Genomic DNA, 52,196 nt, shown 5'->3' on the forward strand with positions numbered 1-52,196 from the left:
TGAATTCGAATGGTGCGACGGCCTGACCGACTATGTCGACATCTACTTCTAGGGTTTACTGGCCCAGCACCATCCGTTCGCCCTCGATACGTACCGGCTCGATAGTCTGGAGAAAGCTCTGGCCCAGGAGCGAAACGTCGAGGCCTTCAGGGACGATTACGCCTTCGACATTGGTTGCCTCATGGCCGCCGAGCGAGACCCGGTCGATCCGCACGGGAACGCCATAGACCGGCCCGCTCGCACCCCGCGCAACGGGGCGCACGTCTGCGTCGCTCCAGTAGAGACCCGCAGCCTGCGCATCGGCGCCGGTCAGCGCGACCATGCTCGCGCCGGTATCGATCATGAAGTCGACCGAGGCGCCGTTGACGGAGACGTCGGCGTAGAAATGCCCATCGGCTGCGCGCGCGAGCACGGTTTCGCCCGCGCTCCACGAGGCAAAGGCGTTCTTACTGTCGCGGGCGGCGACTTCGGCCCGTGCCTGCTCGACGGCGGCGGCGTCCGAGGTCTCGGCTTCGGGGGAGACACCGCGAAAGGCGATGCCCGCGAAGCAGGCGATGGCGATTCCGAAGAGGGCAGCTTCACGCATGCGAGCGAATGTCGCAGCGACAGCTTAAACTCTGGTAAAACGAAGTTATTCCGCTGCCTCGGCATGCGGATCGAAGGCGGTCGCGTCGCCCGCCTCGATCTGCGCCGCCTTGGCTTCGACCAGCCGGACGATGTGGTCGAGCATGTCCTCGCTCTCGATATGGTGGTCCTTCACGCCCGAGAGATAGACCATGTGCTTGCCGCTGCCGCCGCCGGTCAGGCCGATATCGGTCTCGCGCGCTTCGCCCGGGCCATTGACGACACAGCCCAGGACCGAGAGGCTCATCGGCGTCTTGATGTGTTCGAGCCGCTTTTCGAGCGCCTCGACCGTGCGGATAACATCGAAGCCCTGGCGCGAACACGAGGGGCAGGAGACCACGCGCACGCCGCGGGTGCGCAGGCCGAGGCTTTTCAGGATTTCATAGCCGACCTTCACCTCCTGCTCCGGCTCGGCGGAGAGCGAGACGCGGATCGTGTCCCCGATGCCTGCCCACAGCAGGCTGCCGATACCGATCGAACTCTTCACCGTCCCGCCGACGAGGCCGCCCGCCTCGGTGATGCCGAGGTGCAGCGGGCAATCCACCGCGTCAGCCAGCCCGTGGTAGGCGGCGACCGCAAGGAACACGTCGCTGGCCTTCACCGCCACCTTGTATTCGTGGAAGTCGTGATCCTGCAGCAGCTTGATATGGTCGAGGGCGCTCTCGATCAGCGCCTCGGGGCAGGGCTCGCCGTATTTTTCGAGGAGGTCCTTTTCCAGCGACCCTGCGTTCACGCCGATGCGGATCGCGCAGCCGTTCGCCTTGGCGGCGCGCACGACTTCGGCGACACGCTCCGACGAGCCGATGTTGCCGGGATTGATCCGCAGACAGGCCGCGCCCTTGTCGGCCGCCTCGAGCGCGCGCTTGTAGTGGAAATGTATGTCCGCGACGATCGGCACGTTGGCCGCGCGGGTAATCTGGTCGAAATTCGCCGTCGCCTCTTCGGTCGGGCAGGACACGCGGATGATGTCCGCGCCGGCATCCTCACAGCGGCGGATCTGGTTGATCGTCGCCCCGACATCCTCGGTCGGCGTATTGGTCATGGTCTGGACGGTGATCGGGGCATCGCCACCAACGGGGACGTTGCCGACCATGATCTGGCGGGACTGGCGGCGCATGATGTCGCGCCATGGGCGTACGGAAGACATGGAGGGCGATATAGAGCCTGCGTGATGAAGGGGCAATGACAGGCCGCGCGTCTTGCGGCATGAGGCGCACATGAAGGATCCCAACGATCATATCGTCTCCGATACGCCGCTCCTGTTCGGGCGCGTGCTCGACGGCGAAGGTGGTGCCCGCGCGATCGGCTGGGCGGAGGCGCAGGGGTGGGTGCCGCAGAAACAGGGTGAGGTGATGTGGCTCCACCTTTGTCGCCACTTCGATGGCGTGGAACCCTGGCTCGAAACCGAACTCGGAATTCCCGAGCCGATTGCCGAATTGCTGACAAGCGATGCCAATCGCCCGCGCGCCTTTCGTGACGGCGAGACGCTGGTGGCCACGCTGCGGGGGATCAACTTCAACCCCGGAGCCGAGCCTGAAGACATGATCTCGATGCAGCTTTGGAGCGACGGGCAGCGCTTGATAACCCTACGCCGACACCCGATGCAGACTCCGCGCGAAGTCATGGGCATGCTCGACCGGGGGAACGGACCGGTCGACGCCGGCGCCACGATCACGCTGCTTGCCGAGCTGCTGATCACGCGGATGAGCCAGTCGATCATCGACATGAACCAGGTGCTCGACGAGCTGGAGGACGAGGATCCCGAAAAGGATCCCGAAGGGATGCTGAAGCGCATCTCCACCATTCGCCGCAACTGCCTCGGACTCAAGCGGCACATGGCCCCGCAGCACGAGGCGCTTGAGCAGATCAGCCGCGATTCCCCCTACTGGTTCGAGGAAGAGGACCGGCGGGAGATCGCAGAGAGCATCGCGCGCTTGCGGCGCTACATCGACGATATCGACATCAGCAAGGAAAGCGCGCTGGTGCTGCAGGACGAAATCCGCGCCCGCAGCCTCGCGAGCAGCGAACACGCCACCTACATGCTGACCATCGTGGCGGGCATCTTCCTGCCGCTCAGCTTCCTCACCGGCCTGCTCGGCATCAATGTCGGCGGCATGCCGGGCATGGACGATCCGGACGCGTTCTGGTTCGTCGTCGCGCTCTGCTCGTTGCTGTTCGTGGCGCTGATCGTGGTCTTCCGCCGCCTGCGGTGGCTCTAGCGGATCACCACCGCACCAGCGGCGGAACGGCGAGCCGGCCGACGAGCGCTGCCAGCGCCACGGGCAGGACATGCCACACGCCCAAATGGCCAAGGGTGTCGATCGGGCAGGCGAGGCCATAGGCGAAGCTGCCGATTGCCCCTGCGGCGACACCGGTAAAGGTGCCCGCAGCGGCCAGCGAAACCGGCGCTCCGCGGCGGAGCCACAGGACCAGTGCGGCGGCGGTCACGAGGCCAAAGCCGGTCCCCGCAGCGAAGCATTCGAAGCCGTAGGGATCGCCGAGGATTTCGGCGATGGAGCCGCCGATGCCGAGTGTCACGACCGCTGTCGCGGGCAGCAGGCCAAGCATGGCGAAAGACCAGCGTGCGCCCTCGTGGCTGTTGCCGACCCGCGGAGTCGCCATCCGCAGCACGGCCAGCGCGGAGGCCGCTCCGAGCAAGCCGAGCATGCCGTTGGCGATGAAGAACAGTGCCGAGGCGCGTCCGGCCAGGATGCCGCGCCACAAGCCGTCGATGAGTTCGACCAGCACCACCGTGGCGATGGCGGCCAGCGCGACCAGCGCGATGCCGTGGACCAAGCGCACCGGACGGACTGGTGCGAGGTCCGCCGCAAGGTCGTCGATCAGGGAATTGGAAATTCTGCCGGTCTCGGGGTTCATTGTCATTCTGCTTTCTCGATCAGCGCGGACAGCTTCTTCAGCCCGCGATGGATATTCACTTTGACCAGGCTTTCGCTCTGGCCGGTCCGTTCCGAGGCTTCGGCGATCGTCAGCCCCTCGATCTTGACGAGTTCGATGACCTCGCTCTGCTTGTCGGGCAGGTGGACGAACAGCCGCTCGAGGCTCATGCGCGCCATCACCGCCTCCTCGTCGCTGTCTTCCGCCGCGTCCCAGTCGCCCAGTTCGTCCTCGGCATGGCGATAGACTTTGCGGAGGTGATCGACCCAGCGATAGCGCGCGATGGCGGCGAGCCAGGGAAGGAAGGGCCGGTCCGGATCCCAAGTGGCACGCTTGGTATGGACGGCCATCAGGACTTCCTGGACCAGATCGTCGAGCTGGGCGGGCGCGACGCGGCGGCGGAAATACCGCTCGAGCCACAGCTGCACTTCGGACAGCAGCACCCGGTAGGCCGCCTTGTCGCCGCCCTGCGAGGCTCGCATCAGATGCGCGAGGCTGGCTTCGTCGGCGATCATCGCGTCCTCCCTGCGCTCTCGAGTATCACTGCGCGCGCCGCGAGGCGAGCAGGGCATCGAGCGACAGCACGCCGCCGCCCCGCACGATCAGCACAGCTGCCATCGCGGCCCATATGATATGCGTCTGCCACCAGGCCTCGGGATAGACGAACAGCTGGATGACCATGGTCATTACCAGCAGCGCCACAGCGGAGAGCCGGGTAAGAAGGCCGAGCACCAGGAGAATCGGGAACAGGTGCTCGGCCCAGGTCGCCATCGGGGTCATGATGGCGGGAGGAAAGGGGAGGCCAGCGTATTCGTATTCGAACAGGAAATAGGCCTGGTCGCTGATGGAAAGCAGCGAGCCTTCTTCGACCTTGGTCCTGCCCGAGCGCCAGAAGATCCCGGCGAGGGCGACGCGGGTAAGCAGCAGCGCCAGACCTTCCGGCAGCCGCGAACTCAGGAATGCGGTGAGTTTGTCGTATCCGGACAGCAGGCTCTGCATGGCTTACCTCGCGTCTTGGCGGTCAGCGCCGGTCAGCGCTTGAGTTCGGTCAGCGAGCCCTTGCCCTTGGGCGTCTCGATCTTCACGCAGCTGCCCTTGGGGACGAGCTTCCAGGCATTGCCCTGGTAGTCGCGGGTGGAAGTGCCGGCGCAGCTGGTGCCCGGGCCCGCGGTGCAGTCGTTCTCGCCCGCCTTGGCGACGCCGTAGCACTTCTCCATCGCCGGCTTCTTCTGCGCGGCGGCGGGACTGGCGGCGAGGCCTGTGGTGACGCTGGCGGCAAACGCGAGGCCGGCGATCCGGGCAATCGAACTGGTGTTCATGGCATGTCTCTCTCGAATAACTTTGGGGGGGCGTGCCGACGGTGTCGCCGGAACTGGCTGGTCATTCGGGAGCGGGAGAAAACCCGTTACAGGGCCGCCGAAAAAATTCGCGCTGTAACCGCCGATTGCGGGGCGGCGAACCGGGTCATGTGCACCCCCGCACACCCAGTTACCCAAAGGGATTTGATGCCATGACCACCAGGACCAAGCCCGCCGTTGCAGCCGCCGCGGCCCTCTTCGCCCTTACCTCCATGAACGCGTTCGCCGCCGAGCCGCCCGTCGGCAGCAACGGCCGCGCGATCGGCGCGGGCGACACCGTGCATTGCTACGGTATCCACTCGTGCAAGGGCCAGGCTGACTGCGCCACCGCCGAGAACGAGTGCAAGGGCCAGAACGAATGCAAGGGCCACGGCTTCAAGGCGATGAAGGCGGGCGACTGCCTCGCCAAGGGCGGCACCATCGGCGACCTCGGCTGACCGGTTTGGCGGTCCGGCCAATGCCCCCCGTCCCGCCGGGCCGCCACCCACTCCCTGTGACACGGAGCCCTCGATGACCGACATCGCTCCCTTCGCCGGCTTCGGCCTCGGCCTCAGGCGGAGGCACTATGCGGACTTCCTCGAAGGCACTGTGCCGGTCGATTTCGTCGAGGTGATCTCCGAGAACTACATGGTCGACGGCGGCAAGCCGCTGCGCTTGCTCGAGGAGGCGCGCGCCAGACACCCCGTCATCCTCCATGGCGTATCCATGTCGATCGGCTCGGCGCATGGTCTGGACGCCGACTATCTCGCGCGGCTCAAGGCGCTGGCCGACCGGATCGAGCCGCTCTGGATGTCCGACCATTTGTGCTGGACGCGCAGCAGCGCGCACAACACGCATGACCTGCTGCCTTTGCCGCTGACCGCCGAAGCGCTCGACGTGGTATGCGACAATATCGAACGCGCGCAGGACGCGCTCGGGCGGCCGATGCTGTTCGAAAACCCTTCGAGTTATCTCACCTTCCCCGAAGACGAGATGGCCGAGTGGGAGTTCATCGCCGCGATGGCGCAGCGCACCGGCTGCTACCTGCTGCTGGACGTGAACAACGTCTATGTCAGCGCGCATAATCACGGTTTCTCGGCGCACGACTATCTCGATGGCCTCCCGCTCGATCGTGTGCGCCAGATCCATCTCGCGGGTCACCAGCCGGGTGACATCATCGTCGACACGCACGACCGCGCGGTGAGCGACGGCGTGTGGGCACTCTATGCCGAGGCGATGCGGCGGCTCGGCCCGGTTGCCACCATGATCGAGCGCGACGACAAGATTCCGCCGTTGCCGAACCTGCTCGACGAATTGGCCCGCGCGCGAGATTTCGCGACCCAAACGTGGGAGGCCGTGGCCGCATGACTGCGCTTGCCGAATTGCAGGAGGGTATGCTCGCGCGAATCCTCGCCGACGAATTGCCGCTCCCGCACGGATGGACCGCGCGACACGAAGCGGGCCTCGAGATCTACCGCAACAACTACCGGACCGCGCTGGTCGAAGCCTTGCGTTCGACTTTCGAGCGGACCGAGCGGCTGGTCGGCGAGGAGAGCTTCCGCCGCGCCGCCGCGCATCATTGCATTGCGCATCCGCCGACGAGCTGGACGCTCGATCTCGCCGGCGCGGGTTTCCCGGATACCTGTGCCGAGCTGTTTGCCAACGATCCCGATGTCGAAGAGCTGGCAGCGCTCGAATGGGCGATGCATCGTGCCTTTCCCGCGCGCGACGCGGAGCCGCTCGACACGGCTGGCTTCGCGGCAACCACTGCTGAGTTCGGCGAAGCGGACTGGATCGGCCTGCTTCTCGATTTCCTGCCCGGGCTGTCGCTGGTCAGGACGCGGCATGATCTCGTTGGCTTGTGGTCGTCGCTGGCAACCCTTGAGGGGGCGGCCGATGTCCGCAAGCTCGACGAGCCGCAATGCGCAGTCGTCTGGCGTGAAGGCGAGCGCCCCGTCTTCGTCCTGCGGCCGCTCTGGGAAGGCGGTGCGCTTGCCGCTCTCGCCGAAGGCGGCACCTTCGGCGAAGCCTGCGCACTGCTGGTCGACGAACTTGGCGAGGAACGGGCCGTGACCAATGCCGGCGCGATGCTTGCGCGCTGGCTCGCCGACGGCATCATCGCCGGGATCGCTCAGTAGGCGAAACTTTCCCCGACCAGCGTCTCGGAGAGAGCCCACAGCGCCTCCGCATTATCCGGATCGATCGCGTAGCTCTTCACCCCGCCGGTCGGGTTGTCGTCGTCCTGGTGTGCGACGTGGCAATCCTCGCAATAGACCCCGCCCGCGCCCTCGAGTTCATCGGCGGTGGCGACCCAGCACGTGGTCGCGGCCCCTTGCGGGATGGTCTTGAAACCGCTCGGCTCCTCGCCGCTCTGCTCGGCGTTCTTCCTGATCCGGTCCATCATCCAGGCCCGGTCCTCCTCGGTCATGTGGCGGCCGAGATTGGTCATGATCCCACCGGGATGCAGTGCGTAGGAATGGATACCCTTGTCCCCGAGGCGCTTCTCAAGCCCGACAGCGAACAGGATATTGGCGGTCTTCGACTGTCCGTAGGCGGTCCACTTATCGTAGTCGCGTGTCTCGTAACTCGGATCGTCGAGATGGACGTGGTCGAAATGATGCCCGCGGCTGGACAGGTTGACGATCCGCGGATGATCACCCTTCTCGACCAGCGGCATCACCAGGTTGGTGAGGAGGAAGTGCCCGAGGTGGTTGGTGCCGAATTGCAGCTCGAAACCGTCGGCGGTGCGCTCCAGCGGCGGCGCCATGACGCCGGCGTTGTTGATCAGCAGGTCGATCTTGCCGAACCGCCCGTTCGCCTCTTTGGCGGCGGCACGCACACTGTCGAGCGAGGCGAGATCGCACACCAGCGTCTCGACCGTCGCACCGGTCGCATCCGCGATTTCCGTCGCCGCCTCGTCCAGCTTGTCGGCATCGCGCCCGGAGAGGATGATGTGCGCTCCCTTGGCGGCCATCGCGCGGGCAGTCTCCTTCCCGAGGCCGGAATAGCCGCCGGTGATCAGCGCAGTGCGCCCCGACAGGTCCTTGCCCTCCAGGACCTCGTCCGCAGTGCTGGAAAATCCGAATTCGCTCATGGTGCCGTCTCCTCTCGGGCACGGACGTAACACGGAAAAGGGGCGCGAGTCCTGCAAACTCGCGCCCCGTTCCTTGCGAACCGAATTATGGCTTCGGAGTTTTGTTAACGAGCGACCGCATTCTGCATTCCCGGCGCGGATTGGCTGCGCCGGTCACGATAAAACCCTTTCCCCCAGGTTCCGTAACGACACGGCTATCACGATGTCGTATTTTTCCAAAACCTTCCGTGGGGATTGCGTGGATAACTTCGCGCGCTATCCCTTTGCGCATGAGAAAACTCGCCATCCGGATAGTCGGTGCCTTAGCTGCATCAGTCGCCATCGGTGCCGTTCCCGCGGCCGCTCAGGACGAGGAGCCGCGCTGGTCCATTGCGATCCACGGCGGTGCGGGCACGCTCAAGCGTGAGGACATGACACAGGAGCGCGGTGCCGCCTATCGCACGTCGCTGCAGGCGGCGCTCGATGCGGGGGCGCACGTGCTGAAAGAGGGCGGCAGCGCTATGGACGCGATCGAAGCGGCCATCCTGCTGATGGAGGACGACGAGAAGTTCAACGCCGGTCGCGGCGCGGTCTATACGTGGGAAGGCGGACACGAACTCGACGCCTCGATAATGGACGGGCGCAACCGCGATGCGGGCGCGGTTGCAGGGGTTACCGGCATCCGCCATCCGATCCTGCTCGCGCGCAAGGTGATGACCGACAGCCCGCATGTCATGCTCGCCGGGAAGGGTGCGGAGGAATTCGCGGCCGAACAGGGCATCGAGACCAAGCCCCCCGAGTGGTTCGATACCGATGCGCGGCGCGAAGCACTCGAGCGACTGAAGGCAGAGAAGCTCTCGGCGATCGACGTCGACATCAAGTTCGGAACGGTCGGAGCGGTGGCGCTCGACAAGGAAGGCAATCTGGCCGCAGGGACGTCGACTGGCGGGATGACCGGCAAGCGCTGGGGCCGCATCGGCGATGCCCCGATCATCGGCGCAGGTACTTATGCCGACAACCGCGCCTGCGCGGTCTCGGCGACTGGCTGGGGTGAGTTCTTCATCCGGGTGGGGGTGGCGAAGGAGATCTGTACACGCCTCACCTTCCGCTCGCTATTGCGGGGGGGAGAGCCTTTCGAGGAAGGCGTGGAACTGACCGATGCGGAAAGCCAGGCAGAGGTTGACGCGGTCATCGCCGACGTGGGCGAACTGGGCGGCGACGGGGGTGTTATCGTCGTGACGCCCGAAGGGCATGCCCTGTTTTCGATGAACACTTCAGGCATGTACCGCGGTCGCAAGACCAGCGAGGGTCTGAACGAAGTCGCCATCTACGCCGACGAATAGGCGCTCCCGAAGGCACCAAAAAAGGGGCCGGATGTCTCCGGCCCCTCCTCGGTGTTCTCGCTTTGGGGGGCGAAAACTCGGTTACATGCCCGAGCCCGGGCCGTAGGTGACTTCCACGCGGCGGTTCTGCAGTTCGCGGACACCGTCAGCAGTCGGCACGCGGAGCTGGTTTTCGCCGAAAGCTTCGCTGCTGATCCGGCCATCGGGGATGCCGCGCCCGGTCAGATAGCTGCGGACCGAAGCGTTGCGGCGTTCTGCGAGGCCCATGTTGTAGGTCGCCGAACCTGAGGTGTCGGTGTGGCCCGCGAGCATGACCGAAGCCGTGCCGCAATTGGTGTAAGCCGACACCGCATTGTCGAGGATCGTTGCCGCTTCGGGGGTGATCGTCGATTCGTCCCAGTTGAAGAAGACGATGTACGGGCCGGTCTCGCACACAGCGTCGACCGCAGGCGGCGGCGGGGGCGGCGGCGGGGGAGGCGGCGGCGGGGGCGGCGGCGGGGGCGGGGGCGTTGCGGCGCCGCCGAAGTTGAATGCCACCGTGCCGAGCAGCGAATGGGTGGTGAAATCGCCCTTCCACGCAAGCGAGCCGTTTTCACCGCCAAGGGTGAAATCGTCGATGTGGAAATAGCGATAGCGCAGCGACACGTCGATCGTGTCGGTCAGCGGGGCACGCAGACCGGCGATGCCCTGCCAGGCAAACTCCCAATCGTCGCCTTCCAGGATGTTGGTGGTGGTGCCACCGGCAATAAGCTTCAGCTTCGGGTCGAGCTTGGCAGCACCGCCGCCTACGCCGAAGAAGAACTGGACACCGTCATCGGGGCCGAAGTCGGCCAGGATGTTGCCCATGAAGCTGGTCGACGAAGCGCTGCCGTCGATATTTGCGCCGTCGAAAGTCGTGCCGCCGACGGTCAGGGCGTCGAAATCGGTGTTGCGATAAGCAGCTTCGACTTCCGTACGGAACTGGCCGAAATCGTGGCCGACGATGATCGCACCGTCGTATCCGAAATCGTCGGGCTTGATAGTAGCGCGGACATCCCGGTTGGGATTGAGCTCGCGAACATCGATGTCCTGCCCGATCAGCGGACCGAACCCGAGTTCGACATAGCTCTGGCCGTCGCGCGCGACGGCCGGGGCGGCGAGCGCTGTTGAACAGGCGGCCGCAATAATAGTAATCTTTCGCATAGGTAATCCCTCATTCTGCGTCTGAGCGAATAGACACGAGGGTAAGTGGTCGGTCCGAGAAAAGGTTCCCGAAATACTTTTTTGTCGGGCCCTTTTTATATCGCAATGTCGCCTGTGGTGAACGGCTCACCGCAAGCCATGTGCATCGTTCCGCGCCGCACCCAGCCGGTTAACCGCGCTTGCGCACCTGGGGGTAGCTGCCCAGGAGGCGGACGTCGTTCGTCTGGAATGCCAGCTCCTCAAGCGCAGTATCGACGTTCGGGTTCCCGGGCGCGCCTTCGATATCCGCAAAGAATTGCGTCGCGGCGAAGCTGGCGCCCTTCTGGTAGCTTTCGAGCTTGGTCATGTTGACGCCGTTGGTGGCGAAGCAGCCGAGCGCCTTGTAGAGCGCGGCGGGGATGTTCTTCACCTCGAAGACGAAGGTCGTCATTGCCGGCGCGCCGTCCAGCTCTGCAGGATCCAGCGCCTCCTTCGCGAGTACGACGAAGCGCGTGGTGTTGTCGTGTGCGTCCTCGACCTCGCTCTCGACGATCGTCAGGCCATAAAGATCGGCCGCGAGCGGAGGGGCGATGGCGGCGATGAAGGGATTGCCGCTTTCCGCCACGAAGGCCGCCGCGCCGGCCGTGTCGGCGTGGCTCAGCCCGACGATGCCGCGTTCGGCAAGGAAGTGGCGCGACTGTCCGAGGGCCTGCGGATGGCTGTAGGCCGCTTCGAACGGCCCTTCGCCCAGCGCCATCAGCGCGTGGGTGATGCGCATGAAATGCTCGGCGACGATATGGAGGCCGCTTTCGGGCAGCAGGAAATGGATGTCGGCCACACGCCCGTGCTGCGAATTCTCGATCGGAATCATCGCGCAACCGGCGCGGCCGGTTTCGACCGCCTCCAATGCATCCTCGAAGCTGAAGCAGGGCAGCGGTAACGCTTCGGGCGCGAACTGCATCGCGGCCTGGTGCGAATTCGAACCGGGCGCACCGCCGAAGGCGATCGCGCGCATCGGCTCCGCCGCTGCGGCTTCGCGCATGGAATCGACCATTTCGAGGGCGGGTTTGGCAAACTGGCGCATGCCGGGGCGTTACGGGCGCCCTCCGCGCGGTTCAAGAGCTATTGCGCTAACCGGACTTGCGCCCGCGCGCTTGCTTCACTAGAGCGGCGCCCAACCACCAGACCAACAGTTTTCTTGCAGGCAAACACGCAATGGACGACCGTTTCAACACCGCCGCCGGCTGGGTCCTTTTCGCCGGTATCGTGGCTCTCGGCAGCTCGATCGTGTCGGGCATGTATTTCCATGCCGACAACAGCGAGCTGGCCGAAGGCGCGGAACCCGGCTTCTTCATCGAAGGCGAAGCCGAGGAAGCCGGAGCGGCTGGCGAGATGTCGTTTGCCGAAGCGCTGAACTTGGCCAACGCGGCCGACGGTGAAAAGGTTTTCGCCAAGTGCAGCGCCTGCCACACCATCGACCAGGGCGGGGCCAACGGCATCGGTCCGAACCTGTATGGTGTGATGGGCACAGCGATCGGCGCCCATGCCCCCGGTTTCGCCTATTCCAGCGCGCTGTCCGGCAAGGGCGGGACATGGGACTGGGACGCCATGAATGCGTGGCTCGCCAACCCGCGCGCCTTTGCTGACGGAACCAAGATGAGCTTCGCCGGCCTGCCCAAGATCGAGGATCGTGCGGCGGTCGCGCTCTACATGAACGCGCAGGGTTCGAACCTGCCCGTGCCCGAGTTCGTGCCGGCAGCTGCGGAAGAGCCGGCTGCCGATGCTGCCGACACTGCCGGTGCCGGCCCCGGCCCGGCCGAAGGCGTGCCGGTCGATGCGGTAGAGGCTGCGGGTGCCATGAGCGCGGACCAGCCGCTTCCGGAATCCGCCAACTGACAGGCGCGGCACCGCACAAGGATCAAAGAAAGGCCCCGCTTCGGCGGGGCCTTTTCTTTTCCTGCGTCAGCCCTTGAAGCCTTGCGCGATGACATACCACTCGCTCGAGCCCTTGCGGCTCGCGGGCGGCTTGGCATGCTTGACGGTTTTGAAGTGCTGCTTGAGCAGGGCGAGCAGGTCGTTGTCGGTCCCGCCCGCCAGCACCTTGGCGAGGAAAGTTCCGCCCGGCGCAAGGTTCTCGATCGCAAACCATGCGCCCGCTTCCACGAGGCCCATCGTGCGCAGGTGATCGGTTTGCTTGTGGCCGACGGTGTTGGCGGCCATGTCGCTCATCACGAGTTCCGCCTTGCCGCCCAGCGCCTCTTCGAGCACGCGCGGCGCATCATCATCCATGAAATCCATCTGGAAGATGGTGACGCCCTCGATCGGTTCGACCTCGAGCAGGTCGATGCCGACGACATGCGCCTGCGGTTTGACCTTGCGCACCACCTGGCTCCAGCCGCCCGGCGCAATGCCGAGATCGACCACGCGGGTGACGCCCTTGAGCAAGCCGAACTTCTCGTCGAGCTCGATCAGCTTGTAAGCCGCGCGGCTGCGATAACCCTCGGCCTTGGCCTGTTTCACATAGGGGTCGTTGAGCTGCCGCTGGAGCCAGCGCGTCGACGATGCCGTGCGCTTCTTGGCGGTCTTGACCCGCGTCTCGCGGTCCTTGCCCGATCTAGACATCCTGTTCCCTCATTCGCTGGAGCGCGGCACGGCTGCGCTCGCCCTCGGCGTCGGCGGCGATCAGGCTGCGCAGGATACCCTCGCGGATCCCGCGGTCGGCCACGCCGAGCTGTTCGGCAGGCCAGATATCGAGGATCGATTCGAGAATGGCGCAGCCTGCGATCACGAGATTCGCGCGGTCGTCGCCGATGCAGGGAAGCTGGCGCCGCTCGCCTTCCGCCATCCTGGATAGCCGCGCGGAAATGTCGCGCATCGCTTGGGAGGGCAGGATCAGGCCGTCGACCATCCGGCGATCGTATTGTGGCAGTTCGAGATGCAGGCTCGCCAGCGTCGTGACGGTCCCGCTGGTGCCCAGCAGGCGGATCGGTTCGCTGCCGCCGGCATAGTCGGCGATGCGCTCGGCAAAGGGCTCGAAGCTGCGCGAGACCGTGCGGCGCATCTGGCGGTAGCGTTCGACCCGGCTCTCCTCGCTGTCGTCGGAGCCCGGCACGGTATCGGTGAGCGAGACCACGCCCCACGGCACCGACAGCCAGTCGAGGATGCGCGGCACCGGCCCGCCGGCCTCGACCAGCACGAGTTCCGTCGAACCGCCGCCGATGTCGAAGATGATTGCTGGGCCAGTTCCGTCCTCGAGCAGCACGTGGCAGCCGAGCACGGCCAGCCGCGCCTCTTCCTGAGCGGAAATGATGTCGAGCACGATGCCGGTTTCGCGCTTGACGCGTTCGATGAACTTGGGACCGTTGGCGGCGCGCCGACAGGCCTCCGTCGCAACCGAGCGCGCCAGGCGGACATTGCGGCGGCGCAGCTTTTCCGCACAGACCTGGAGCGCCGCAAGCGTGCGCTCCATCGCCTCGTCCGACAGCCGCCCGCTCGCGGCCAGGCCCTCGCCCAGGCGCACGACCCGGCTGAAGGCGTCGATCACGGTGAAGTTCTCGCCACTCGGCCGAGCAATCAGCAGGCGGCAGTTGTTGGTGCCCAGATCGAGCGCGGCATAGGCCTGGCGATATTGCGGTGCCCCCGCCTTGGCGGGGTCGGCGCTACGCTCCGGCGATGGCGACTTGCGCGCTCCGTTGGGAGCTGCGGCGCGCGTCTCGTTCTTGCGCTGGTCGGGCCGGACGGGGCGCTTGTAGCGGAAATCGGCTACCTTGCCGGACTTGCCGCCCCGTTTGTTTCCAGGCCCCCTTTGGATGTCCGGCGGAGGATTGTCCGCCATAATTCAGGAGCTTTCTTTTTCCTCCCGCACCAACCACCGGATGCGGGGACTTGCCCGCGATGCTAGCGATGAAGCGAAAGAGGGGCAAGAGCGGCGCGGCACACGGGGTTGACCTCGCGCGGCGCCGAAACTAGATGGCCGTCCTCTCCCGCGTGCGGAAATGATTCTGCGCGGCCCGGCGAGCGATGATGCCCCGTCCTCTAATGGTAAGAGAGCGGACTCTGACTCCGTCAATCAAGGTTCGAATCCTTGCGGGGCATCCATTTCCCGGCCAGCCACGGATAATCGCTCCCCGGCATCGCCGGAGAGCCCGAAGTCAGCCCATGAGCCCTGCTGACACGGCAAGGAAGCCGCAGGCGATCGGTACGGCGAAAGGCAGCGTCCAGCCTTCCTTCTTGCCTGCTTTCGCGACCTTGAAGCCGCGACGCCAGATGGCCATGCCGATCAGCAGGGCGAATCCGCTCGCGACCACCCAGCCCATCATCGGGAGGGCCGCGCCGAGCGGCACCGCCAGCGCGGCGGCGCTGTAGAACTTGGCATCCCCCGCGCCGATCGCGCGCAAGGCGAACAGCCCCATTCCGACCACCAGCGCTATCGCGGCGTGGATCGCGCTGGAACCGAGCGCGGACCAGCCGTCCATGCCCAACGTCGCTCCGGCGGCGGCCAGAGCGAGCAGCGCGACCAGCCAGTTGGGGATGCGGCGCGTACGCACGTCCCACACGGCCCCCACCACGGCAAACAGGGCCGCGGGGATCAAAGCAGGTTCGGTAATCACTGCGGGACGACGATGAGTTTCTGTTTGCTCTCTTCGACCGCCGGTGCCGCGGGCGCAGGTTCGGCTTCGGTCATCGCTGCCAGAACCTTGGGCTCGGGCTTCTGGCGAAAGGCGATTTCCATCTGCGGCCTCGCCGCTAACGCCTCGGGCGAGGTGATGTGGAGCACGCCATTGGCGACCCGCATGTTGCGCGGCGCGTCCTCGCCCTGTGCCACCGGGGTAGCGACCGGGACGACGCGTTCGGCGGCAGCCAGCCGCTCGGCCGTGGCACTGCGGGCCAGCATCACGTCGCGCTGCAGGCGCAGCAAGTTGGCAGTGAAGCGCATGTCCTCCGGCGCTTGGGCGACGGCGGAACGGAAATAGCGATCGGCGAGGTCGAACCGGCCGAGCTTGGCGTAAGCCACGCCGAGACCGTTTTCGGCCTCGGCAACAGTCGTCGGATCCATTCGGGCGAGGCGGAACGATGCCACCGCGGCGGAAATCCGGCCTTGCGCGAGGTAGGTGCGCCCTTCCTCGACGAGCTGGGCCCCGGCGACCTGCGCCGGGGCCTCACGCACGCGCTTGTCGGTCTTGCCGAACCCGAGGCTGGCGAAGAACGGGCTCTGGCATCCGGCAAGCGTCAGGGACGCGGCGGTCACCAATACGATCTGTGGGAGCTTTTTCATGATTCACCTCGTCAGGGCAGGAATGATTTCACGGACAATCTGCACGACCCCCGGCAGCATGATGACGCCGATCATCGTCGGCAGCATGAACACGACCAGCGGGATCGAGATGAGCACGGGCAGGCGATAGGCCTTTTCTTCGGCGCGCAGGCGGCGTTTCTCGCGCATTTCGGCGGCATAGACGCGCAGCGTGTCGGCGATGCTGGTGCCAAGCTTGTCGGACTGGATCAGCAGCGTCGCGAAGCTCTTCACTTCCTGCACGCCGGAACGTTCGCCCATCTGGCGCAGGGCGTCCTGCCGCTGGGCACCCGCGCGCAATTGCAGCGTCGCGGTCGAAAGCATGCGCGAAACCAGCGGATGGGTGTTGACCAGCTCGCGGCCGACCCGGTCCATCGCGGCTTCGAGGCCGAGGCCGGCCTCAACGCAGACCAGCATCAGGTCGAGGCAATCGGGGAAGCCGTTGGTGATTTCCTCGCACCGCCGGTCTGCCCGGGCGCGCACGAGCAGGGTCGGCACGTAAAGGCCGAGCGCGGCGAGGATCAATCCGAAAAGGTAGAACTTGGCGGTCGAAAGCTCGGTGCCGGTCGCCTTGACGTAAGCGAAATAGGCAAGCGGAAACGCGAAGACGAGGACAAGGCGGACAAGCGTATAGAGCTTGGGCGCCGCTGGCGAAGTGAAGCCGGCGGCCAGCAGGCGTTCGCGCAAGCCGTCCATGTCGTTGTCGGCCAGGCTGATGCCGGCCCGCTCGATCCTGTCGGCGAGCTCCGTCCACGCGGTGCTGCGGCGGTCCTGCAGCGTGACCCGCTGGCCGGTCGGCGTCTCGCCCGAAATCTGCCGGATGTCGGCGCGCACGTCGATCTTGCGGCCGGCTGCCCAGCCTACCCAGACGACGAGCAGGATGGTGGCTGCGAACAGCAGGACCAGGAAAGACAGCCTGGCGACCGAGTTGCTGATCAGAAGTTCGATCATGTCACACCCTGATGTTGACGAGCCGGCGGATCATCATCACGCCGATAAGATACCAGACGATCAGCGCGGGGAAGCCGATGTAGAACACCGGGTCTTCGGCGACCGAAAGATAGAATTCGGGGTTGCTGGTGAAGAGGATCACGAAGGACAGGATCGGCAGCGCCGTGAGCAGCCAGCCGGTCATCCGCCCTTCGGAACTGAGCGCGCGTACCTTGAGATAGAGGGCCGTGCGGCTGCGGATCACGACCGAGAGGTTGTCGAGCACCTCGGCGAGGTTGCCGCCGGTCTCGGTCTGGACCGAGAGCGAGGTGACGAACATGCGGATGTCTTCGAGGTCCCACCGTTCGGCGAGATCCTCGAGCGCTTCGTTGAGCGGCGCGCCATAGGCGACTTCGTCCGCGACGAGGCCGAATTCGGAGCCCAGCGGATCTTCCATCTCGGTCGTCAGCAGGTCGATCGCCGAGGACACCGGATGGCCCGAACGCAGCGCACGCACGAAGATGTCGAGCGCGACCGGGAACTGGGCCTGCATCTTCTTGCGCCGGCGCTGGGCGAAGAAGCTGATCGCCAGCAGCGGCAAGCCGAAGGCGAGCGCGGCGGAAAAGGCGAGGATCATCTGGATCGTGCCGAGGCTGAAAGTCAGGCCGGACGACACGGTGACCATCGATGCGAACAGCATGGCGACGGCGAAGACGACGCTCATGGCGAGCAGGACCTGCCACAGGCCGAACGGCACCGCCGCCATCATGAGGTTGCGCTTCAATTTCGCCATCGGCGCGGCGAAAATCCCGAAATCGCGCATGGCGAGCGGGTCATGCTTGCGCAGCTTGCCGATGATTTCTGCGCGGTCGGTACCGAAGGCGATCAGCTTGAGCCGCTTGTTGACCGCGCTACTGTGTGCGCGGCCCGCGACGCCGACCGAAATCATCGACTGCGCGAGCAGGAAGATCGCCACGAAGACCGCCAGCAGGGCGAGGAAGCGGACAATCTCCGAGCTCAGCATCATGCCGCTCCCAGGTTGAGCGAGGGACGGAACAGATCGGCCGGCAGGTCGAACCCGTGATCGCGTGCGACATCGAGGAACTTCGGTCGGATCCCGGTCGCCTCGTGCTGGCCGAGCACGTCACCGTTTTCGCTGCGGCCGGTCATCTTGAACCGGAAGATTTCCTGCATCGAGATGGTCTGGCCTTCCATGCCGACGATTTCGGACAGCGACAGCAGTCGACGGCGGCCGTCGGCCTGGCGCCCGATCTGGACGACGACATTGATCGCCGAGGCGATCTGCGCGCGGGCGGAGTCGGGCGAAATCTCGACGCCGCTCATGCCGACCATCTGTTCGACGCGCGATAGCGAGTCGCGCGCGGTGTTGGCGTGCACGGTGGTCATCGAGCCGTCGTGGCCGGTGTTCATCGCCTGCAGCATGTCGAAGGCTTCGCCGGCGCGGATTTCGCCCAGGATGATACGGTCGGGACGCATGCGCAGCGCATTCTTGACGAGATCGCGCTGGGTCACCTCGCCGCGGCCTTCGATATTGGCGGGGCGCGTTTCGAGCCGGGCGACATGCTCCTGCTGCAGCTGGAGTTCGGCCGAGTCCTCAATCGTCACGATGCGCTCGCGCCCGTCGATATAGGCCGAAAGGGCATTGAGCAGGGTCGTCTTGCCCGAGCCGGTGCCGCCCGAGATCAGCACGTTGCGGCGCGACTGGACGATGGCAGACAGGACTTCGGCAACGGCGGAGGGGATGCTGCCCAGTTCGATGAGCCGCTCCATACCGATCCGCTTCTTGGCGAACTTGCGGATCGAGAGCAGCGAGCCGTCGATCGCGAGCGGGGCCACGATCGCGTTGACGCGGGACCCGTCGGCGAGGCGCGCATCGACGAAGGGCGAGGATTCGTCGACCCGGCGGCCGACCGCGCTGACGATCTTCTGAATGATGCGGATCAGGTGCGCCTCGTCCTTGAAACGGGTCGGCGTGCGTTCGAGCAGGCCGGCGCGTTCGACGAACACGTCCTTGTAGCCGTTGACGAGGATGTCGGTGATGGTCTCGTCCGCCAGCAGCGGCTCGAGCGGGCCGAGGCCGAGCAGCTCGTCGAGGACTTCGCCCACCAGTCGCTCGCGCTCGCGCATGTTTAGCGCGGCGTCTTCGTCGATCAGCAAGGCAAGGACGATTTCGCCGACCTCTTCCTCGACCTGCGCGCGCGACATCTTCTCCAGGTTGGAGAGATTGATGGCGTCGAGCAGCTTGCGATGGATCGTGGTCTTGAGCGCGAGGAATTTCTCGATCTCGGGATCGCTGGCTACGGGCACTAGGGTAGGCGCCGGCACGTCGAAAGGCGTCTCGACCTCATTCGCGGCCTGGGTCCTGAACTGCCACTTCATTGTGTCCCTCCTGCGGGGTATCGTGCGAGGACCAGCTCCGCCAGGCGGCGGATGTCCGAAGAAAATGCGCTCTTGGATTTGGTCGAACCGATCAGCAGGCCCTGGTCCTGCGCGGCGGTCAGCGCCTGGGGCTCACTGGCGACCGTGGCGGTGACCGAGCGGCCGAGTGCATGCTCGACATCGCCGATACCGATAGACTTGAAGAGCCTCTTCTCGACGCGGTTGACCACCGGCATCACCAGCCGCGGATCAAGCCCGAGACCGGCCAGGAGATCGAGCACGCGCCGCGTCTGGCGCAGGCTGCCGAGCGATTGCTCGACCACCGGCAGGATCGCGTCCGCATGCGAGAGCACCGACAGCGACCAGTTGGCGAGGTTCGCCGGGAAATCGATCACGACATAGTCGTAGTCCTGCCGCACCAGCTGGAGCAGGCGGGCGAGCGCCGGTTCCTCGATCGCTTCGATCGGGACGATTTCGGCAGGTGCTGCGACGATGTCGACGCCGCTGTCGTGGTGCGCGACAACCGAGCGCAGCACGGCATCGTCGAGCCGCAGTCCGGCCTCGAGCAGGTCGGTGAGATTGCGGCGGGCGGAGAGCCCGAGAACTTCTGCGACCCGCCCCGACTGGATGTCGAGGTCGATCACGCAGACACGATGGCCTTCCGCCGCGATCGCCGCGGCGAGATGGGTGGCGATCGACGTCGCGCCTACGCCGCCGGTTGCCCGCATCAGGGCGAACACGGGCGCGAGGCGGGTGCGTTGCTCGGCGGTGGCAGGGGCCGTTTCCATCACCGCCACCAGCGTTTCGAAGATCTCCTCGGCCGAGAAGGGCAGGGCGACGACATCGGCCACGCCTTCGCGCACCAGCATGCGGACGGTGCGCACGTCGGCTTCGGCAATGGCGACCACCAGCGTCACGTCCGGGCGCTCGAGGTGGAACTGCTTGATCCGGTCCATGCTGCGCGAGACGCCAGGATTGACCTCCACCACGGCGACGCCGGTGTGCGGAATCCCTTCGAGCGGGAGCGCTTCATCGATCGCGCATTCGAGGAAGCTCGCTTCGGCCAGCCAGCCCGACGCCGCGGCAGCGCGCAGCGGCTCGATCTGGTGCCGCGCGGCGACGATCGTCAGGGGCACGGACGTAGGCAATGCCAGTTCCTTGTCGAGTTCGAAAATGGAGGTGTCCTTGCCCATCATGCTAACCCAGATCGCAATTCGCTGCGTTGGCGCCGGGATATTCCTCGAAGCAGGCGCCGATGCCGTCTTCCTGCGAGATCGAATATTCCGCCGTCGGCATGCCCCAGGTGCCGTAGATGCCGCTGAAGATCGGCGAGAACTGCACGCCGACGAGGCGCACGGTGATAATCGGGCTGACGTCGGGCCCACTCGGATCGCCGGCAAAGCCGAGGCCGGAATTGGTATAGACCACCTGCACCTCGGTCGGCCGCAGACCCGGCATGAACTGTTCCATGCGATCATAGACCTGGCCGAAAGCGGCGGCGCTGGGGGCGAGGGCATAGGCGCTGGTCTGCGTGCCTTCCCATGCACAGTTTACACCAGGCGAAGCGGCGGTACCGGTCCCCGTGCATCGGACACGCCGAAATACACTCTCACCGACGACCGAGCCCTGCGGCAAACCTCCAGCAACCGCATAAGTGTAGTTCGCAAGCCCCTGCGGGATCATGGCGGTGACCGCGGCGATGCGAGCCCCGGCTTGTGTGGCCTTTTCCGCGCGGCTCAATTGCCACATGTACCGCCCGCCATCGAGGATGCCGATGAACAGCAGGACCGCGAGCGGCAGCACGAGCGCGTATTCGGCGGCCGCACCGCTCTCGTCGCGCAGGAAACGGGTGAAGAAGCGCCGGACCATGATCAGAACCCCGTAACCGGGCTCTGCCCCTCGGCGCGCAGATTGTAGCTGCCGAGCGAGAAGGTGCCGAAGAGGGCGGGATAGGGGACGGTCACGTCGATCTTGACGCGCATTGCCGAGGGGATGGCAGGCGAGCCTGTGCCCGAAGCGTCGCGATAGATCCCGCCGGTCGAATAGGCCGACGCCGTGTCGCACTCGACCGAGATCGCAATCGTGGACGCACTCCCGTCGGTCCACTTGCGTACGACCGGATCGCCCTGACCATCGAGACTTCCCGTGCGGATCAAATTGCGGACCTGCGTGTCGGCCGCTCCTAGGTTGGACGCGCCGCAGGTGAAGTTGCTCGGGGCCTGCCGCGCCGCGAAGCGCGCGCCGTTGCGCACCGATTTCACCACCTGGTGTTCGGCCCACATGAGGTTGCTCAGCTCCATCCCGCCAAACAACAGCAGCGCGAGCAGCGGCAGCATCAGCGCCAGTTCGGCGGCGGCAACGCCCGATGTGTCACGCAGGAAAAGGCGGAGGAAGCGGGTCATCGGATCAGATACGGGATATCGCGCCGTACCACCTGACCGACATTGCCGTCGTCACCCACGTCGACGGCCCGGATGACCTCGACATAGACGTCGTTCGCGTCGGTGTATTTGGTCCCCGCCTCGTCGCTCCGATTATAGGGCGGTTCGACGAGGAAGACTTCGATCCAGTGCGCGACCTGGACGCCTTCCTTGTGCCCTGCCACCCCCTGCGCCTTGCAGTTGATCACAGCGGCGGTGATCACGCGGCGGTTGGCATCCCCGGTTGCGCGGCAGACCGGCGTCGGGTTGCTGCGGAACCCGCTGGGGCTGCTGATCGGCTTGGACGCGCCCACGGTCGTACCGGGGGCGGCGATGGCGAGCGTGGGATTTGCGATCTCCCACTTATAGACCTGGTAGCGGGTCGGGTTGCTCGGCATGCCCGCCTTGGCTTTCCAGGTCGCGCTGTCCCAGCCGAAGTTGACCTGGAAATAGGCGTCCCGGTTCCAGTTGCCGTCACCGATCGTGTTGTATTTGTCGAGGCCGCAATTGCCTGTCAGGCTGACACCGTGACAATCGTCGCGCGGCAGGCCCATGACCTCGACGCCCGTCAGCGGCTCGCCCGGGCGATAGCGCTTGGTCGCCTGCCGCCAGGTCTGGCCGGCTGCCTTGTCGTTGGGTGCGACGCCGCAGTTACCTGCGCCGTTGCCCTTGACCAGATCCTTGCGAACATTGGCTGCTGCAGAACAATTCGCGCCGCCGCCGGGGCAGGTGTTCGCCCCGTTCACGTCGAGATCGAAGCGGGTGTTCAGCGCGTTGAAGACCACGTCCTTCAGGCCCGGTTCGGTGGTCACGCCATTGCCCGGCACGCATTCGCCGGGCTGCCTGTCCCAGCCGAGCGACTTGGCCACTTCCGGGGTGCCGTTGCCGAGCCCGTTACGCAGGAAGCCGAAATTGCCCGGCGCGCCGGCGTCGTCGGTGATGAGGCGCAGGCCGCGCCCGACCCAGCTCGCCGGATTGAAATCGGGCGAGCCGGGTTCCTCTTCGAGCGGATTGCACATGAAAACGGGCGGCGTGTTGCAGATGGCCGAACCGAGCGAGGCGGTAGCCTCGGCCGGAACAGTCGTGCGGCGCAGAAGGCTGACGACCGGGGTCATCGTGTAAACCGCATCGCGCGTCTTTAGAACGATCTTCACAACGCGAGCAGAGCCATCGGCGCTTGTGGCACTCTTGTAGGAGTCGGCGGCTTGGTCGTAACCGGAATAGAAGGTCAGCGTGTCGACTTCGATAGCCGTCCCTTTGCCATCGTTCGAAAGGATCGTGGCATTATTCACGAGATTGCTCGCCGCAGCGGTTGCACGCGCGATGGCACCGCTCTGCCCGTCGAGCTGGGTGGCGGCGGCGAGCGCGGCCTGGTCGGCGGCGGCCTGCAATTCGCTGTCGAGCGTGGTGAGCCGGTTCCAGTCCCACGCAACCCCGGCCGCGCCGACGAGCGCGAACAGGGCCAGACCATAGGTCGCGGCCATGGCGCCGCTTTCGTCGTCGAGCAGCGCGCTGCGCACGGGCGCGCGGCGCAGCGTCCGCTTCGCTTCCGTAAATCGCTTCGCTATGCCCTTCATCGCTGGAGCCCCCTCCTGTCCCGCTTAGTTCGGACCTTCGTCCGCACCCGCGTCGGTCGTGCGGATCGAATCCGGCTGCTTGACCTGGTCGTTGCGATAGCGGTCGACCGCATCGGCGGCGTGATCGCCGCTGGTGACCATGTCGCCATCGTAGACCGGGTCCGGGTTCACCACCTGCGCCATCATGGTCATCCGGTTGGCTTCGCCGAAGGCGGCATCGCCCGGCTGTTCCAGCATCGAATTGGTGGTGCAGCCGCCCAGCAGGACGAGCGCACCGGCGAGCGGCAGGATACGATCAGTATTCATAGTCGTCGCCCTCCCCGGCGCCGGTCGGTGTCTGCGGGCCGGCAAGCTGGCTTGCGGGCACCGGATCGTAGGAATCGCCCAGCAGGACCGTGCCGGCGGCGGTTGGGTCTTCCACCCGGTCGGTCGGCAGGCGGACCTGGTCGGGCCGGATCGGCTTCACCAGCCGCGGCGTGACCACGATCAGCAGTTCGGTCTCGCCCTTCTGGTACTGGGTCGAACGGAACAGCGCGCCGAGGATGGGGATATTGCCGAGCAGCGGGACCTGGTTGACCGTGGTCTTGAAGTCCTGCTGCAGCAGCCCCGCGATCGCGAAGCTCTCGCCGTCGCGCAGCTCGAGCGTGGTCGAGGCGCGGCGGGTCTGGAGGCCGGGAATGCTGATGCCGTTGAAAGAAATCGAGGCGGCCGGGTCGATTGCGCTGACCTCGGGCTCGACGATCAGGTTGATCGTGTTGTCGCCCAGCACGGTCGGGGTGAAGCCGAGGCTCACGCCGAAGGGCTTGAATTCGATAGTGACGCGGCCCCCGCCATCGCCGCTCGTGAACCCGCCGCCCGACTGGACGACCGGGATCGGAAACTCGCCGCCGGCGAGGAACGAGGCCTTCTCGCCGGAAAGTGCGACGAGGGTCGGCTCTGCCAGCGTCTTGGCGAAGCCCTTGTCTTCCAGCGCGTTGATGTAGCCGTCGAAATTGAGGCCCAGCGCGCGGAACGAGGCGCCGATCACGCCGAAGCTGTTCTGGATCGTGTCGATGCGCAGGAGATCGGTTGCCTGGTTGATCGCGCCGGCTCCTGTGCCCGAGCCGGGGCCCTGGGCAAAGCCGAAGCTACCCGAATCGTTGATCCCGAAGCCGCGCAGGCCGATGTCCTCGCCCACCGAGCGGTTCACTTCTGCGAAGCGCACTTCGAGCATGACTTGCTGGCTGGCGCTCAGGCCGATCATGTTGACGACCTTGTCGCCGGCGTAGGTGCGGGCAAGCTGGACCGCGCGGTCCACCATGCCGACATCGCTGGCCAGGCCGGTGAGGACGAGCGAGTCGCCCGAAATCTGCGCATCGATCTGCGATCCGGGCATCAGCCGGGCGACCTGCGTGCGGAAGGCTTCCGCATCGGGGCCGACCGAAATGTCCATCACCGACAGCACGCGCCCGCCATTGTCGTAGAGCGTCAGGCTGGTGGTGCCCATCGCCTTGCCGAGCACGTAGATCGAACGATCGGTCAGCGCGACGACATCGGCGATGTCGGAATTGCCCACCAGCACCTTGCCGATCGGGCGATCGGCGGTGACCACCTGGCTCTTGTTCATGGGGATATCGAGCGCACCGGCATGGATGCCCATCGACTGGGCGGCCAGCGGGGCCGGGGCGGCGGCCAGCAGCAGCGCGGGCAGCGCTGCGCAGGCCGCGCGTTTCAGCAGCGACTTAGTTTCCACGGGCAACCTCCTGGCGTTCGCCTTCGGTACCGCGGTAGATCAGCATGGACGGGCCGCGGTAAGCCGGTGCCAGGCTGGGAACGGAAGCGGCAGCCGCCGCCGGACGATAGGCCACGCGCGACGGCGCGGGGGCGGGCGCGGAACGGGCCGAGCGGTCGGATATCCGCAAGCCGCGCCCGCCGAGATCGTTGCGGGTCACAGTCTGCGTGCCGCCAACCTGCTGGTCCTCGACATTGCGCAGCGCGAGGCTGAGCTTGCCGACCTGGGCGCTGAGCGCCAGCTTCTGCGCGCCATAGGGATCGACCAGCAGCGTCGCCATCTTGAGTTCCTGCGCCTCGGTGTCGGTTTCGCTGGCGCGGCGGTCGATCGCCAGCACCTGCGTGTTCTCGAGCACGACGGTGGTCATCTTGTCATCATTGCTCGCGCCATCCCCGGGGATGTTGCGCGTCAGCATGACGTCGACTGCATCGCCTGGCGTGACGAAACCGGCCACGCCGGTGAAGTCGTCCACGGGGACGGTCACGGCGCGCATGTTCTGCGGAATGTTCTCCGACAGGACGGCGCGCTCGGAAATTCTGGAAGTGAGGATCGGTTCGCCCGCGGCGATGGGCCGGATGGCGACCTCGGTGCCGGCAAAACGGTTGATGTCGGTGATCGCGCCGGTCGGGACCGATTGCGCCGGCCAGTTGACCAGCCGCGTATTGTCCTGCGTCAGCGGGGTACCGAAGCCGAGGTCCTGCGTGGCGACGGCGACCTGGACGAGCTTCTGCTCTTCCGCGATCCGTGCCTGTTCTTCTTCCACGCCGGAAAAATAGGAATTGGTCAGATAGACCGCGATGACGCCCAGCAAGACGGCGACGCCGGCGATAATGAGATTCCGCCTGTCCATGATATGTGCCCCCAACGATCCCCGTAAACGCAAGTTGAAATGGAAGGCCCGCCCGCTGGACCGGGCGGGCCTCGCCAAATCTTAGCAGGTCGCACCCTTGGTGCTGATGCAGGTGCCGGTCGTGGTCATCGCGCCGCCGATGGCGGTCGAGAGAGCCTGAGCACCGACAACGATCGCCAGGCCGACGACCATGAGGATCAGCGCGTATTCGGCAGCCGAGGCACCGGATTCGTCAGCGGCGAAGTTCTTGATGAAGTTGGTCATGATTCAAATACCCTAGTCCAAGATCGAGGATGACCCCCGAAGATGAGCGAAAGGGCTCCGGCCTCTATTTCCGGTTTGCCCCCGTTCCCGTGCGGGTAGTGTTCGGAACCGGCGCGACCGTTTTCTTGTTATCCGACGGTTACGCCGGATCTGAAACGCCTGTTCCCTCACGGAACGCCTTAAGCATCCCGCCAACGGCGAGCGGCGTCAATCTTTTGGCAACCAACTAAATTTATCTCGGAATTACAGCTATGTAAGGGCGAAAAGGGTTAACCCCAAAGGTAACCGGGTGTAAAATTGTATATTTACGCCACGCAACAAATTTCGAATCGGGGCCAATGATTCGCAAATTTTTAATGATTTTACATCTAGCTAGCCTTGGATTCTTACGGTTGCACGTCGGGCGGTTGCCCGATCGGAAACCGAACGGCGGCAAGGGCATTTTCCTTATGATGGTCCCGCAACGGTACAGAACTGCGCTGTTCCAAGCGTTTTTACGCTATGCAGCCTCGCTCGAGCGCAAGTCGCGGGCACTGGTCGGCGCGCTCCGTCCCTTCGTGGACCGCGCCATCCCCTACTGGATCCTGGGCTGGTTGGCGCTCGCCGCGCTGCGGATGGTGTCCGCACCTGCCCCCATCGCCAGCTTCACCGAATTCGCCAGCGTCTTCCTCCCCTATGCGATGATCGCCCTGGCCCCGCCGCTGGGCTTCCGCCTTGCCGAGGCCGCGTTTCCTGCCGGGGTCGACAAGTGGGAGCCGCAATTCCGGCTCGCCTTCGTTGGGCGCTGGGAAGCCATCGATCGCGATTCCGCGCGCCGCCACCCGATGTTCGGACCGGTCGGCTTCATGGCATCGCTGCTGATCGGCCTGCTGCTCAACGTGGTTCTGCGCAGCGGCGAATTCCTCATCGCCGTGCCCGCCGTCAGCATGGCAGGCCCCGATTGGGCCCGTGCGATCTTCCTCGCCATGGCGTTCGAAGTGGTGGCAATGAACTTCCTCTACCTCGTCTGCTTCGTGATGGCCCTGCGCACGATCCCGCTGTTCCCGCGGATGCTGGCGCTCACCTGGATGTTCGACATCGCGCTCCAGCTGACCACCGCCGGCGTCGTCAAATCGCAGGCGGACCTGCCTGCGGAGGTGGCGACGGCGCTGGTGGAACTGTTGCAGGGCAATATCACGAAGGTGCTGATCAGCGTTGCCGTATGGCTCCCCTACCTGCTGCTGTCAGACCGGGTGAACGTCACCTATCGCAGCCGCCTGCCCGCCTGACCCTCGCTCCCCGCTTCACCATGTGATAGGCCCACGCGTCCAAGGGCTTACGGGAGGGGCGTGGTGCGTCAGGCACGCAATCGGCGAACACAGGCATGGGCGATGGGGCTGGCGGGCGTCGCCGCGCTCGTGGCGGCCGTCCTCTTCGTGCAGCCGGAGCTGCTCCCCGGCGCACGCGCGCCGGTGGCCCGTGTCCCCCTACCGAGCTTTACGCGCATCGACTTGCCGGCCGCCGAGCCGGTGGACGAGGCCGACGCAGCCTTGCCTGCGCGAATCGACGCGGCAGAAGCCGCCGATCTTGCCGCGCTGACCGCAGCACGGCCCGGCGGCCCGCCAGCGGGCGCACCCCGGCCCTCGCTCGCCACGACGCGCGACGCGCCGGACGCGGGCACCATCGCCGCCCTCGCGACCGAACCGGTGATCGTGCGCAAGGTCGTGCGGGTGAACAATCGCGAGGCAGGGAGCATGCCGATCCACATCGACGCGCGGTCGCGGCTGCTGGTCGATCCCGCCGATCTCGGTGCCGTGCTGGCGCGGGCAGGGGTCCAGCGCGGAACGGCGAGGCCGGCTGCGGGGCAGGCGATGCTGAGTTTCTCGGAGCTGCGCGCCGGGGGGCTCGACCTGCGCTACGATCCCGAAAGCGACAGCGTGGTGATTACGACAGGCTGATTACCAGCTGCTGGCAGGATTGGCCGCCCGTCCCCCGACGCGGGTTTCGTAATGCAAATGCGGGCCGGTGGAGCGTCCGGTCGATCCGACATAGCCGATCACCTGACCCTGCTTGACCGTCTCGCCTGCGCGGACGGCGACGGCCGAGAGGTGGGCATAGCGCGTCTCGACCGAGCCGCCATGCGAGATCGCGACGAGGATGCCGTAATTCCCGCTCCAGCCCGCAGTCGTCACGCGGCCGGCAGACGTCGCGGCGACCGGCGTACCCGTCGCCGCCACGAGATCGACGCCCGCATGGAAGCGGTTGCCACCCAGGACCGGGTGGTACCGCATGCCGTATCCGCTGCTGATCCTCGCGGCGGCGAGTGGCCGACCGCTGGGCAGGCCGACCAGCCCCGGGCTGAGGCCAGCATGCCCTGGTTCGATATCGGTGCCTGCAAGGTCCACGGCCTTTCCGAATACGATCACGGGCTCGTCGTAATCCTCGAGCGGAACCTCGTCCGTCATGACGTCGGCGCTTACGCTCGCGGCACTTGCGGCGAGCGGCGGTACGCCCCCTTCGCCGTCCCTCGCTCCGCTCGCAGCAGGCGCGCCAAGCAACAGCGCGAACGCGCAGCATTTCAGCAGGTTGGCAGGCCGTTGCATGGAAGCATTCCCCCGAGTCCCGGCAAGGAAACTATCACGCCTCGCCGGGTTGCGCGAATCGCAACCGCACGGCGGGTCAAATCGGGACGGCTCAGCCCCAGTCGATTGTGATCGAGACCTGGCTGGCGTAGGCACCCGCGCAATCGGCGATCTCGCTGCGGCAGCGCGCGATGACTTGGGCAAGTTTCTGCGGTTGTCGGCTGCCTTCGGCAGTGTCTGCCCGGATGTGATCCACCCCTGCCCCGCGTCCATAGAGCAGCGCGACCTTGGTCGTGCCGAGCGCGGCGGCAAGCTGGTCGAGCGCCGCCTCGCGCGGGCGCGCCTTGCCGGTTTCCCACTTCCACAGCGTGGGCTTGGTCACCCCGACCCGCTCGGCCAGTTCGACCATCGAGAAGCGCGACGCCGAGCGCATGCGCTTGAGCCGCTGGCCGAAGGTTTCGTCTGCAAGCGGCGCGCCTGCGGATTGCGGGCCTTCCGGAATGGCATGGCGCAAAGCCGCCTCGAGCTCGCTCTCCGCGAGCGGGACATCGAACCGGCAGCCATAGAGATTATCTGAAGACCAGACGATCCGCGCCAACCTTTCGCCGCTATCGGGCAGGACGATTGCCACCGGTTCGTCGAGATCGAGCGCCGCGGTCGTGCCCAGCAACAGGCCCGTGACCGACAGGTTGAAGACATCGACCCGGGAGTGCGCCGCAGTCTGCGCGACGCTCGTGGCCAGGAACAGCTTGCGGCGCGGTGCACCGCGTCCCAATGTTTCGCCGTCCTGCTCTTCGAGCACACCCTGCATGCCGTTCCGCCTTTCGCGCCAAGGATAGCACGTTAGCGCGGTAACCTTAACGAGCGGTTTTAGGCGGGCGAGACCGATCGAGGCCGTCGAGGATTGGCGGGAACCGGGGCGAACGCGCCCTATCGGCTCGAGACTGCGCCGGGCAAGTGATCAGCCCCGCTTTATTTGGCAGGATGGAGGAACGTGTAGTTGCCGATTCGCCACTACATGCCTTTTCGGTGCCACGGCGAATTTTCCTACTATTCGACCATGCAGAGCTGCAATAAATAGCGCTTGCCTCGCTCCCGAGGCGGGCGGTCGCCTGAATGCCGACAGTGTACGGAACTTCTGCCAACGAAGTTATCTTCGATACGGATGCCAACGATGTGATTTTCGGGCGCGGGGGGGACGACCAGCTCCTCAGCGGCGTCGGGAACGACGACCTCTACGGCGAGGCGGGCGACGATTACCTGACCACCTCCGAAGGCAACGATCGCCTGTATGGCGGTTCAGGCAACGACCAGTTCTGGGTCTATCACGGTTATGGCAACTGGGTCGCCGGCAACATCCTCCTCGACGGCGGTGCCGACGATGACGCGCTCGAGTGGCAAATCCACGACGGGTCGACCATCACCGCGCTGGGCGGCGTCGGCAATGATACGTTTTACGGCGCTGGCAGCAGCGGATCGGTGACGATCGACGGCGGCGACGGTGACGATCGCGTCTATATCGAGCTGACCGGCGTGAGCTATGATGTGACGCTTGGCGCGGGGGTCGATCTGCTCCAGCTGTCAGGCTACTCCTCGATCTGGCATATCGGCGACAAGCTCGTCATCCGCGACTTCCAGACCGGCGCAGCGGGCGACCGGATCGACGTGGTCGAATTCCTCCAGACCGAACGCTACGATTGGGACGGCGCCGAAAACCCGTTTGGCAACGGGTGGTTCGAACTGGTCCAGGACGGCGCCGATACGGTGCTGGTCTACGATAGCGGCAGCTACGGCCTTAAGAACCTCATCCGGTTCACGAACACGAATGTCGCGGACTTCCACTTCAACAATTTCGGCTTCTCGCCCGATGGGTCGCCGCCCCCGGGCGTGACCTGGACCGGCACCGCGCTGGCCGATTATTACGACGGCACCGGCGGGGCCGACACGCTGGAAGCTCTGGGCGGCAACGACTCGATCAACGGCCTGTCCGGCGACGACCTCATTCGGGGCGGTGACGGTGACGATTATCTGTATGCAGGTACCGGTGACGACGTCGTTTACGGCGATGCCGGCAACGATTTTGTCATCGACCGGGAAGGCGGCTCGGAGAGGTTCTACGGCGGGGCCGGGAACGACAGCTTCGAAGTGTGGCGCGATTTCCACTTCGACGGCAGCTCGCTGCTGATTGACGGGGGCGGTGGTGACGATCTGGTGGACATCGCCGCCTACAACGGTTCCGGCATCAGCGTTTTCGGCGGCCAGGGGAACGACCTCATCGACGTGCGCGCCAACGGCAGCGTGGCGATCAACGCGGGCGGCGGCAACGATCACGTGAGGATCACTGGCGATCCGTATCACGCCACCCAGATGATCACGCTGGGCGATGGACAGGACCTGGTGTCCTTCACCCGCCAATCGAGCGTCTATGCGCCGACCTTGTGGGCGGTGATCAGCGACTTCACCGTCGGCGCCAATGGCGATCGGCTGGACCTGACGCAGATCGCCTCCAGCCCCTACCTCACGCTCAACGATCCGACCAACCCGTTTCGCAACGGGCCGTTCCAGCTGGTGCAGGACGGCGCGGACGCACTGCTCCAGGTCGATCAGGGCTATAACCAGGGTTTCGCGACCATCCTGCGCCTCAGCGGCGTCAACATCGGCGATTTTACCGATGCGTACAATCTCGGGTACGATCCGGGCACGCGCTCGGTCTTCGGGAGCGCGGCCGACGACACGCTGTACGGCAAGTTCGGCAGCAACCGCATGGAAGGCTACGACGGTAACGACCGGATGTACGGCTTCGGCGGCGCCGACGACATGAACGGCGGGGCCGGCAACGACGTCATGTATGGCGGCACCGGCAACGACCGGATGAACGGTTCGACCGGAGACGATGTCCTGCGGGGCGAATGGGGCGATGACGTACTGGCTGGACAGGGCGGCATCGACACTCTGGTCGGCGGCGATGGTAACGACAACCTCGACGGCGGTGGCGGAGACGATACGCTGCGCGGCGGCCAGGGCGAGGATACGCTTTCCGGCGGCGATGGCCTCGATTATCTTTCGGGCGGCGGCGGCGACGACATGCTGAACGGCGGGGCGCAGGCCGACCAGTTGTATGGCGATGGTGGCAACGACACGCTCGACGGCGGGGACGGGAACGACAAGCTCTATGGCAGCTACGGTTTCGACACGCTGCTCGGCGGGCTCGGCAACGACCTGCTCGACGGCGGATCGGAGAACGACGTCCTGTCCGGCGGCGACGGCGACGATCGCCTGCTGGGCGGCGCCGGCAATGACGAACTCGACGGCGGTAATGGTGCCGACCGGCTGAGGGGCGATGCCGGCATCGATACGCTCGTCGGCGGGGCCGGGGACGATTTTCTCGACGGCGGCTTCGGCATGGACCTGCTCCATGGCGGTCTCGACAACGATACGCTCAGCGGCGGTGGCGAGAACGACCAGCTGTTCGGCGACGAAGGCAATGATGTGCTGATCGGGGGCGCGGGTCTCGACTACATGTTCGGCGGCGATGGCTCGGATACCATCTCGGGCGACGGTGGCGAGGACTGGCTGTACGGTGGCCTCGGCGGGGATACGCTTCGCGGTGGAGCGGATGGCGACATTCTCTTCGGCGAAGCCGGCGACGATACGCTCGACGGCGAGGGTGGTAACGACATCGTCCTCGGCGGTGACGGCAACGATCTTGCCCGCGGTGGAACAGCGAGCGACCTCGTCTACGGCGAAGCCGGTAACGACACGCTCTATGGTGATGCGGGTGTCGATCTGCTGTTCGGCGGAGCGGGGGACGATACGGTCTATGGCGGTGACGATACCGACCAGATTGCCGGGGGCATCGGCGCCGATACGCTCAATGGCGGGGCAGGATCGGACCTCATCATCGGCGGTGCCGGCAACGACATCCTGACCGGCGGTGCCGGGGCCGACGTGTTCATCTTCGATGCACCGCTCGGCGCAGGCAATGTCGACCGGATAACCGATTTCGTCGCCGGAACCGATGGTATCGTGCTCGACCTCGATATCTTTACCAGCCTCTCCGAAGGGCTTCTGGCAACCTCGGCATTCGTGCGGGGGACTTCCGCGGGCGATGCCAACGACCGGATCATCTACGACCAGTCGACGGGACGCATCTATTACGATGCCGATGGCTCGGGAGCTGGTGCCAAGGTTCAGTTCGCACAAGTCACTGCCGGGACCAACCTGACCGCGGGGAGTTTCGAGGCTTATTACATCAACTACGACGAGACCCCGCCGGCGTTTGCGAACCCGCTCGAGGCAGCCAAGGTCGATGCCATCGACCCGCTATTCGGGGCCGACACGTTCCTCTTTGCCTGAGGACCCTGAGCGAGAGCTGCGGGTAAGAGCCTGGCTGTACATTCGGATTGCCGGGATAGCGTACGTCGCGCTCTCCGGCGAGCGTCAGCCGCGCTTCCGGCACTGATGCAGGATCCGACCGCACCTGCCTGCGGGGGGCGGGGCAGGTGCGGCCGAACTCGGTTGAGGCGTGTCAGGCTCGCCGGGCCACGCGATGGACGTGCGGCTTGCCGAGCGCGCCGATCGCCGCGAGGCTCTGGATTTCGCTCGCTCCGACGACCAGGTGGTCGGTCAGTTCGATGCCGAGTGCGTGCGCGAGGTCCGCGACCCGGCGGGTCGAGCGGACATCGTCCATGCTGGGCGATGCCACGCCCGACGGGTGGTTGTGGGCCAGCACGATGAATTTCGCGTCGCAGGCGAGCGCCTGGTGGAAGAGCGATCGCGCCGAGGCCAGCACCCAGTGTTCACCGCCCAGCGCGATCCAGTCGCTGCGGATCAGCATGCCCCGGGCATCGCCGAACATGGCCATCAGCCGTTCCTCGCGCAGTCCCATGAACTGGCCGCGCAGCCATTCGTGAAACCGCTCGTCGGTCGTGTCGAGCGGACTGCGCCGCACGCTCTCGTCCAGGCCCGAACGGACCAGCGAGCGGATCGCGAGCAGCTTGTCGGGCCAGGTCTCGCCCGGAGTGGCACAGGCACGCAGCGCCTCGGCCTTGGCGGACATGATGGCCGCGATGGAGCCGAACCGGAACATGAGGCGCGTTGCCAGCATCCCGGCTTCGTCACCCACCAGCGGGGCTAGCCTTTCGGTGAGGTACGCGATCCGGTCGGGCGCGACCGCTGTTGATGATTGTACGTCCCCCACCCAGTGATGAGGATCAGCATCCAGAAGGGAAAGCGTTCGAGGATCGCGTAGATCAGCGGAAACATCCCACCGTCGATCGCCCGAAGCACGTGCCCGCCGACGGCGAGTAGTTGAAGTGATCCTGCCCATAATGTCCAAAACCTGTCAGCTTTGAGCGCGATCGTGACGATCAGCGCCAAGAGGAGGCAATCGAGAAAGAAATGCCAGGGATGCAAACCCAGATAGTCGCCTCCCTCGCCGATCACGGCGTGGAAAGTCTGATCTAAGAGAATCTGCGATAAAAGGCCGGTGGCCAGTGCTTTCTCGGGCCATCCACCCCGCCGCCACGCGTAGACAAAGACTACGATTAGGACTGCGACTTGGACAAGCGTGCGGATCATGGTGTCCGCTGCTGCCAGAAGTGAAGGCCCGAGGCAATTCAGGCAACCTTGCGAGCGTCGCTGAGTTCTGCGGACGTGAAGCCGTTGTCGGGGCAATCCTCTTCGGGACCCATGATCTCGCGGCCGATGTCGCGCAGCTGCATATGCGTGCGCAGCATGTCGCTCTGCGCCGCGACGAGGCTGGCGGTGACCTTCTGGAGGCGGATGAGTGCGTGCTGCGCCGCGCCTTTGGGGGCTTCGGCCACCTCTACCTGCGCCTGAGCCACCGTCGCGGTGGTCGCGGCGGCGGCGGCAAGCGCGCGGGCGATCAATTCTTCGGTTTCGATGACTTCGCGGCTGAGGCGAGCAACGGCGGCGGGAAGCGTAAGGGCCATATAGATTGTCTCCAGTTCACACAAACCGGAGACTAAGGCCTACCCTACGATCAGGTTCTCCAACCCGTTCGCGACGCCCAGCAGGATCAGCAGCGTGGCAGCGATGACGACGGCTCCTCCGCCCATCAACGCCAGTCGCGATGTCGCACCCAACTGGGCCGGCTCGATCTCCGGCACCTTCCCGAAATTGAGGCTCTCCCATGGCGCCGGTTCAGCGAAAGAGTGGCTGTCGGCGAACATGAGGAACTCGCCCTCGGTCCGGTCAGGCCTTGGTGCCGGTTTCGGGGGGGTGGGAGGTAGGGGGGAAGAGCCACGGGGGGGCGAATCCCCCCCTTCCCCATAGGTGTTGCGGAACAGGCGGGCGGCCTCGACGCGCGTGACATCACCCAGGCGCCGACGTACCGCATCGATCCGGCGGTCGAAAACTTTCGGCGTGATATCAAGGACTCGCGCAGCTTCCTTCGAGGTGTAGCCATCGCTGACGAGCTGCATCGCCTCGATCTGCTTGTCCGTCAGATCGTCCCACAAGTCGCGTGTCTTGAGAGTGTCCATGTCGTTTTGATACAATAGTCGTTGCGTGGAAAAAAGGGTCGATATTGGACCAATTACTGGCAGACTTCGCCGTTCCGTATTCTGTCGCTATTGGGTGTCTACTGGTCGTTCCGCGATCCTCTCGACAGCGGCCGCATCAGCGCCTACACCGCGCACATCCCCGGGGAGCGAGCTGTCGCTGAGAGGGGCGGGGTAAGCGCCGCCCGACCCGTCGAACCTGAACCGATTAGCATCGGCGGAGGGAGTGGGCTGGTCACCGCCAGAGGTCCGCTCTCCATCCGCCACCTGGAGAGACTTCGCATGGCCGACATCAACAGCACATTCGACATTGGCGTCACCACCGGCCCGATCCGCGGCAGCCGCAAGGTGCAGGTCGGCGCGAAGAGCGGCAGCGGCATCCAGGTCGCCATGCGCGAGATCGACCTCGAGGGCGGCGAGCCCAGCGTGCGTGTCTACGACACGTCCGGACCCTACACCGATCCCGCTGCCCAGATCGACATTCGCAAGGGCCTCGAACAGAAGCGCCGCGCATGGATCCTCGCCCGCGGGGATGTCGAGGAATACGACGCGCGCGAAGTGAAGCCCGAAGACAACGGCCAACTCGGCCCCGATCGTTCGGGCGGCGTCCCGGCTTTCCCGAATGTCGCGAAGCGCGTCCTGCGGGCCAAGCCGGGCATGAACGTGAGCCAGATGCACTATGCCCGCCGCGGCATCATCACGCCCGAGATGGAATATGTCGCCGAGCGCGAGAACCTCGGGCGCGAAATGCTGCGGGACGAAGCGGCTCGCCTCACCGCGCGCAACGACGGCCAGCCCTGGGGCGCCGAACTGCCCGACTACGTCACGCCCGAATTCGTGCGCGACGAAGTGGCGCGCGGCCGTGCCATCATCCCCTCCAACATCAACCATCCCGAAACCGAGCCGATGGCGATCGGACGCAACTTCCTCGTCAAGATCAACGCCAACATCGGCAATTCCGCGGTGGCGTCCGATGTTGCGAGCGAGGTCGACAAGATGGTCTGGGCGATCCGCTGGGGGGCGGACACGGTCATGGACCTCAGCACGGGCCGCAACATTCACGACACGCGCGAATGGATCATCCGCAACAGCCCCGTGCCCATCGGCACCGTGCCGATCTACCAGGCGCTCGAAAAGGTCGGCGGCATTGCCGAGGAGCTGACCTGGGAGATCTTCCGCGACACGCTGATCGAACAGGCCGAACAGGGCGTCGACTATTTCACCATCCACGCCGGCGTGCGCCTGCCTTACGTACCGCTCGCGGCGAAGCGGATGACCGGGATCGTCAGCCGCGGTGGCTCGATCATGGCGAAATGGTGCCTCGCGCATCACAAGGAGAGCTTCCTCTACGAGCGCTTCGACGAGATCACCGAGATCATGAAGGCTTACGACATCGCCTACTCGCTGGGCGACGGCCTGCGTCCCGGCTCGATCTACGACGCCAATGACGAAGCGCAGTTCGCCGAGCTCTACACGCTGGGCGAGCTTACCAAGCGCGCCTGGGAGCAGGACGTGCAGGTGATGATCGAAGGCCCCGGCCACGTGCCGATGCACAAGATCAAGGAGAACATGGACAAGCAGCTGGAGGCCTGCGGCGAAGCGCCCTTCTACACGCTCGGCCCGCTCGTCACCGACATTGCGCCGGGTTACGACCACATCACCAGCGGCATCGGCGCGGCGCAGATCGGCTGGTACGGCACCGCCATGCTCTGCTACGTCACGCCCAAGGAACACCTCGGCCTGCCCGACCGCGACGACGTGAAGGTGGGCGTGGTGACCTACAAGCTCGCCGCCCACGCCGCCGACCTCGCCAAGGGCCACCCGGTCGCCAAGGTCCGCGACGACGCGCTGTCAAAAGCCCGCTTCGAATTCCGCTGGCGCGACCAGTTCAACCTGTCGCTCGATCCCGACACGGCCGAGCAGTACCACGACCAGACCCTGCCCGCGGAAGGCGCGAAGACCGCGCATTTCTGCTCCATGTGCGGCCCAAAGTTCTGCTCGATGAAGATCAGTCAGGAAGTGCGCGAGTTCGCGGCAAAGCAGAACTCGGACAGCTATCTTGCCGCCACTGCGCCCAGCGAGGACGCGGAAGCAGGCATGGAGGAAATGGCCGAGAAGTATCGCGAAGGCGGCGACCTCTATATGCCGAGCAAGTAACTGGAGGCGGGGGCGAGGGGCAGTGGAAGGGTATCTCCTCTTCTTCGCCCTCGTTCTCGGCGTGAACCTGCTGCCGGCGTTCGGGCCGCCGACCTGGTCGATCATTGCGCTCTACGCCTTCAACAGCGACCTCGAGCTCGCGCCGCTGGTCGGCCTCGGCGCACTGGCGGCGGCAAGCGGGCGCTTCGGCCTCGCCCATGCAACCCGCGCGCTTGGCACACGCTTCCTGTCGGTCCGGATCAAGAGCAACCTGGCCGCCGCGCGCGAGGCGCTGGAGCAGCGCCGCCGCAACGGCCTTCTCGCGCTCGGCCTGTTCGCGCTCTCGCCGGTGCCCTCGGCACAACTGTTCGAGGCCGCCGGGCTGGCGCGCCTGCCCCTGCTGCCCTTCACCGCCGCCTTCTTCGCCGGACGGATCGTTAGCTATTCGCTCTACGGCTACACCGCGCAGACCATCCGCTCGACCAGCATGGGCGAGGTCCTGCGCGAGGAGATCGCCAGCCCGCTCGGCATCGCCATACAGGTCGCGATGCTGGGCGCCCTGGTGCTGTTCGCGCGGGTGGATTGGGGTAAGCGGTTGGGGGTGATGGGCGATTGAAAGCGATTTGCCCGACCGCCATCGCCGACCGGTCTCAAGATCAGGTACGAACGTCGAGTACTATCCGGACGTCAGCCTCCAGAGACCAGCTTCTCCACCAACGCCCTGAGCTCGCTCGGCGTGGTGTGGCCGGCGAAGATCTCGTGATCGCCGATGCCTGCCTTGCGCAGCGCTATTTCGCGCCCTGATCGATCGCCGAACGAAGCAGCTTGAATTCCGCAGCCGCAATGAAATCCCGGCATGGGCGGTATTCCATGCCTTCGCGCTCTATGCGCAGGGGCAGGATCGTGTCGTCCGACATGCCTTCGATCCGGGAAAAAATCTCGGGGCTGACAATGTAATATGAGGTCATCTGCGTAGTGCATTGGTTGTTCGCCCCGCAGATGGGGTAGGCAGGCTCCTGGTTCGCCTTGTTCAGCTCGACATATTCCCCGTCGACCATCAGGCCGACCTCATAGGTGTAGTGATCGTTGACGCTGCTCGATCCGACCACGTTCTCGTCCAGCACCAGCCGATAGAACGGACTGCCTTCGATCATTCTGTATTCGAGGAACGACCGCAGTCGTCCGTCGATGATGCCCATCACGCGTTTCGCGCCGATCCCGTGGGTCTGCACCACGCCGCCCTTGGCGCTGACCTTCTTGAGCTGTTTGCTCAGCGGCATGGCCCGGAATTTGCCGACGCGCTGCGACCACCCCGACGATGCCGAGCAGGATTGCGAAGCGCCGTCCTGCCCATAACCAGCGGATATGGGGGCGACGAGCGTGACGGATGCGGCGAAGATGCCGACGTGCTTGAGGGTAAGAATGCGACCGAATCCCGAAGAAGAGAAACCTCGACCGAAATATCCGTTGAGTCCCGGATTGAAAACACAAAACACGAGCCCCCCGTGCAGGCCCGCGTGATTTGATTTTCCTACTCCGCCGCAATCTGGCCTATCTGCGGAGATGGCCATTCTTTCCGCATCCCGACTGCCGACCCAAATAAGCCCTCGCTCGGCTCCCGAACTTTTTTGCCATTGGACTGTGGTCCATGCGGTCCATGTCATGGGACTGGCAGGAGGCAAGTCCTCCAATTGTCCTACACGCGGCCTAGGGCCTCGCGAGCTTCACCAGCACCCGGTCCAGCGCCTGCAGGAAGTTCGACCGGTCCGCCTTGCCGAACGGCGGCGGGCCGCCAAGGTTACTGGCGCCCACGCCGTCCATCCCGGCGCGCAGGTCTTCCATTATCGCGCGGGTGGCGATGGCGCTGCCGATGCTGGCGGCGTCGAAGGGCCTGCCGTCGTGGCGCAGCACCGTCGCGCCGGCCTTGAGGCAGCGTTCGGCCAGCAGGATGTCGGCGGTGATCACCACGGCGCGCGGTCCCGCGTTCTCCGCGATCCAGTCGTCTGCCGCGTCGAAGCCGTCGGAGACCACCACGCGCTTGACCCGCTCGCTCACCGGCACGCGGAAGGGGCTGTTGCTGACCACGCGGACATGGGCCTTGTGGCGCTCGGCCACGCGGTAGACCTCTTCCTTCACCGGGCAGGCATCGGCATCGACGAGGATGATAGCGGGATCGTGCATCGCGCGGGCCTAGCCGTGCGCGAAAGCACTGGAAAGTGCCGTCCCGCTCCCCATGTCGGTAACAGAGAGAACCCAACCGAGAGGAGCATCCCTATGCAGGTCCAGTTCAATTCCGACAGCAGCGTCATGGGTACCGCCAATGTTGCGGAGCGGATCGAGGCGCGGGTGCGGGAGAAGCTGGGGCGGTTCGAGGATCGGCTCACCCGGCTCGAAATCCATGTGCATGACGAGAATGCGCACAAGCACGGTCATGACGACAAAGCCTGCACGATCGAGGCCCGCCCGCGCGGCGGCAGGCCGATCGGCGTCACCGAAGGCGCTTCCACCGTCGACGATGCGGCGCGCAAGGCAGCCGTGACGCTCGCCCAGCGCCTGACGCGGCACTTCGGCAAGCAATCGCGGCACGGGCACGACCCGCGGCCCGAAAAGGTCTTGTGATATAATTAGGTAATACGGCGGCGGCGTGCTACTGCGCTGCCGCTGACGTCGAAATTTGCGACGGACTTCGGATTTTGACGACGCCGCCTGCCGCTATGGCCCCGGCGAAAACCAGACGACGACTTCCTTTCTTCGGACGACCTTACGCACGGCCCGCAGGCATGTCGCTTGCGGGCAACCAGTTGTTCTTGAAAGGAACATGACATGTCGAAGACCGGCACCGTAAAATTCTTCAACGCCGACAAGGGCTATGGCTTCATCCAGCCGGACGATGGTTCGGACGACAGCTTCGTCCACATCACCGCCGTGCAGGCCGCGGGGATGAGCACGCTCGATAAGGAGCAGCGCCTCAACTACGAAGTCGAGACCGGCCGCAACGGCAAGGCCAGCGCCGTGAACCTGTCGGCCGCCGACTAAGGCGCCTTCCGAGGCTCGCGCACCGTGGCCTGTGACCCCTTGCCACGGTGCGCGGCACCCCTTCTTCCAACTCCCGGAGCCCGCCGATGAGCCAGACCTACGACTTCTATTCCGCCCGCGCGAAGGAATCCGCCGCCGAGGCGAAGGCCGCCACGCTCGACAATGTGCGCGAGCGGGCACTGCGGTCGCAGGCGACGTGGAAAGCGCTCGCCGACCAGGCGCGCGCCGTTTCGCGCCAGCGCGCGAAGATCGAGGCCGAGAAGGCCGCCGCGCGCGAGATCGAATCCGGGTTAACCGCCAGCTAGGCGCTGACGCGACGGCGCAACCGCCGCTTGCATCCCTCCCCGAAGCGCGCACGTAACTGGTCGGTCCTTCAGGGAGAACCGCCATGAATGCCCGCCGCTTCCCGCTTTTCCTCGCCCTCTTCGCCGCCGCGCCAGTCGCTGCCGAGGAGCCCGCCGCGCCACCGCCCACATTGGCCGAGGCCCGCGCCTCCACCGCCGGTACCTGGCGCGGGGAGCTTCAGTATCGCGACTACCAGTCGAACGAATGGGTCGGCATCCCGGTCACCGTCACCACGGACCCCGTGGGCGACGGCGTGACCTTGGTCCGGCGCGCGGTATTCGACGACGGGCCGCGCCGCGGGGCGGTCTACATCACTTCCGTGGAAATGCTGGCGAAGGACGGCGCGACAGAGTTCTCGACCGGCTTCCGCGCCGGCAACGAGCCCGAAATCGGCCGCTTCACGCTCGCGCTGGCCGAGGCGCGCGACGCCGAACACTGGACGATCGTCGCCACCGCCGAGGGCATGGATGACGATCGCCCGGCCATGATCCGCGAGACCACCATGCGCGACGGCGGCCGCCTGACGACGCTCAAGGAAGTCGACTTCACCGACGATGCTGATGACGATTGGCTCCCGCGTAACCGTACGCTGCTTGAGCGCGTGGCGGACTAGGCTCGCCGGTTACGACACGCGCTATTCCACTCGGGCTTGCCGGCCGTGTGCGCTGTGGCATCATGCGTGCCGGTGAGGGGGCAGAAGCGCATGGGTGAGAGCGAACTGTTCGGCGTGATCCAGGACGTCAGCGGCCTTTATGCGACGCTGATGGGGATGATGATCACGATCAGCTTTGCCATGGTCGCGGCGGTGTGGAGTGTGCTGCACCGTGTCGGGACGGGCATGAAGCTGGCCGCCTTCGCCCTTTACGGTGTCGGCATGGCGCTGCTTGGCTCCATGATGCTGCAGCAGGCGCATCTGCGCGAGCAGGCGGTGGCCGCAATGCGCGGGCTGCCGGGCGAGCGTAGCGCCTTTGCGGCAGCCTTTCTCGAAACGCAGCAGAGCGGCTGGTTCACGCTCGTGTGGCTGTTCCAGCATGCCGCACCCTGGCTTCTCATGGCGGGGGTGGCGTGGCTGCTGTTCGCGTGGAAGGGCCGCGAGCCACGTTAGTATTCTGCTGCGCTGCACAACTCGTCGCGGACGAATCCCGTCTCGTCATATTATTGCCGAAATTCGAAACATCCGGCGCGCCCATACGTTCGTATCTTGAAGCACCAGCCGGGTGAGCCGGTTGCGAAAATGCTGAATTTTCAAACGAAAAGGGACCAATCATGAACAAGCTGACCCTAGCACTCGCCTCTGCCGCCACGCTCGCCATCGCGGCGTGCGCCGAGCCTGCAGAAGATACCGCAGTTGTCGAGGACACCGCTGCTGCCGACCAGATGGCCAATGACACCGCCACCACCGGCACCATCGTCGAAGTGGCACAAGGCAACGGAGATTTCTCGACGCTGGTGAGCGCGGTGACCGCCGCGAACCTCGGCGAAACGCTGTCGGGTGACGGACCTTTCACGGTCTTCGCACCGACCAACGAAGCCTTCGCCAAGATCCCCGAAGCGACCTTGACCGAACTGACCACGAATGACACCGAAACGCTCGGTAACATCCTGACCTACCACGTGGTGGAAGGTAACGTCGATGCGGCCACGCTGACCAAGGCGATCGAGGACGCGGGCGACGCGGGCTACACGATCACCACGGTGAATGGCGGCACGCTGACCGCGAAGCTCGTCGACGGCAATGTCGTACTGACCGACGCCGCCGGTGGCACCTCGACCGTGACGGCGACCGATGTGGCCGCGTCGAACGGCGTGATCCACGTCATCGATACGGTCCTGATGCCGCAGTAAGCATTGGGAATAGCAAACAAGGGGGCGGTCCATACGGGCCGCCCTTTTTGCATGCGCGGATCAGAACCGCTTGCGCGCCGGCCCACCGCGAAACTTGCGGCCCGGCCACCATTCGGGGTCGAACCACTGGCACTCGAGGTCGGGCCGCGCATCGGCCAGGGCCATGAAGCCTTCAAAGGTCGACACGGCCTTGGCGCAGTGCAACCGCTTGAGATTGCGACAGGTGATGAGCGGCGAAAGGTCCTTGTCGGCCACGCTGGTGCTGACCATCCACAGTTCCTCCATCGCGAAACCGTCGAGCGGGTCGATGCTGTCGAGCTTTTGCATGGTGTTGATCGAGCCGCACAGGTCGAGGCGGGTCAGCCGGTCCTTGAGCGGCCTGATCCAGCGAAGGTCGTGGAGGTGCTTGGCGTTTTCGATGCTGAGATGGGTGAGGTTGAACAGTTTCAGGATCGGGGTGAAATCGGTGATGTTGCGCGGGCTGTCGAGCTTGAGCGTGTGAAGCTTCTTGAGGCGTGTCAGCCCTTCGAGTGTTTCCGCCGTCACCGGCCAGCCGAGTTCGAGCTGCTCGAGATTCTCGAGTTCGCAGATCTCGTCGAGGAAATCCTGGTTGACCGCGCTGGTGGTGAGGATGCGCAGCTTCTTGCGGGTCGAGATGCCGCGGAAAGAGTTCTTTTCGCGGTGATGCACACCGATCTCGGAGTCGGGTCCGATCTTGAGCGTCGCGCTGAACTCGTCCTGTTCCACCATTCGCCTCCGTCGCTGGCGAAATGGTGATACACGAAAGAAGCGAAGACTTTCCTACGATCCTCGCCGCCCGTTACGCCTTCAGGGCGCGACGCCAAGGAATCTCGCGATTTCGTCCCAGTTCTCGCGCACGTGCTGGCGACCCCGCTCCATGTTCTGCGCGAGCAGCGGCGGATCGAAGTCGAGCGTGTCGTAAAGGTCGGTCTCCGGCTCGATCACCATGGTCGGGACGAGGCGGAAACGGGAGATCTCGTCGTCGAAGGGGCGCATGACGGTATCGATCTGCGACTGGGGCAGGCCGAGATCGCGCAACACGCGGTGCTGGTGGGTGCGCGCGGTCAGCAGGCGGTTGATGAGGTTGACGTTCTTGAGGTCGTTCTCGGACACCTCGCGTGATTGCAGGTCGACCGAGCGAAGCGCGACGTCGATGAGGCTGGCGTAGGTCTTCGGCCGGTCCGCCTTGGGTCGCGCTCCAGCCCGTACCACCAGCACCGCGCGCGGGCGCTCGACGAGGGCGGCATCGAGCGGGGTCACGTCGCGCACCCCGCCGTCGACCCATTGCTCGTCCAGCCCCTGCGCGCTGCGGGTGGCGTGGGGGGCGAAGAAGAACGGCATGGCGGAGCTGGCATAGACCCAGTCGGCGATCCGGTCGGCATTCTCGCCGACGATGCGCAGCTCCCCATTGGTGAGGTTGACCACCGCCAGGCGCAGGTTCTTGCCCGTCGCACGGATGCGCTGGTCGTCGAACGCCTGCTTGAGCAGCTTTTCGAGCCCGCCGGTGCTGTAGATCGATGAAATGCCGGTGAGGATCGCGAGCAGCTTGCTCTGGCGCTTCTTGTAGATGTCTCCCGGCCCGGCGATACCCTGCCAGAACTGCAGCAGCATGCCGATGTCGTCCTGCGCCACCGCTGCCGCCTGGATCGCGCCGGTCGACGTGCCGACCGCCGTCTCGAAATCGACGCCGCGCTGGCGGATGAGCTCGTCGAGGACCCCTACCTGGAATGCGCCCTTCGCGCCGCCGCCACTGAGGACGATCGCCAAACCACCAGCCATGTTCTGTCTCCCGAAACCGTGCCTGTTGCGACCGCGCGTATCGGTGCGCCCTCTGTTACGGACCGCGGACCGTACCTGTCCGGCCGGGAAGGGGCGTTCTTGCGACCGGCCAATGCGGCATCCTGCTGCACCGCGGTCGTCGTCGGGCAATCTAGCGGCGCGGGCGGTGTGATGGATAGGAAAATTCCGACGCTCCGGTCTGGCGCGATCAGTGCTTCGTCGATGGGCGCTTCAGCCGCTGGCCGAGGAGACTTACCGCGGCATCGAGGATGCAACGGGAGGAATGCATGAAGGCAAGGCGAAGCGTGGCGAAGCGCGCAGGTACGATCGTGACGGCGCTCGCCGCTTCATTGCTGGGCGTGCCGGCGATCGCCCAAGCGCAGGCGGGGAGCGCCTACGCGCAAGCCAGTGCCGCGACCGCGCCGGTCGCGGATGCCTATTTCGCCGCCTATACCAGCCGCGACTGGGATGCGCTCGAGCCGCTTCTTGCCGCAGAGGCGACGTTTGCCGACCCGACGGCGACCCGCGTGTTCGGCGGGGTCAAGTCGGACGGCAAGGCTGCGATCATGGAGCGTTTCCGCGTCGGGTATGCCGGGCTCACCCACATGCGGTTCGCGACGACACGGCGCCTCGTGAGCGGTGATGTGGCGATTTACGAGGGCACGCTCGACTGGGGTCTCGACCTCGGCGACGGCACCACTGTGGACAGCGTGACGCCGATGGTCATCGTGATCACGGTCGCCGACGGCAAGGTCGTCGAACATCGCGATTATGTCGATTACGCCCCGTTCCTGGAGGCAGTGCGCAAAACGCGGCAAGTCGCGAACTAGAGACCCTTGCGCCCGAACATCGCGCGGCGCGGCCCGGGCCCGGTGACTGGCGGCGGGCCTGCCGGAGGGCGCGGTTGAGGTGGCGGGGTCTCGAAGGTGCGGACCTCGAACCGCCCGCCGATGCCTTCGGCCATGCTGCGCTTCTCACGCCATTCGTTGGCGAGCGCGGCCTTGGCCTCCTGCGATTCGGGCATCAGGCCCGGTGGCGGCATGCGGTCGTCGATCCGGTTTTCGTACGGGGCGAATTCGGTCGACTGGTAGCCGTACTCGCGATGGAACAGCGGGGTCAGCTCGTAGAGCGGCACGCCCCCTTCGTCGGGCTGGCGATGGGTGCAGCGATAGGACAGGCTGCGGTCTTCGGGGCCGAAGGTGTCGCCATCGGGGATGATGTAGCCGTTCTGCGCGATCGCGATGCGGATGAAGGACAGCATCACTTCGAAATTCGCGCCGAAGGGCAATTCGTGCGGTTCGACCACGATCTCGCCCCCGATGAAGTGCTGCGCACCGAAGCTGCGGATGCCGAACGTCTGCTTTTCTCCCTGTGCGCTGCGCGGACCGAAGAGATAGGGATGGACGTGCAGCGGGCTGGGCGCGGGCAGGGCGGCGAGATCGTCGAACAGCTCGCCGGGAAAGATCTGGTTGCTCTGCGTCCAGTGAACCAGCAGCGGCTCTCGCGCCTCGCAGGCCACGCGCGAGGCGAGCTGGCAGACTTCGAGCCGCTTGAGGAACTGCGGGAGGTTGCCGCCCTCGCGCGGCATGCCGATGTCGCGCAGCATGGCGGCGATCTTGGGATCCTCGCCGACCGAGCCGAGCACCCCGTGCGTGACGGTGACCAGCACCATCGCCTGGTGCCGCATCACCCGCTCTCGCACGTCGGGGCACATTATCCCGGTAATCGCGGAGCCAAGCGGCTGGCTGAACACTTCCGAATTGCCCGGATTCGGGACGAGCTCGAAACTCACCGTCATGCTGTCGCCGCCGAAGAGGCGGTAGAAGACGCCCGGAGTGCTTTCGGGCACGTTGAAGCGGAAGCCTTCCTTGGCCTCCATGATGGTGATGAAATTGCGGACGACGCTGTCGAGATCGTCCGGCGGCCCGTCGAGCAGCAGCGCGCTCTGGACCTGGTTGGGGAATTGCATCGTCACGCTCCGGCTGCACAGGGCGCGCCCATGGTAGCGTGATGAAGTTCCGAAAAAGTAAAGCGGAACGGCCTTACTTTGCCGCCTTGACGCGTCGCCTTATTGAATCGTGATCACGACCGGACGTCGCGGTAGCGGTTCGACCTCGAGCGAGCCGTTGTGCACCAGCCCGCCGGCATCGGGCAGCGGCGCGGGCTGCTCCGCCTGCTCCGGCGCGCGCGGCTGGAGCGCCGGTCCATGGGCCAGCCGGTCGATTTCCCCATCGTCGAACTGGTACCCGTAATCCGCGGCCAGCTCAGCCCGGTCGCCGGTGTCCTCGAACGCAACCTGCCGGTCGCGATACCGGCCCCGCATGGCCAGTTCGGCGACGGGGACGGTGCCGTCGGGCGTGACGAGCGGATAATGGTCGGGTAGGCGCTGGCTCGAAAAATGCCCCGCGCTGCTCGGGACAGAGGCGCTCGGCAGAACGTCGTCGTCGCTCATCAGCATCGGGCTCTTGCCGATGGCCGATCCGCTGATGGCGCCCACGCCCATCACCGTCATCGCGGCGATGGCGAAGCCGACCAGGGGCATGGGATTTCGTTTCGAATGGGCCATGTCACCGGGGAAACGGCCTGCCCCGCCGCCTGGTTCCGAAGACCGGACGGGTGGATTCACGGTCTCGCCCTTCATCCGCCCTTAACCCCGCCCTTGAACGGCCCCGCAATGGTTCAGGGGCTAGGTTAACGGGACGGTGAGACATTGCCGCTATGCCATGGCGCGACGGAGCCGGGGTCGCCGGGAACTAGAGACACACGATGCACGAACTGCAACTCGAATTCGCAACTGCCGAGGGCGAGGCCGCCTGGGAAGCGCGCCTGCGCGGATTGTTCGAACAGGGCATGCTCGACGCGGCCCATGCGATCCTCGAATCCGCCCTGCAGACACTCGACAGCGATTTTGCCCGCCAGTGCCTCCAGGCGAGGCCGGACTCGGTCGCCATCGAAGGCTGGGAGGAACTGGTCGAAGCGATCCAGCAGCACGAGGGCGAGCCGATCGCCGGTGTCACCCTCGCTGTCGCGAACGAGGCGGACCGTGCCTTCGAGAAGGGCCAGTTGCATCATCCTTTCATGATGCTCGGCCTCTACACCGACGAACCGTACCGCTTCAGCGGCGCCTCGAGCGAGGAACTGCTCGATCAGACGCAGCGCGAGGATGGCCCCGAATGGGCTGGCTATGACGAGGATATCGAGGTCTTCCTCGACATCGAAGGGCTGGACCAGCTCAACACCCTGCTGCTGCATCACAAGCAGCGCCACTTCTTCCGTGACGGCAAGCCCGACCATGCGCCGGAGCGTTACGTAGAATACGTGCTCGGCTGCTGGTGGCGGGCCCTGCTGTTCCAGCTCGCGGTCACCAGCGAAAGCGCCATCCACGGCCTTCCCGGCGGCATCCCGGTGATTGCCGGAACCGTCGAGATGCGACCTGAAATCGTCATGGTCCACGGCATGGGCGCCAGCACTCCCGAGCGCGAGCGCACCACCGAGGTCAGGGAATGCGCGCCAATGCTGGCCGCCGACTTCATCCAGATCCGCGCGGTCGAGGAAGAGAAGGAAGTGACCGGTGCCGACCTGCGTCGCAAGGTCGCGGAAACCGGGCAGGAAGACGAACCGGCTCCGCGCCGCAGCTTCATGGCACGCCTGTTCGGCCGCTGACTCGACAAGCAACGCCAGCGGACTAGTCTCGATCCTTCACGCGAAGGAGGAGGCGAGAGCATGAGCAGGACAGAGGGCGGATGCCTGTGCGGCAAGGTCCGCTACGGGTTCGATGGCGAACCGGCGGCCGCGATGGTGTGTCACTGCACCCATTGCCAGAAGCAATCCGGCAGTGCTTTCTCGACGATCATCGGCGTGCCCGAAAGCGCCCTCGAGGTGAGGGGCACCCCTACGAGCTATGCCGACAGCGGCGAAAGCGGCAAGTCGGTCGAGCGCATCTTTTGTGGCACATGCGGCTCGCCGCTGATCTCGAAGGTGGAGGTCGCGCCGGGGATGGCGTGGATCAAGGCCGGGACGCTGGACGACACCGGCCTGTTCGATCCGGCCATGCATATCTGGACGCGCAGCAAGCAGTGCTGGGTGGATACGGGCGCGCTACCCGCATTCGACACGAACCCCGCCTGAGGCGCGACGCAGAATCTGCCAAATCCGGCGGCGGTTACGCACAGCCGGATTGCAGGTGGCCGTAACAGTCATTCGCGATATCGCACGCGGGATCCCGTCCCGCGCAGCCTTACGATCGGTATGACGGACTGCGCAATCGAACCTACCATCAGGAGGTACGACAGCACGGCATGAACGGCTTCGGTCAGCAGCAGAGACAGGTCTACAACCGCTTCGCCCTGCAGCGTTCGCCGCAGAAGTTCTGCGGCATCGCGGCGGATGTGGCGCGCGAGGCCAGTGTGGTGGCGCCGGAGCAGCTTTCGCCGGCATCGCCGCACCTTGTCGCGCGCCTGGAGGGTGCGCTGCGCTCAGCGCCGCTTGCCTCGCGGGGCGCGTACGCTAGGCTGGTCTCCCGGGTCGAGGGAGAACTGTATCCATGCCAAGCCTGCGTGCGCGCCTCGTCAATCTTGCCCTGCCGTTGCTCGGCATCAGGCGCTTCTTTTCGCAGCCGGAAAAGCTGGACGAGCGGATCGCCGCGCTGCGCGAGAAGCCGTCGATCCGGCCGCGTCGTGCGCTCTACGAGGAGTTCGCCATCACCGAGGATGCCTCGCACGGCTATCCGGTGGTGACGATCGCGCCGAAGGGCGGCGTGCAGCCGGGGAAACCGCACCTCTTCTACCTGCATGGCGGCGGCTATGTGATGGATATCGCCGCAGTCCATTGGGACAGCATCGCCCGGCTGTGCCGCGACCTCGGGGCGTCGGCCACCGTGCCGCTCTACCCGCTCGCGCCGGAGCACAAGGCGGACGAGATCCTGGCTGCGATGCGCGCGCTATATGGCGAACTGGTCCAGCGGCACGCGGCAAGCGAGATCACGATCATGGGTGACAGTGCGGGTGGCGGCATGTCGCTCGCCCTCGCGCAGATGCTGCGCGCCGATGGCGGCCCCATGCCCGCTTCGCTGGTGTTGTTCTCCCCCTGGGTCGATGCGACGGCGAGCGCGCCGGGCCAGAAGGCCATCGAAAGCCGCGACCGGATGCTCGCGGTCTCGGGGCTCAAGGCCTGCGGCGAGATGTATCGCGGCGCGCTCGCGGTGGACGATCCGAAGGTCAGCCCGCTGTTCGGGCCGCTCGAGGACCTGCCGCCGATGGCGATTTTTTCAGGCACCAGCGACATCCTGCTGGTCGACGGGCAGCGGCTAGACCAGCGCCTGCGGGAACTCGGCTCGACGACGCACGTCTATCGCGAATACGACGGCATGTTCCATGTCTGGATGCTGCTCCCCGTGCCCGAAGGGACGCAGGCGCTCGGCCAAGCCGCGGACTTCATCCGCACTCACAACGGACGGACCTGATGATCGAGAGATTTTCCCTGCTCCTGCCGCTTGCCTGCCTCGCGGCTTGCCAGTCGGCGGGCGACCAAGGCGAGAGCGGTCCGAGCGAGGCTTTCGACGGGATCGCCGCGGAGGAGACGGTACGCTTCACCGGTACCGAACCGTTCTGGGGCGGCGAAATCGCCGATGGTGCGGCTCGCTATTCCACGCCCGACAATCCGGACGGCACGACCTTCACGGTCGAGCGATTTGCCGGGCTCAACGGGGTGAGCTTCAGCGGCGAGCTGTCCGGCTCGCGGTTCGACCTGATGGTGACGCCGGGCACATGTTCGGATGGCATGAGCGACCGGACCTACCCCTTCACCGCGACGCTGATGATCGGCGACGAGACCCGTGAAGGCTGTGCCTGGACCGACGCGCAGCCCTATACCGGAGAACCGCAGCCGTGAGCGGCCGGGTTCCGCGCGGCTGGCGCATCTTTTTCTGGGCGGCGGCGGCCTATAATCTCGTGATTGGGCTTGGCGCGTTTCTCGATGCGGCATGGGGCTCGCCCGATGCGGTGGGGGCGGTGCTGATCGTCGGTTTCGGCATCATCTACGCGCTGGTCGCCCGCGATCCGCTGCGGTTCGCGCCGGCCCTGTGGGCGGGCATCCTCGGCAAGGGCATGGTGGTGGCGATGCTCGGGCCGCCCAACTGGTTCGGCGGAGGCGACGCGGCCATCGGCGCGATCGTCGCTGGCGACCTGCTCTTTGCGCTGGGCTTCCTCGCCTTTCTGGTGCACGCAAGGCCCCATGCGTAGCGTTCCCGCGCTTCCCCGCGCGCTCGGCCTGGCCGGCCTGTTGCCGCAATTCGCCTGCGTCGCGGCGCTCTATCTCGGGCCGGAGGAATGGCGCTACGCCGCGCAGGCGATCGCGTTCGGCTACGCGGCGCTGATCTTCAGCTTCCTCGGCGGGCTCTGGTGGGGCATCGCGGCGATGGCACCTGCGGCGCAGAACCGGCGCACGCTCGGCTGGGTGTGGGTCGCAGCCGTCATGCCGAGTCTGATCGCGCTCGTCGCCTACCTGCCATGGGTGTTCGGCGAAACCTGGCCGGAGCCTTCGCTGGTAATGCTCGGCGGCGGGATCCTGATGAGCCTTGCGGTCGATGCCAAGCTGCGCGGAATAGCTCCCGCCTGGTGGATGGCGTTGCGGGTGCCGCTGTCGCTCGGCCTCGGGCTGGCGACCGTGGCGGCAGCGCTCGCCTAGACGGCGACGCCCGCGCGCTCGAGTTCCGGGCGCAACCGGCGGGTCAGCCACAGCCACCACATGCGGAAATCGGCAGCGAGACTCCACAGCGGATAGGTGAAGGTCGCCGGGCGATTCTTCTCATGCGCGAAATGCGCGACCCACGCGAAGAGATAGCCCGCAACCGGCATGGCGGCGAGCAACCACCAGCTCTGGCTGATGATCGCCGCAATGCCGATCAGGACGACTAGCGTCGTGCCGATGTAGTGCAACGCGCGGGTGCCGGGCCGGGCATGTTCGCGCAGGTAGAACGGCCAGAACTCGGCGAAGGTTGCAAAGCGGTCGGTCAACTCTGCAACCTAGTACAGACCCGGGATGCGCAGCTGCGCCGCGGTCGGCCGGTCCGGCCGCATAAGCTCGCGCTGCGGCAGGCCGCCTTGCGCGACCGGACCCTTGCCCCCGGCGGAAATCGCCGTGCAGGCGCGCCCGCCCAGGAAGTCGAGCGCTGCCGAGATCGAAGCCTCGCGCGGATCGCCCAGCGGGAGGAGATAGTCGTCCTCCGCCGCGCAGGTCCTTGGCATGACCGATGCGAGACCGTCGTAATAGCCGCCACCGTCGTTGGCATTGACCGTGCGGAAGGCCACGACCCTCAGCCGGTCATCGCAGGCGGAGCGGTCCCGCGCGATCTGGCCGACGGGCTTGCCGTAGGTGTTGCTGCCGACCAGCGCGATATTGTTGCCGAGGTAGGGGATGAAGGAATTGGGCACCAGCTCGCTCGCCGAAGCCGTGCCCCCGGTGCCGATGATCGCCAGCTTCATCGCCGAAATCGCCTGGGGCTGGCTGGCGAAATTGTAGGTGTCGTTGTTCGCGCTCTTGGTGTCGCGGAACAGCGTCGTCGCGAATTCCTGTCCGACCTTGTCCGCCGCCAGCAGATCGCCGAGCAGCTCCGCCACCGACACGAGCCCGCCGCCATTGTAGCGGAAGTCGAGGATGACCTGATCGATCCCCTGCCGCCGGAATTCGGCGAAGACTTGGCGCAGCTGGCGCGCGGCATCGTCGATGATGAAGGTGCGCAGGTTGACATAGCCGACCTTGGTCCCGCCATTGTCGAGGACCACGGCGCCGTAGCGGTCGGAAATCGGGTCGAGTGCGTACTCTTCCTTCACCACCGTGACGGTGGCCTGGGTGCCGCCGGGCTGGCGGATGGTGAGGTTGCGGCTGACGCCGGGCTCGGACGGGCCGAGGGCCTGGCTGACGGCGCCCGCTGGATTTGCCGGATTGGCAGCCATGATGCTCGACACCGTCGTGCCGTTGATCGCGACGATCTCGGTCCCCCGATCGATGGATT

At 65.6% G+C, this 52,196-nt stretch carries 63 protein-coding genes and 1 tRNA gene (2 of these 64 cut by a window edge); 26 read left to right on the forward strand and 38 right to left on the reverse strand.

What is annotated here, in order from left to right:
* Positions 1-52, forward strand: partial view of a hypothetical protein gene (locus tag K3172_RS03810; protein WP_221587126.1) — the end only. The gene continues 437 nt to the left of window position 1, outside the view; the window shows 52 of its 489 coding nt (coding positions 438-489); its start codon lies beyond the left edge, outside the window; the stop codon is at positions 50-52.
* Positions 53-55: 3 nt separating this feature from the next.
* Here the strand turns inward: K3172_RS03810 and K3172_RS03815 are convergent, their stop codons facing one another.
* Positions 56-586 carry a retropepsin-like aspartic protease family protein gene (locus tag K3172_RS03815; RefSeq protein WP_221587127.1) on the reverse strand — a complete coding sequence of 177 codons (531 nt, stop codon included), beginning with the start codon at positions 584-586 and terminating at the stop codon, positions 56-58.
* Between the two features lie 45 nt (positions 587-631).
* The gene (gene ispG / locus K3172_RS03820) at positions 632-1,771 is read right to left on the reverse strand and encodes a flavodoxin-dependent (E)-4-hydroxy-3-methylbut-2-enyl-diphosphate synthase (RefSeq protein ID WP_221587128.1); all 1,140 of its coding nucleotides are present in this window, start codon (positions 1,769-1,771) and stop codon (positions 632-634) included.
* 70 nt (positions 1,772-1,841) lie between these two features.
* Here ispG and K3172_RS03825 point away from each other — a divergent pair, with 70 nt between their 5' ends.
* Positions 1,842-2,843 carry a zinc transporter ZntB gene (locus tag K3172_RS03825; protein WP_221587129.1) on the forward strand — a complete coding sequence of 334 codons (1,002 nt, stop codon included), beginning with the start codon at positions 1,842-1,844 and terminating at the stop codon, positions 2,841-2,843.
* Positions 2,844-2,847: 4 nt separating this feature from the next.
* Here K3172_RS03825 and K3172_RS03830 read toward each other — a convergent pair whose 3' ends face one another.
* From K3172_RS03830 to K3172_RS03845, 4 genes are read right to left on the reverse strand one after another with little or no spacing between them, the layout of a single operon-like run.
* Positions 2,848-3,507 carry a DUF1109 domain-containing protein gene (locus K3172_RS03830; RefSeq protein WP_221587130.1) on the reverse strand — a complete coding sequence of 220 codons (660 nt, stop codon included), beginning with the start codon at positions 3,505-3,507 and terminating at the stop codon, positions 2,848-2,850.
* Positions 3,504-4,034 (reverse strand): sigma-70 family RNA polymerase sigma factor, encoded by a 531-nt coding sequence (locus tag K3172_RS03835; RefSeq protein WP_221587131.1) that lies wholly within the window; start codon positions 4,032-4,034, stop codon positions 3,504-3,506. Before K3172_RS03835 ends, K3172_RS03830 begins: the two co-directional genes overlap by 4 nt.
* A gap of 25 nt (positions 4,035-4,059) precedes the next feature.
* A complete protein-coding gene (locus tag K3172_RS03840; RefSeq protein WP_221587132.1) occupies positions 4,060-4,518 on the reverse strand; it encodes a DoxX family protein in 459 nt (152 codons plus the stop codon).
* 32 nt (positions 4,519-4,550) lie between these two features.
* Positions 4,551-4,838: a BufA1 family periplasmic bufferin-type metallophore gene (locus K3172_RS03845; RefSeq protein ID WP_221587133.1), complete on the reverse strand. Its 288-nt coding sequence runs from the start codon at positions 4,836-4,838 to the stop codon at positions 4,551-4,553.
* 191 nt (positions 4,839-5,029) lie between these two features.
* Here K3172_RS03845 and bufA2 point away from each other — a divergent pair, with 191 nt between their 5' ends.
* The 3 genes from bufA2 to K3172_RS03860 all read left to right on the forward strand — a co-directional run bounded on the left by bufA2 (position 5,030) and on the right by K3172_RS03860 (position 6,994).
* Positions 5,030-5,314, forward strand: coding sequence for a BufA2 family periplasmic bufferin-type metallophore (gene bufA2 / locus K3172_RS03850; RefSeq protein ID WP_221587134.1), 285 nt, complete (start codon positions 5,030-5,032; stop codon positions 5,312-5,314).
* Between the two features lie 73 nt (positions 5,315-5,387).
* The gene (bufB, locus tag K3172_RS03855) at positions 5,388-6,224 is read left to right on the forward strand and encodes an MNIO family bufferin maturase (RefSeq protein ID WP_221587135.1); all 837 of its coding nucleotides are present in this window, start codon (positions 5,388-5,390) and stop codon (positions 6,222-6,224) included.
* The gene (locus K3172_RS03860; RefSeq protein ID WP_221587136.1) at positions 6,221-6,994 is read left to right on the forward strand and encodes an HvfC/BufC N-terminal domain-containing protein; all 774 of its coding nucleotides are present in this window, start codon (positions 6,221-6,223) and stop codon (positions 6,992-6,994) included. Before bufB ends, K3172_RS03860 begins: the two co-directional genes overlap by 4 nt.
* Here K3172_RS03860 and K3172_RS03865 read toward each other — a convergent pair.
* A complete protein-coding gene (locus K3172_RS03865) occupies positions 6,988-7,950 on the reverse strand; it encodes an SDR family NAD(P)-dependent oxidoreductase (protein ID WP_221587137.1) in 963 nt (320 codons plus the stop codon). The two genes, K3172_RS03860 and K3172_RS03865, sit on opposite strands and share 7 nt — an antisense overlap.
* Positions 7,951-8,219: 269 nt before the next feature.
* Here K3172_RS03865 and K3172_RS03870 point away from each other — a divergent pair, with 269 nt between their 5' ends.
* Positions 8,220-9,272: an isoaspartyl peptidase/L-asparaginase family protein gene (locus tag K3172_RS03870; RefSeq protein WP_221587138.1), complete on the forward strand. Its 1,053-nt coding sequence runs from the start codon at positions 8,220-8,222 to the stop codon at positions 9,270-9,272.
* Positions 9,273-9,353: 81 nt separating this feature from the next.
* On the opposite strand, the gene K3172_RS03875 is transcribed toward K3172_RS03870, so the two are convergent.
* Both K3172_RS03875 and K3172_RS03880 read right to left on the reverse strand, forming a co-directional pair.
* Positions 9,354-10,454, reverse strand: coding sequence for an OmpA family protein (locus tag K3172_RS03875; RefSeq protein ID WP_221587139.1), 1,101 nt, complete (start codon positions 10,452-10,454; stop codon positions 9,354-9,356).
* A 169-nt stretch (positions 10,455-10,623) separates the two neighbouring features.
* Positions 10,624-11,517 (reverse strand): prephenate dehydratase, encoded by an 894-nt coding sequence (locus K3172_RS03880; RefSeq protein ID WP_221587140.1) that lies wholly within the window; start codon positions 11,515-11,517, stop codon positions 10,624-10,626.
* A 131-nt stretch (positions 11,518-11,648) separates the two neighbouring features.
* Here K3172_RS03880 and K3172_RS03885 point away from each other — a divergent pair, with 131 nt between their 5' ends.
* Positions 11,649-12,329 carry a c-type cytochrome gene (locus K3172_RS03885; RefSeq protein ID WP_221587142.1) on the forward strand — a complete coding sequence of 227 codons (681 nt, stop codon included), beginning with the start codon at positions 11,649-11,651 and terminating at the stop codon, positions 12,327-12,329.
* Positions 12,330-12,395: 66 nt separating this feature from the next.
* Here the strand turns inward: K3172_RS03885 and K3172_RS03890 are convergent, their stop codons facing one another.
* Together K3172_RS03890 and K3172_RS03895 are read right to left on the reverse strand one after the other, a co-directional pair.
* On the reverse strand, positions 12,396-13,055 hold the full coding sequence (locus tag K3172_RS03890) for an RlmE family RNA methyltransferase (protein ID WP_221587144.1): 660 nt from the start codon (positions 13,053-13,055) through the stop codon (positions 12,396-12,398).
* A complete protein-coding gene (locus K3172_RS03895; RefSeq protein WP_221587146.1) occupies positions 13,048-14,268 on the reverse strand; it encodes a Ppx/GppA phosphatase family protein in 1,221 nt (406 codons plus the stop codon). Before K3172_RS03895 ends, K3172_RS03890 begins: the two co-directional genes overlap by 8 nt.
* Before the next feature lie 189 nt (positions 14,269-14,457).
* Between K3172_RS03895 and K3172_RS03900 the strand changes: the two genes are divergently transcribed.
* Positions 14,458-14,531 (forward strand) — tRNA-Gln (locus K3172_RS03900).
* Positions 14,532-14,584: 53 nt separating this feature from the next.
* Here K3172_RS03900 and K3172_RS03905 read toward each other — a convergent pair.
* The 13 genes from K3172_RS03905 to K3172_RS03965 all read right to left on the reverse strand — a co-directional run bounded on the left by K3172_RS03905 (position 14,585) and on the right by K3172_RS03965 (position 25,938).
* Entirely contained in the window at positions 14,585-15,043 is a 459-nt protein-coding gene (locus K3172_RS03905; protein WP_221587148.1) for an A24 family peptidase, read from the reverse strand.
* On the reverse strand, positions 15,040-15,708 hold the full coding sequence (locus K3172_RS03910; protein WP_221587150.1) for a hypothetical protein: 669 nt from the start codon (positions 15,706-15,708) through the stop codon (positions 15,040-15,042). Before K3172_RS03910 ends, K3172_RS03905 begins: the two co-directional genes overlap by 4 nt.
* A gap of 3 nt (positions 15,709-15,711) precedes the next feature.
* Complete coding sequence (locus K3172_RS03915) at positions 15,712-16,677, reverse strand: type II secretion system F family protein (RefSeq protein ID WP_221587152.1); 966 nt, start codon at positions 16,675-16,677, stop codon at positions 15,712-15,714.
* A gap of 1 nt (position 16,678) precedes the next feature.
* The gene (locus tag K3172_RS03920; RefSeq protein ID WP_247717917.1) at positions 16,679-17,683 is read right to left on the reverse strand and encodes a type II secretion system F family protein; all 1,005 of its coding nucleotides are present in this window, start codon (positions 17,681-17,683) and stop codon (positions 16,679-16,681) included.
* Positions 17,680-19,056 carry a TadA family conjugal transfer-associated ATPase gene (locus K3172_RS03925; protein WP_221587154.1) on the reverse strand — a complete coding sequence of 459 codons (1,377 nt, stop codon included), beginning with the start codon at positions 19,054-19,056 and terminating at the stop codon, positions 17,680-17,682. The genes K3172_RS03920 and K3172_RS03925 overlap by 4 nt, the downstream gene beginning before the upstream one ends.
* Complete coding sequence (locus K3172_RS03930; RefSeq protein ID WP_221587156.1) at positions 19,053-20,252, reverse strand: CpaE/TadZ family protein; 1,200 nt, start codon at positions 20,250-20,252, stop codon at positions 19,053-19,055. Before K3172_RS03930 ends, K3172_RS03925 begins: the two co-directional genes overlap by 4 nt.
* Position 20,253: 1 nt before the next feature.
* Complete coding sequence (locus K3172_RS03935; RefSeq protein ID WP_221587158.1) at positions 20,254-20,925, reverse strand: TadE/TadG family type IV pilus assembly protein; 672 nt, start codon at positions 20,923-20,925, stop codon at positions 20,254-20,256.
* 2 nt (positions 20,926-20,927) lie between these two features.
* Positions 20,928-21,458, reverse strand: a complete 531-nt coding sequence (locus K3172_RS03940; RefSeq protein ID WP_221587160.1) for a TadE/TadG family type IV pilus assembly protein — start codon at positions 21,456-21,458, stop codon at positions 20,928-20,930.
* Positions 21,455-23,053, reverse strand: coding sequence for a pilus assembly protein TadG-related protein (locus K3172_RS03945; RefSeq protein ID WP_221587162.1), 1,599 nt, complete (start codon positions 23,051-23,053; stop codon positions 21,455-21,457). Before K3172_RS03945 ends, K3172_RS03940 begins: the two co-directional genes overlap by 4 nt.
* Positions 23,054-23,077: 24 nt before the next feature.
* Positions 23,078-23,359: a hypothetical protein gene (locus K3172_RS03950; protein WP_247717918.1), complete on the reverse strand. Its 282-nt coding sequence runs from the start codon at positions 23,357-23,359 to the stop codon at positions 23,078-23,080.
* Complete coding sequence (locus K3172_RS03955; protein ID WP_345725586.1) at positions 23,349-24,785, reverse strand: type II and III secretion system protein family protein; 1,437 nt, start codon at positions 24,783-24,785, stop codon at positions 23,349-23,351. The genes K3172_RS03950 and K3172_RS03955 overlap by 11 nt, the downstream gene beginning before the upstream one ends.
* Entirely contained in the window at positions 24,775-25,674 is a 900-nt protein-coding gene (gene cpaB, locus K3172_RS03960; RefSeq protein ID WP_221587164.1) for a Flp pilus assembly protein CpaB, read from the reverse strand. The genes K3172_RS03955 and cpaB overlap by 11 nt, the downstream gene beginning before the upstream one ends.
* A gap of 81 nt (positions 25,675-25,755) precedes the next feature.
* Complete coding sequence (locus tag K3172_RS03965) at positions 25,756-25,938, reverse strand: Flp family type IVb pilin (RefSeq protein ID WP_221587166.1); 183 nt, start codon at positions 25,936-25,938, stop codon at positions 25,756-25,758.
* Between the two features lie 449 nt (positions 25,939-26,387).
* Here K3172_RS03965 and K3172_RS03970 point away from each other — a divergent pair, with 449 nt between their 5' ends.
* A complete protein-coding gene (locus K3172_RS03970) occupies positions 26,388-27,206 on the forward strand; it encodes a DUF2569 domain-containing protein (RefSeq protein WP_221587168.1) in 819 nt (272 codons plus the stop codon).
* Positions 27,207-27,269: 63 nt separating this feature from the next.
* Positions 27,270-27,875 carry a hypothetical protein gene (locus tag K3172_RS03975; protein WP_221587170.1) on the forward strand — a complete coding sequence of 202 codons (606 nt, stop codon included), beginning with the start codon at positions 27,270-27,272 and terminating at the stop codon, positions 27,873-27,875.
* Here the strand turns inward: K3172_RS03975 and K3172_RS03980 are convergent, their stop codons facing one another.
* Positions 27,876-28,520 (reverse strand): M23 family metallopeptidase, encoded by a 645-nt coding sequence (locus K3172_RS03980; RefSeq protein ID WP_221587172.1) that lies wholly within the window; start codon positions 28,518-28,520, stop codon positions 27,876-27,878.
* Positions 28,521-28,611: 91 nt separating this feature from the next.
* On the reverse strand, positions 28,612-29,310 hold the full coding sequence (locus tag K3172_RS03985) for a helix-turn-helix domain-containing protein (RefSeq protein WP_221587174.1): 699 nt from the start codon (positions 29,308-29,310) through the stop codon (positions 28,612-28,614).
* A gap of 305 nt (positions 29,311-29,615) precedes the next feature.
* On the opposite strand from K3172_RS03985, the gene K3172_RS15635 reads away from it, so the two are divergent.
* The gene (locus K3172_RS15635) at positions 29,616-32,855 is read left to right on the forward strand and encodes a calcium-binding protein (RefSeq protein ID WP_221587176.1); all 3,240 of its coding nucleotides are present in this window, start codon (positions 29,616-29,618) and stop codon (positions 32,853-32,855) included.
* Positions 32,856-33,027: 172 nt separating this feature from the next.
* Here K3172_RS15635 and K3172_RS15640 read toward each other — a convergent pair whose 3' ends face one another.
* The 4 genes from K3172_RS15640 to K3172_RS04010 are packed head-to-tail and all read right to left on the reverse strand — an operon-like array spanning position 33,028 to position 35,005.
* Complete coding sequence (locus K3172_RS15640) at positions 33,028-33,624, reverse strand: JAB domain-containing protein (RefSeq protein WP_221587178.1); 597 nt, start codon at positions 33,622-33,624, stop codon at positions 33,028-33,030.
* An 8-nt stretch (positions 33,625-33,632) separates the two neighbouring features.
* On the reverse strand, positions 33,633-34,079 hold the full coding sequence (locus K3172_RS04000; RefSeq protein ID WP_221587180.1) for a hypothetical protein: 447 nt from the start codon (positions 34,077-34,079) through the stop codon (positions 33,633-33,635).
* Between the two features lie 38 nt (positions 34,080-34,117).
* The gene (locus K3172_RS04005; protein ID WP_221587182.1) at positions 34,118-34,453 is read right to left on the reverse strand and encodes a hypothetical protein; all 336 of its coding nucleotides are present in this window, start codon (positions 34,451-34,453) and stop codon (positions 34,118-34,120) included.
* 39 nt (positions 34,454-34,492) lie between these two features.
* Positions 34,493-35,005 (reverse strand): helix-turn-helix domain-containing protein, encoded by a 513-nt coding sequence (locus tag K3172_RS04010; protein WP_221587184.1) that lies wholly within the window; start codon positions 35,003-35,005, stop codon positions 34,493-34,495.
* Positions 35,006-35,305: 300 nt separating this feature from the next.
* On the opposite strand from K3172_RS04010, the gene thiC reads away from it, so the two are divergent.
* Positions 35,306-37,180, forward strand: a complete 1,875-nt coding sequence (thiC, locus tag K3172_RS04015; protein WP_221587186.1) for a phosphomethylpyrimidine synthase ThiC — start codon at positions 35,306-35,308, stop codon at positions 37,178-37,180.
* A 22-nt stretch (positions 37,181-37,202) separates the two neighbouring features.
* Entirely contained in the window at positions 37,203-37,775 is a 573-nt protein-coding gene (locus tag K3172_RS04020; RefSeq protein ID WP_221587188.1) for a hypothetical protein, read from the forward strand.
* Positions 37,776-37,947: 172 nt separating this feature from the next.
* Here the strand turns inward: K3172_RS04020 and K3172_RS04025 are convergent, their stop codons facing one another.
* Together K3172_RS04025 and K3172_RS04030 are read right to left on the reverse strand one after the other, a co-directional pair.
* On the reverse strand, positions 37,948-38,730 hold the full coding sequence (locus K3172_RS04025) for a hypothetical protein (protein ID WP_221587190.1): 783 nt from the start codon (positions 38,728-38,730) through the stop codon (positions 37,948-37,950).
* 136 nt (positions 38,731-38,866) lie between these two features.
* On the reverse strand, positions 38,867-39,340 hold the full coding sequence (locus K3172_RS04030; protein ID WP_221587192.1) for a YaiI/YqxD family protein: 474 nt from the start codon (positions 39,338-39,340) through the stop codon (positions 38,867-38,869).
* A 93-nt stretch (positions 39,341-39,433) separates the two neighbouring features.
* Here K3172_RS04030 and K3172_RS04035 point away from each other — a divergent pair, with 93 nt between their 5' ends.
* From K3172_RS04035 to K3172_RS04060, 6 genes are all read left to right on the forward strand, one after another.
* Positions 39,434-39,778 (forward strand): HPF/RaiA family ribosome-associated protein, encoded by a 345-nt coding sequence (locus tag K3172_RS04035; RefSeq protein ID WP_221587194.1) that lies wholly within the window; start codon positions 39,434-39,436, stop codon positions 39,776-39,778.
* Positions 39,779-39,982: 204 nt separating this feature from the next.
* Positions 39,983-40,195, forward strand: coding sequence for a cold-shock protein (locus tag K3172_RS04040; RefSeq protein WP_221587196.1), 213 nt, complete (start codon positions 39,983-39,985; stop codon positions 40,193-40,195).
* An 86-nt stretch (positions 40,196-40,281) separates the two neighbouring features.
* A complete protein-coding gene (locus tag K3172_RS04045; protein WP_221587198.1) occupies positions 40,282-40,500 on the forward strand; it encodes a hypothetical protein in 219 nt (72 codons plus the stop codon).
* An 83-nt stretch (positions 40,501-40,583) separates the two neighbouring features.
* Positions 40,584-41,153: a hypothetical protein gene (locus K3172_RS04050; protein WP_221587200.1), complete on the forward strand. Its 570-nt coding sequence runs from the start codon at positions 40,584-40,586 to the stop codon at positions 41,151-41,153.
* 72 nt (positions 41,154-41,225) lie between these two features.
* The gene (locus K3172_RS04055; protein WP_221587202.1) at positions 41,226-41,645 is read left to right on the forward strand and encodes a hypothetical protein; all 420 of its coding nucleotides are present in this window, start codon (positions 41,226-41,228) and stop codon (positions 41,643-41,645) included.
* A gap of 161 nt (positions 41,646-41,806) precedes the next feature.
* Positions 41,807-42,385: a fasciclin domain-containing protein gene (locus K3172_RS04060; protein WP_221587204.1), complete on the forward strand. Its 579-nt coding sequence runs from the start codon at positions 41,807-41,809 to the stop codon at positions 42,383-42,385.
* Positions 42,386-42,445: 60 nt separating this feature from the next.
* Here the strand turns inward: K3172_RS04060 and K3172_RS04065 are convergent, their stop codons facing one another.
* Both K3172_RS04065 and K3172_RS04070 read right to left on the reverse strand, forming a co-directional pair.
* Positions 42,446-43,135, reverse strand: a complete 690-nt coding sequence (locus tag K3172_RS04065; protein ID WP_221587206.1) for a hypothetical protein — start codon at positions 43,133-43,135, stop codon at positions 42,446-42,448.
* A 78-nt stretch (positions 43,136-43,213) separates the two neighbouring features.
* On the reverse strand, positions 43,214-44,185 hold the full coding sequence (locus K3172_RS04070) for a patatin-like phospholipase family protein (RefSeq protein WP_221587208.1): 972 nt from the start codon (positions 44,183-44,185) through the stop codon (positions 43,214-43,216).
* Between the two features lie 287 nt (positions 44,186-44,472).
* On the opposite strand from K3172_RS04070, the gene K3172_RS04075 reads away from it, so the two are divergent.
* Positions 44,473-45,015 (forward strand): nuclear transport factor 2 family protein, encoded by a 543-nt coding sequence (locus K3172_RS04075; protein WP_221587210.1) that lies wholly within the window; start codon positions 44,473-44,475, stop codon positions 45,013-45,015.
* Here the strand turns inward: K3172_RS04075 and K3172_RS04080 are convergent.
* Positions 45,012-46,154 (reverse strand): hypothetical protein, encoded by a 1,143-nt coding sequence (locus K3172_RS04080; protein ID WP_221587213.1) that lies wholly within the window; start codon positions 46,152-46,154, stop codon positions 45,012-45,014. The genes K3172_RS04075 and K3172_RS04080 overlap by 4 nt on opposite strands.
* Before the next feature lie 99 nt (positions 46,155-46,253).
* Positions 46,254-46,727: a hypothetical protein gene (locus tag K3172_RS04085; protein WP_221587215.1), complete on the reverse strand. Its 474-nt coding sequence runs from the start codon at positions 46,725-46,727 to the stop codon at positions 46,254-46,256.
* Positions 46,728-46,951: 224 nt separating this feature from the next.
* Here K3172_RS04085 and K3172_RS04090 point away from each other — a divergent pair, with 224 nt between their 5' ends.
* The 6 genes from K3172_RS04090 (at position 46,952) to K3172_RS04115 (ending at position 50,869) form a co-directional block, all read left to right on the forward strand.
* Positions 46,952-47,848, forward strand: coding sequence for a hypothetical protein (locus K3172_RS04090; RefSeq protein WP_221587217.1), 897 nt, complete (start codon positions 46,952-46,954; stop codon positions 47,846-47,848).
* A gap of 60 nt (positions 47,849-47,908) precedes the next feature.
* The gene (locus tag K3172_RS04095; protein ID WP_221587219.1) at positions 47,909-48,313 is read left to right on the forward strand and encodes a GFA family protein; all 405 of its coding nucleotides are present in this window, start codon (positions 47,909-47,911) and stop codon (positions 48,311-48,313) included.
* Positions 48,314-48,728: 415 nt separating this feature from the next.
* On the forward strand, positions 48,729-49,646 hold the full coding sequence (locus K3172_RS04100; protein ID WP_221587221.1) for an alpha/beta hydrolase: 918 nt from the start codon (positions 48,729-48,731) through the stop codon (positions 49,644-49,646).
* Complete coding sequence (locus K3172_RS04105) at positions 49,646-50,074, forward strand: COG3650 family protein (protein WP_221587223.1); 429 nt, start codon at positions 49,646-49,648, stop codon at positions 50,072-50,074. Before K3172_RS04100 ends, K3172_RS04105 begins: the two co-directional genes overlap by 1 nt.
* Complete coding sequence (locus K3172_RS04110) at positions 50,071-50,424, forward strand: hypothetical protein (RefSeq protein WP_221587225.1); 354 nt, start codon at positions 50,071-50,073, stop codon at positions 50,422-50,424. The genes K3172_RS04105 and K3172_RS04110 overlap by 4 nt, the downstream gene beginning before the upstream one ends.
* Complete coding sequence (locus K3172_RS04115; protein WP_221587227.1) at positions 50,417-50,869, forward strand: DUF3429 domain-containing protein; 453 nt, start codon at positions 50,417-50,419, stop codon at positions 50,867-50,869. Before K3172_RS04110 ends, K3172_RS04115 begins: the two co-directional genes overlap by 8 nt.
* Here K3172_RS04115 and K3172_RS04120 read toward each other — a convergent pair.
* The gene (locus tag K3172_RS04120; protein ID WP_221587229.1) at positions 50,866-51,198 is read right to left on the reverse strand and encodes an Mpo1-like protein; all 333 of its coding nucleotides are present in this window, start codon (positions 51,196-51,198) and stop codon (positions 50,866-50,868) included. The genes K3172_RS04115 and K3172_RS04120 overlap by 4 nt on opposite strands.
* A gap of 9 nt (positions 51,199-51,207) precedes the next feature.
* A protein-coding gene (locus tag K3172_RS04125) for a S41 family peptidase (RefSeq protein WP_221587231.1) crosses the window boundary here: on the reverse strand, positions 51,208-52,196 show its 3' portion. It continues 436 nt past the right edge of the window; 989 of the gene's 1,425 nt are visible here — the last part of the coding sequence; its start codon lies beyond the right edge, outside the window; it ends in the stop codon at positions 51,208-51,210.

It is taken from the genome of Qipengyuania proteolytica, from assembly GCF_019711565.1.
Taxonomy (GTDB): Bacteria; Pseudomonadota; Alphaproteobacteria; order Sphingomonadales; family Sphingomonadaceae; genus Qipengyuania; species Qipengyuania proteolytica.

Bases quoted from the DNA above. Each gene is read 5' to 3' on its own strand.
- K3172_RS04080 (WP_221587213.1), bottom strand. From the start codon at position 46,154: ATGCAATTCCCCAACCAGGTCCAGAGCGCGCTGCTGCTCGACGGGCCG.
- K3172_RS03830 (WP_221587130.1), bottom strand. From the start codon at position 3,507: ATGACAATGAACCCCGAGACCGGCAGAATTTCCAATTCCCTGATCGAC.
- K3172_RS03880 (WP_221587140.1), bottom strand. From the start codon at position 11,517: ATGCGCCAGTTTGCCAAACCCGCCCTCGAAATGGTCGATTCCATGCGC.
- cpaB (WP_221587164.1), bottom strand. From the start codon at position 25,674: ATGGACAGGCGGAATCTCATTATCGCCGGCGTCGCCGTCTTGCTGGGC.
- K3172_RS04040 (WP_221587196.1), top strand. From the start codon at position 39,983: ATGTCGAAGACCGGCACCGTAAAATTCTTCAACGCCGACAAGGGCTAT.
- K3172_RS04000 (WP_221587180.1), bottom strand. From the start codon at position 34,079: ATGATCCGCACGCTTGTCCAAGTCGCAGTCCTAATCGTAGTCTTTGTC.
- K3172_RS03935 (WP_221587158.1), bottom strand. From the start codon at position 20,925: ATGGTCCGGCGCTTCTTCACCCGTTTCCTGCGCGACGAGAGCGGTGCG.
- K3172_RS03910 (WP_221587150.1), bottom strand. From the start codon at position 15,708: ATGAAAAAGCTCCCACAGATCGTATTGGTGACCGCCGCGTCCCTGACG.
- K3172_RS03965 (WP_221587166.1), bottom strand. From the start codon at position 25,938: ATGACCAACTTCATCAAGAACTTCGCCGCTGACGAATCCGGTGCCTCG.
- K3172_RS03835 (WP_221587131.1), bottom strand. From the start codon at position 4,034: ATGATCGCCGACGAAGCCAGCCTCGCGCATCTGATGCGAGCCTCGCAG.
- K3172_RS03840 (WP_221587132.1), bottom strand. From the start codon at position 4,518: ATGCAGAGCCTGCTGTCCGGATACGACAAACTCACCGCATTCCTGAGT.
- K3172_RS04070 (WP_221587208.1), bottom strand. From the start codon at position 44,185: ATGGCTGGTGGTTTGGCGATCGTCCTCAGTGGCGGCGGCGCGAAGGGC.
- K3172_RS03860 (WP_221587136.1), top strand. From the start codon at position 6,221: ATGACTGCGCTTGCCGAATTGCAGGAGGGTATGCTCGCGCGAATCCTC.
- K3172_RS03825 (WP_221587129.1), top strand. From the start codon at position 1,842: ATGAAGGATCCCAACGATCATATCGTCTCCGATACGCCGCTCCTGTTC.
- K3172_RS03895 (WP_221587146.1), bottom strand. From the start codon at position 14,268: ATGGCGGACAATCCTCCGCCGGACATCCAAAGGGGGCCTGGAAACAAA.
- K3172_RS03815 (WP_221587127.1), bottom strand. From the start codon at position 586: ATGCGTGAAGCTGCCCTCTTCGGAATCGCCATCGCCTGCTTCGCGGGC.
- K3172_RS04030 (WP_221587192.1), bottom strand. From the start codon at position 39,340: ATGCACGATCCCGCTATCATCCTCGTCGATGCCGATGCCTGCCCGGTG.
- K3172_RS04115 (WP_221587227.1), top strand. From the start codon at position 50,417: ATGCGTAGCGTTCCCGCGCTTCCCCGCGCGCTCGGCCTGGCCGGCCTG.
- K3172_RS04095 (WP_221587219.1), top strand. From the start codon at position 47,909: ATGAGCAGGACAGAGGGCGGATGCCTGTGCGGCAAGGTCCGCTACGGG.
- K3172_RS04045 (WP_221587198.1), top strand. From the start codon at position 40,282: ATGAGCCAGACCTACGACTTCTATTCCGCCCGCGCGAAGGAATCCGCC.
- K3172_RS03945 (WP_221587162.1), bottom strand. From the start codon at position 23,053: ATGAAGGGCATAGCGAAGCGATTTACGGAAGCGAAGCGGACGCTGCGC.
- K3172_RS03845 (WP_221587133.1), bottom strand. From the start codon at position 4,838: ATGAACACCAGTTCGATTGCCCGGATCGCCGGCCTCGCGTTTGCCGCC.
- K3172_RS03925 (WP_221587154.1), bottom strand. From the start codon at position 19,056: ATGAAGTGGCAGTTCAGGACCCAGGCCGCGAATGAGGTCGAGACGCCT.
- K3172_RS04075 (WP_221587210.1), top strand. From the start codon at position 44,473: ATGAAGGCAAGGCGAAGCGTGGCGAAGCGCGCAGGTACGATCGTGACG.
- K3172_RS04105 (WP_221587223.1), top strand. From the start codon at position 49,646: ATGATCGAGAGATTTTCCCTGCTCCTGCCGCTTGCCTGCCTCGCGGCT.
- K3172_RS03875 (WP_221587139.1), bottom strand. From the start codon at position 10,454: ATGCGAAAGATTACTATTATTGCGGCCGCCTGTTCAACAGCGCTCGCC.
- K3172_RS04050 (WP_221587200.1), top strand. From the start codon at position 40,584: ATGAATGCCCGCCGCTTCCCGCTTTTCCTCGCCCTCTTCGCCGCCGCG.
- K3172_RS03885 (WP_221587142.1), top strand. From the start codon at position 11,649: ATGGACGACCGTTTCAACACCGCCGCCGGCTGGGTCCTTTTCGCCGGT.
- ispG (WP_221587128.1), bottom strand. From the start codon at position 1,771: ATGTCTTCCGTACGCCCATGGCGCGACATCATGCGCCGCCAGTCCCGC.
- bufB (WP_221587135.1), top strand. From the start codon at position 5,388: ATGACCGACATCGCTCCCTTCGCCGGCTTCGGCCTCGGCCTCAGGCGG.
- thiC (WP_221587186.1), top strand. From the start codon at position 35,306: ATGGCCGACATCAACAGCACATTCGACATTGGCGTCACCACCGGCCCG.
- K3172_RS03920 (WP_247717917.1), bottom strand. From the start codon at position 17,683: ATGATGCTGAGCTCGGAGATTGTCCGCTTCCTCGCCCTGCTGGCGGTC.
- K3172_RS03870 (WP_221587138.1), top strand. From the start codon at position 8,220: ATGAGAAAACTCGCCATCCGGATAGTCGGTGCCTTAGCTGCATCAGTC.
- K3172_RS03940 (WP_221587160.1), bottom strand. From the start codon at position 21,458: ATGACCCGCTTCCTCCGCCTTTTCCTGCGTGACACATCGGGCGTTGCC.
- K3172_RS03915 (WP_221587152.1), bottom strand. From the start codon at position 16,677: ATGATCGAACTTCTGATCAGCAACTCGGTCGCCAGGCTGTCTTTCCTG.
- K3172_RS03980 (WP_221587172.1), bottom strand. From the start codon at position 28,520: ATGCAACGGCCTGCCAACCTGCTGAAATGCTGCGCGTTCGCGCTGTTG.
- K3172_RS04100 (WP_221587221.1), top strand. From the start codon at position 48,729: ATGCCAAGCCTGCGTGCGCGCCTCGTCAATCTTGCCCTGCCGTTGCTC.
- K3172_RS04060 (WP_221587204.1), top strand. From the start codon at position 41,807: ATGAACAAGCTGACCCTAGCACTCGCCTCTGCCGCCACGCTCGCCATC.
- K3172_RS04065 (WP_221587206.1), bottom strand. From the start codon at position 43,135: ATGGTGGAACAGGACGAGTTCAGCGCGACGCTCAAGATCGGACCCGAC.
- K3172_RS03985 (WP_221587174.1), bottom strand. From the start codon at position 29,310: ATGCAGGGTGTGCTCGAAGAGCAGGACGGCGAAACATTGGGACGCGGT.
- K3172_RS15635 (WP_221587176.1), top strand. From the start codon at position 29,616: ATGCCGACAGTGTACGGAACTTCTGCCAACGAAGTTATCTTCGATACG.
- K3172_RS04010 (WP_221587184.1), bottom strand. From the start codon at position 35,005: ATGGACACTCTCAAGACACGCGACTTGTGGGACGATCTGACGGACAAG.
- K3172_RS04005 (WP_221587182.1), bottom strand. From the start codon at position 34,453: ATGGCCCTTACGCTTCCCGCCGCCGTTGCTCGCCTCAGCCGCGAAGTC.
- K3172_RS04090 (WP_221587217.1), top strand. From the start codon at position 46,952: ATGCACGAACTGCAACTCGAATTCGCAACTGCCGAGGGCGAGGCCGCC.
- K3172_RS03890 (WP_221587144.1), bottom strand. From the start codon at position 13,055: ATGTCTAGATCGGGCAAGGACCGCGAGACGCGGGTCAAGACCGCCAAG.
- K3172_RS04085 (WP_221587215.1), bottom strand. From the start codon at position 46,727: ATGCCCCTGGTCGGCTTCGCCATCGCCGCGATGACGGTGATGGGCGTG.
- K3172_RS03950 (WP_247717918.1), bottom strand. From the start codon at position 23,359: ATGAATACTGATCGTATCCTGCCGCTCGCCGGTGCGCTCGTCCTGCTG.
- K3172_RS03865 (WP_221587137.1), bottom strand. From the start codon at position 7,950: ATGAGCGAATTCGGATTTTCCAGCACTGCGGACGAGGTCCTGGAGGGC.
- K3172_RS04035 (WP_221587194.1), top strand. From the start codon at position 39,434: ATGCAGGTCCAGTTCAATTCCGACAGCAGCGTCATGGGTACCGCCAAT.
- K3172_RS03970 (WP_221587168.1), top strand. From the start codon at position 26,388: ATGATGGTCCCGCAACGGTACAGAACTGCGCTGTTCCAAGCGTTTTTA.
- K3172_RS04025 (WP_221587190.1), bottom strand. From the start codon at position 38,730: ATGGCCATCTCCGCAGATAGGCCAGATTGCGGCGGAGTAGGAAAATCA.
- bufA2 (WP_221587134.1), top strand. From the start codon at position 5,030: ATGACCACCAGGACCAAGCCCGCCGTTGCAGCCGCCGCGGCCCTCTTC.
- K3172_RS03930 (WP_221587156.1), bottom strand. From the start codon at position 20,252: ATGATGGGCAAGGACACCTCCATTTTCGAACTCGACAAGGAACTGGCA.